At 63.4% G+C, this 53,981-nt stretch carries 61 protein-coding genes (2 of these 61 running past the window's edge); 34 read left to right on the plus strand and 27 right to left on the minus strand.

The features are described 5' to 3' along the window. Together EJ076_RS31575 and deoA are read left to right on the plus strand one after the other, a co-directional pair. Positions 1-320, plus strand: partial view of a purine-nucleoside phosphorylase gene (locus EJ076_RS31575; RefSeq protein WP_126070504.1) — the end only. Its footprint begins 490 nt before the window's first position; the window shows 320 of its 810 coding nt (coding positions 491-810); its start codon lies off the left edge, out of view; its stop codon occupies positions 318-320. After that, on the plus strand, positions 320-1,639 hold the full coding sequence (gene deoA, locus EJ076_RS31580) for a thymidine phosphorylase (RefSeq protein WP_109658876.1): 1,320 nt from the start codon (positions 320-322) through the stop codon (positions 1,637-1,639). Before EJ076_RS31575 ends, deoA begins: the two co-directional genes overlap by 1 nt. 86 nt (positions 1,640-1,725) lie before the next feature. Here deoA and EJ076_RS31585 read toward each other — a convergent pair whose 3' ends face one another. The 3 genes from EJ076_RS31585 to EJ076_RS31595 form a co-directional block, all read right to left on the minus strand. Beyond that, positions 1,726-2,289, minus strand: a complete 564-nt coding sequence (locus EJ076_RS31585) for a TIGR02281 family clan AA aspartic protease (protein WP_126070505.1) — start codon at positions 2,287-2,289, stop codon at positions 1,726-1,728. A gap of 95 nt (positions 2,290-2,384) precedes the next feature. Next, positions 2,385-3,014 carry a uracil phosphoribosyltransferase gene (gene upp / locus EJ076_RS31590; protein ID WP_023671129.1) on the minus strand — a complete coding sequence of 210 codons (630 nt, stop codon included), beginning with the start codon at positions 3,012-3,014 and terminating at the stop codon, positions 2,385-2,387. A gap of 147 nt (positions 3,015-3,161) precedes the next feature. Then, a complete protein-coding gene (locus EJ076_RS31595) occupies positions 3,162-4,136 on the minus strand; it encodes an adenosine deaminase (RefSeq protein ID WP_126070506.1) in 975 nt (324 codons plus the stop codon). Between the two features lie 134 nt (positions 4,137-4,270). Between EJ076_RS31595 and ubiE the strand changes: the two genes are divergently transcribed. The 3 genes from ubiE (at position 4,271) to coaBC (ending at position 8,229) form a co-directional block, all read left to right on the plus strand. Further along, positions 4,271-5,047, plus strand: a complete 777-nt coding sequence (gene ubiE / locus EJ076_RS31600; RefSeq protein ID WP_109658873.1) for a bifunctional demethylmenaquinone methyltransferase/2-methoxy-6-polyprenyl-1,4-benzoquinol methylase UbiE — start codon at positions 4,271-4,273, stop codon at positions 5,045-5,047. 70 nt (positions 5,048-5,117) lie between these two features. Beyond that, complete coding sequence (gene ubiB / locus EJ076_RS31605) at positions 5,118-6,692, plus strand: 2-polyprenylphenol 6-hydroxylase (protein WP_126070507.1); 1,575 nt, start codon at positions 5,118-5,120, stop codon at positions 6,690-6,692. A 76-nt stretch (positions 6,693-6,768) separates the two neighbouring features. Then, entirely contained in the window at positions 6,769-8,229 is a 1,461-nt protein-coding gene (coaBC, locus tag EJ076_RS31610; RefSeq protein ID WP_206438750.1) for a bifunctional phosphopantothenoylcysteine decarboxylase/phosphopantothenate--cysteine ligase CoaBC, read from the plus strand. Positions 8,230-8,340: 111 nt separating this feature from the next. Here the strand turns inward: coaBC and EJ076_RS31615 are convergent, their stop codons facing one another. Then, positions 8,341-8,919: an invasion associated locus B family protein gene (locus EJ076_RS31615; RefSeq protein ID WP_126070508.1), complete on the minus strand. Its 579-nt coding sequence runs from the start codon at positions 8,917-8,919 to the stop codon at positions 8,341-8,343. 345 nt (positions 8,920-9,264) lie between these two features. Between EJ076_RS31615 and EJ076_RS31620 the strand changes: the two genes are divergently transcribed. Continuing rightward, positions 9,265-9,573 (plus strand): hypothetical protein, encoded by a 309-nt coding sequence (locus EJ076_RS31620; protein WP_126070509.1) that lies wholly within the window; start codon positions 9,265-9,267, stop codon positions 9,571-9,573. 127 nt (positions 9,574-9,700) lie between these two features. Then, the gene (locus EJ076_RS31625; protein WP_126070510.1) at positions 9,701-10,177 is read left to right on the plus strand and encodes an NUDIX hydrolase; all 477 of its coding nucleotides are present in this window, start codon (positions 9,701-9,703) and stop codon (positions 10,175-10,177) included. Between the two features lie 4 nt (positions 10,178-10,181). Here EJ076_RS31625 and EJ076_RS31630 read toward each other — a convergent pair whose 3' ends face one another. From EJ076_RS31630 to EJ076_RS31650, 5 genes are all read right to left on the minus strand, one after another. Continuing rightward, positions 10,182-11,033 (minus strand): citryl-CoA lyase, encoded by an 852-nt coding sequence (locus EJ076_RS31630; RefSeq protein ID WP_126070511.1) that lies wholly within the window; start codon positions 11,031-11,033, stop codon positions 10,182-10,184. Continuing rightward, the gene (locus EJ076_RS31635) at positions 11,030-12,214 is read right to left on the minus strand and encodes a CoA transferase (RefSeq protein ID WP_126070512.1); all 1,185 of its coding nucleotides are present in this window, start codon (positions 12,212-12,214) and stop codon (positions 11,030-11,032) included. The genes EJ076_RS31630 and EJ076_RS31635 overlap by 4 nt, the downstream gene beginning before the upstream one ends. A gap of 15 nt (positions 12,215-12,229) precedes the next feature. Further along, entirely contained in the window at positions 12,230-13,753 is a 1,524-nt protein-coding gene (locus EJ076_RS31640) for a tripartite tricarboxylate transporter permease (RefSeq protein ID WP_126070513.1), read from the minus strand. 4 nt (positions 13,754-13,757) lie between these two features. Then, positions 13,758-14,294, minus strand: a complete 537-nt coding sequence (locus EJ076_RS31645) for a tripartite tricarboxylate transporter TctB family protein (RefSeq protein WP_126070514.1) — start codon at positions 14,292-14,294, stop codon at positions 13,758-13,760. Positions 14,295-14,432: 138 nt separating this feature from the next. Next, the gene (locus tag EJ076_RS31650) at positions 14,433-15,410 is read right to left on the minus strand and encodes a tripartite tricarboxylate transporter substrate-binding protein (RefSeq protein WP_126070515.1); all 978 of its coding nucleotides are present in this window, start codon (positions 15,408-15,410) and stop codon (positions 14,433-14,435) included. Between the two features lie 184 nt (positions 15,411-15,594). Here EJ076_RS31650 and EJ076_RS31655 point away from each other — a divergent pair, with 184 nt between their 5' ends. Both EJ076_RS31655 and EJ076_RS31660 read left to right on the plus strand, forming a co-directional pair. Continuing rightward, the gene (locus tag EJ076_RS31655; RefSeq protein ID WP_126070516.1) at positions 15,595-16,359 is read left to right on the plus strand and encodes an IclR family transcriptional regulator; all 765 of its coding nucleotides are present in this window, start codon (positions 15,595-15,597) and stop codon (positions 16,357-16,359) included. A 267-nt stretch (positions 16,360-16,626) separates the two neighbouring features. Continuing rightward, positions 16,627-19,119 (plus strand): EAL domain-containing protein, encoded by a 2,493-nt coding sequence (locus EJ076_RS31660; protein ID WP_126070517.1) that lies wholly within the window; start codon positions 16,627-16,629, stop codon positions 19,117-19,119. A gap of 27 nt (positions 19,120-19,146) precedes the next feature. Here EJ076_RS31660 and EJ076_RS31665 read toward each other — a convergent pair whose 3' ends face one another. Together EJ076_RS31665 and EJ076_RS31670 are read right to left on the minus strand one after the other, a co-directional pair. Beyond that, positions 19,147-20,247 carry an OmpA family protein gene (locus EJ076_RS31665; RefSeq protein ID WP_109658860.1) on the minus strand — a complete coding sequence of 367 codons (1,101 nt, stop codon included), beginning with the start codon at positions 20,245-20,247 and terminating at the stop codon, positions 19,147-19,149. Positions 20,248-20,396: 149 nt separating this feature from the next. Beyond that, on the minus strand, positions 20,397-20,930 hold the full coding sequence (locus EJ076_RS31670; RefSeq protein WP_109658859.1) for a GNAT family N-acetyltransferase: 534 nt from the start codon (positions 20,928-20,930) through the stop codon (positions 20,397-20,399). Between the two features lie 200 nt (positions 20,931-21,130). On the opposite strand from EJ076_RS31670, the gene EJ076_RS31675 reads away from it, so the two are divergent. After that, positions 21,131-21,586 carry a DUF2214 family protein gene (locus EJ076_RS31675; RefSeq protein ID WP_126070518.1) on the plus strand — a complete coding sequence of 152 codons (456 nt, stop codon included), beginning with the start codon at positions 21,131-21,133 and terminating at the stop codon, positions 21,584-21,586. Here the strand turns inward: EJ076_RS31675 and nth are convergent. Continuing rightward, positions 21,580-22,386, minus strand: coding sequence for an endonuclease III (gene nth, locus EJ076_RS31680; protein ID WP_126070519.1), 807 nt, complete (start codon positions 22,384-22,386; stop codon positions 21,580-21,582). The two genes, EJ076_RS31675 and nth, sit on opposite strands and share 7 nt — an antisense overlap. Positions 22,387-22,408: 22 nt before the next feature. Between nth and EJ076_RS31685 the strand changes: the two genes are divergently transcribed. Then, positions 22,409-22,903, plus strand: a complete 495-nt coding sequence (locus EJ076_RS31685; RefSeq protein ID WP_126070520.1) for a DUF2244 domain-containing protein — start codon at positions 22,409-22,411, stop codon at positions 22,901-22,903. 82 nt (positions 22,904-22,985) lie between these two features. On the opposite strand, the gene EJ076_RS31690 is transcribed toward EJ076_RS31685, so the two are convergent. Next, entirely contained in the window at positions 22,986-23,801 is an 816-nt protein-coding gene (locus EJ076_RS31690) for a class I SAM-dependent methyltransferase (RefSeq protein WP_126070521.1), read from the minus strand. A 115-nt stretch (positions 23,802-23,916) separates the two neighbouring features. Here EJ076_RS31690 and EJ076_RS31695 point away from each other — a divergent pair, with 115 nt between their 5' ends. The 8 genes from EJ076_RS31695 to EJ076_RS31730 all read left to right on the plus strand — a co-directional run bounded on the left by EJ076_RS31695 (position 23,917) and on the right by EJ076_RS31730 (position 30,071). Then, positions 23,917-24,792 (plus strand): bifunctional helix-turn-helix domain-containing protein/methylated-DNA--[protein]-cysteine S-methyltransferase, encoded by an 876-nt coding sequence (locus tag EJ076_RS31695; RefSeq protein ID WP_126070522.1) that lies wholly within the window; start codon positions 23,917-23,919, stop codon positions 24,790-24,792. A gap of 216 nt (positions 24,793-25,008) precedes the next feature. Continuing rightward, entirely contained in the window at positions 25,009-25,479 is a 471-nt protein-coding gene (locus tag EJ076_RS31700) for a hypothetical protein (protein WP_126070523.1), read from the plus strand. A gap of 22 nt (positions 25,480-25,501) precedes the next feature. After that, complete coding sequence (locus tag EJ076_RS31705; RefSeq protein WP_109658853.1) at positions 25,502-25,894, plus strand: hypothetical protein; 393 nt, start codon at positions 25,502-25,504, stop codon at positions 25,892-25,894. Further along, on the plus strand, positions 25,861-26,370 hold the full coding sequence (locus EJ076_RS31710) for a hypothetical protein (protein WP_109658852.1): 510 nt from the start codon (positions 25,861-25,863) through the stop codon (positions 26,368-26,370). The genes EJ076_RS31705 and EJ076_RS31710 overlap by 34 nt, the downstream gene beginning before the upstream one ends. Then, positions 26,345-26,827, plus strand: a complete 483-nt coding sequence (locus tag EJ076_RS31715; protein WP_109658851.1) for a hypothetical protein — start codon at positions 26,345-26,347, stop codon at positions 26,825-26,827. Before EJ076_RS31710 ends, EJ076_RS31715 begins: the two co-directional genes overlap by 26 nt. A gap of 154 nt (positions 26,828-26,981) precedes the next feature. After that, complete coding sequence (locus EJ076_RS31720) at positions 26,982-27,887, plus strand: ribokinase (RefSeq protein ID WP_126070524.1); 906 nt, start codon at positions 26,982-26,984, stop codon at positions 27,885-27,887. 1 nt (position 27,888) lies between these two features. After that, positions 27,889-29,343, plus strand: a complete 1,455-nt coding sequence (locus EJ076_RS31725) for an amidase (RefSeq protein ID WP_126070525.1) — start codon at positions 27,889-27,891, stop codon at positions 29,341-29,343. A gap of 113 nt (positions 29,344-29,456) precedes the next feature. Beyond that, on the plus strand, positions 29,457-30,071 hold the full coding sequence (locus EJ076_RS31730; RefSeq protein ID WP_126070526.1) for a LysE family translocator: 615 nt from the start codon (positions 29,457-29,459) through the stop codon (positions 30,069-30,071). Positions 30,072-30,236: 165 nt separating this feature from the next. On the opposite strand, the gene EJ076_RS31735 is transcribed toward EJ076_RS31730, so the two are convergent. Further along, a complete protein-coding gene (locus tag EJ076_RS31735; RefSeq protein ID WP_126070527.1) occupies positions 30,237-31,178 on the minus strand; it encodes a nucleoside hydrolase in 942 nt (313 codons plus the stop codon). Positions 31,179-31,493: 315 nt separating this feature from the next. Between EJ076_RS31735 and EJ076_RS31740 the strand changes: the two genes are divergently transcribed. Both EJ076_RS31740 and EJ076_RS31745 read left to right on the plus strand, forming a co-directional pair. After that, complete coding sequence (locus EJ076_RS31740) at positions 31,494-31,919, plus strand: Hsp20 family protein (protein WP_023760739.1); 426 nt, start codon at positions 31,494-31,496, stop codon at positions 31,917-31,919. A 65-nt stretch (positions 31,920-31,984) separates the two neighbouring features. Next, entirely contained in the window at positions 31,985-32,239 is a 255-nt protein-coding gene (locus tag EJ076_RS31745) for a DUF1150 family protein (RefSeq protein WP_023760740.1), read from the plus strand. 124 nt (positions 32,240-32,363) lie between these two features. On the opposite strand, the gene ptsN is transcribed toward EJ076_RS31745, so the two are convergent. From ptsN to EJ076_RS31780, 7 genes are all read right to left on the minus strand, one after another. Then, the gene (ptsN, locus tag EJ076_RS31750) at positions 32,364-32,828 is read right to left on the minus strand and encodes a PTS IIA-like nitrogen regulatory protein PtsN (protein ID WP_013529589.1); all 465 of its coding nucleotides are present in this window, start codon (positions 32,826-32,828) and stop codon (positions 32,364-32,366) included. A 104-nt stretch (positions 32,829-32,932) separates the two neighbouring features. Further along, the gene (gene raiA / locus EJ076_RS31755) at positions 32,933-33,517 is read right to left on the minus strand and encodes a ribosome-associated translation inhibitor RaiA (RefSeq protein ID WP_126070528.1); all 585 of its coding nucleotides are present in this window, start codon (positions 33,515-33,517) and stop codon (positions 32,933-32,935) included. Between the two features lie 265 nt (positions 33,518-33,782). Beyond that, on the minus strand, positions 33,783-35,309 hold the full coding sequence (rpoN, locus tag EJ076_RS31760) for an RNA polymerase factor sigma-54 (protein ID WP_109658846.1): 1,527 nt from the start codon (positions 35,307-35,309) through the stop codon (positions 33,783-33,785). A 324-nt stretch (positions 35,310-35,633) separates the two neighbouring features. Continuing rightward, positions 35,634-36,452 carry an LPS export ABC transporter ATP-binding protein gene (gene lptB, locus EJ076_RS31765; RefSeq protein WP_056594977.1) on the minus strand — a complete coding sequence of 273 codons (819 nt, stop codon included), beginning with the start codon at positions 36,450-36,452 and terminating at the stop codon, positions 35,634-35,636. After that, positions 36,452-37,036, minus strand: a complete 585-nt coding sequence (locus tag EJ076_RS31770; protein ID WP_109658845.1) for an LptA/OstA family protein — start codon at positions 37,034-37,036, stop codon at positions 36,452-36,454. The genes lptB and EJ076_RS31770 overlap by 1 nt, the downstream gene beginning before the upstream one ends. Further along, positions 37,023-37,736 (minus strand): LPS export ABC transporter periplasmic protein LptC, encoded by a 714-nt coding sequence (gene lptC, locus EJ076_RS31775; protein WP_126070529.1) that lies wholly within the window; start codon positions 37,734-37,736, stop codon positions 37,023-37,025. The genes EJ076_RS31770 and lptC overlap by 14 nt, the downstream gene beginning before the upstream one ends. A 472-nt stretch (positions 37,737-38,208) precedes the next feature. After that, complete coding sequence (locus EJ076_RS31780) at positions 38,209-38,403, minus strand: hypothetical protein (protein WP_126070530.1); 195 nt, start codon at positions 38,401-38,403, stop codon at positions 38,209-38,211. Between the two features lie 161 nt (positions 38,404-38,564). On the opposite strand from EJ076_RS31780, the gene sppA reads away from it, so the two are divergent. The 4 genes from sppA (at position 38,565) to EJ076_RS31800 (ending at position 41,314) form a co-directional block, all read left to right on the plus strand. Then, the gene (sppA, locus tag EJ076_RS31785) at positions 38,565-39,521 is read left to right on the plus strand and encodes a signal peptide peptidase SppA (RefSeq protein ID WP_126070531.1); all 957 of its coding nucleotides are present in this window, start codon (positions 38,565-38,567) and stop codon (positions 39,519-39,521) included. 82 nt (positions 39,522-39,603) lie between these two features. After that, entirely contained in the window at positions 39,604-39,888 is a 285-nt protein-coding gene (locus EJ076_RS31790; protein ID WP_006200394.1) for an integration host factor subunit beta, read from the plus strand. Positions 39,889-39,942: 54 nt separating this feature from the next. Continuing rightward, positions 39,943-40,311 (plus strand): LapA family protein, encoded by a 369-nt coding sequence (locus tag EJ076_RS31795; protein ID WP_126070532.1) that lies wholly within the window; start codon positions 39,943-39,945, stop codon positions 40,309-40,311. 37 nt (positions 40,312-40,348) lie between these two features. Beyond that, positions 40,349-41,314, plus strand: a complete 966-nt coding sequence (locus tag EJ076_RS31800) for an ornithine cyclodeaminase family protein (RefSeq protein ID WP_126070533.1) — start codon at positions 40,349-40,351, stop codon at positions 41,312-41,314. Here the strand turns inward: EJ076_RS31800 and EJ076_RS31805 are convergent. The 3 genes from EJ076_RS31805 to EJ076_RS31815 all read right to left on the minus strand — a co-directional run bounded on the left by EJ076_RS31805 (position 41,311) and on the right by EJ076_RS31815 (position 42,904). Next, the gene (locus EJ076_RS31805) at positions 41,311-41,748 is read right to left on the minus strand and encodes an EVE domain-containing protein (protein ID WP_126070534.1); all 438 of its coding nucleotides are present in this window, start codon (positions 41,746-41,748) and stop codon (positions 41,311-41,313) included. The two genes, EJ076_RS31800 and EJ076_RS31805, sit on opposite strands and share 4 nt — an antisense overlap. Continuing rightward, positions 41,745-42,140 carry a VOC family protein gene (locus EJ076_RS31810; protein WP_126070535.1) on the minus strand — a complete coding sequence of 132 codons (396 nt, stop codon included), beginning with the start codon at positions 42,138-42,140 and terminating at the stop codon, positions 41,745-41,747. The genes EJ076_RS31805 and EJ076_RS31810 overlap by 4 nt, the downstream gene beginning before the upstream one ends. 74 nt (positions 42,141-42,214) lie before the next feature. Continuing rightward, positions 42,215-42,904 carry a YafY family protein gene (locus EJ076_RS31815; protein WP_126070536.1) on the minus strand — a complete coding sequence of 230 codons (690 nt, stop codon included), beginning with the start codon at positions 42,902-42,904 and terminating at the stop codon, positions 42,215-42,217. A gap of 136 nt (positions 42,905-43,040) precedes the next feature. On the opposite strand from EJ076_RS31815, the gene EJ076_RS31820 reads away from it, so the two are divergent. From EJ076_RS31820 to EJ076_RS31845, 6 genes are all read left to right on the plus strand, one after another. Further along, positions 43,041-44,132 carry a class I SAM-dependent rRNA methyltransferase gene (locus EJ076_RS31820; RefSeq protein ID WP_126070537.1) on the plus strand — a complete coding sequence of 364 codons (1,092 nt, stop codon included), beginning with the start codon at positions 43,041-43,043 and terminating at the stop codon, positions 44,130-44,132. After that, on the plus strand, positions 44,133-44,990 hold the full coding sequence (locus EJ076_RS31825; RefSeq protein ID WP_126070538.1) for an RNA methyltransferase: 858 nt from the start codon (positions 44,133-44,135) through the stop codon (positions 44,988-44,990). A 13-nt stretch (positions 44,991-45,003) separates the two neighbouring features. Continuing rightward, positions 45,004-45,501, plus strand: a complete 498-nt coding sequence (gene lspA / locus EJ076_RS31830) for a signal peptidase II (protein WP_126070539.1) — start codon at positions 45,004-45,006, stop codon at positions 45,499-45,501. 57 nt (positions 45,502-45,558) lie between these two features. Beyond that, complete coding sequence (locus EJ076_RS31835; RefSeq protein ID WP_109661143.1) at positions 45,559-46,548, plus strand: MDR family oxidoreductase; 990 nt, start codon at positions 45,559-45,561, stop codon at positions 46,546-46,548. 142 nt (positions 46,549-46,690) lie between these two features. Next, the gene (locus tag EJ076_RS31840) at positions 46,691-48,976 is read left to right on the plus strand and encodes a PAS domain-containing hybrid sensor histidine kinase/response regulator (RefSeq protein WP_126070540.1); all 2,286 of its coding nucleotides are present in this window, start codon (positions 46,691-46,693) and stop codon (positions 48,974-48,976) included. Positions 48,977-49,157: 181 nt separating this feature from the next. Then, on the plus strand, positions 49,158-50,033 hold the full coding sequence (locus EJ076_RS31845) for a GNAT family N-acetyltransferase (protein WP_164548915.1): 876 nt from the start codon (positions 49,158-49,160) through the stop codon (positions 50,031-50,033). Between the two features lie 93 nt (positions 50,034-50,126). On the opposite strand, the gene EJ076_RS31850 is transcribed toward EJ076_RS31845, so the two are convergent. Beyond that, a complete protein-coding gene (locus tag EJ076_RS31850; protein ID WP_126070541.1) occupies positions 50,127-50,759 on the minus strand; it encodes a trimeric intracellular cation channel family protein in 633 nt (210 codons plus the stop codon). Positions 50,760-50,870: 111 nt separating this feature from the next. Next, positions 50,871-51,506, minus strand: a complete 636-nt coding sequence (gene grpE / locus EJ076_RS31855) for a nucleotide exchange factor GrpE (RefSeq protein ID WP_109658831.1) — start codon at positions 51,504-51,506, stop codon at positions 50,871-50,873. Positions 51,507-51,743: 237 nt separating this feature from the next. On the opposite strand from grpE, the gene EJ076_RS31860 reads away from it, so the two are divergent. The 3 genes from EJ076_RS31860 to EJ076_RS31870 all read left to right on the plus strand — a co-directional run bounded on the left by EJ076_RS31860 (position 51,744) and on the right by EJ076_RS31870 (position 53,658). Then, a complete protein-coding gene (locus tag EJ076_RS31860) occupies positions 51,744-51,944 on the plus strand; it encodes a hypothetical protein (RefSeq protein WP_109658830.1) in 201 nt (66 codons plus the stop codon). Positions 51,945-52,042: 98 nt separating this feature from the next. Beyond that, positions 52,043-52,423 carry a hypothetical protein gene (locus EJ076_RS31865; protein ID WP_164548783.1) on the plus strand — a complete coding sequence of 127 codons (381 nt, stop codon included), beginning with the start codon at positions 52,043-52,045 and terminating at the stop codon, positions 52,421-52,423. Positions 52,424-52,635: 212 nt separating this feature from the next. Next, a complete protein-coding gene (locus tag EJ076_RS31870) occupies positions 52,636-53,658 on the plus strand; it encodes a fatty acid desaturase (protein ID WP_109658828.1) in 1,023 nt (340 codons plus the stop codon). A gap of 108 nt (positions 53,659-53,766) precedes the next feature. Here EJ076_RS31870 and EJ076_RS31875 read toward each other — a convergent pair whose 3' ends face one another. After that, positions 53,767-53,981 carry the end of a DJ-1/PfpI family protein gene (locus EJ076_RS31875; protein WP_109658827.1) on the minus strand. 406 nt of this gene lie beyond the right edge of the window, so the window shows 215 of its 621 coding nt (coding positions 407-621); its start codon lies beyond the right edge, outside the window; it ends in the stop codon at positions 53,767-53,769.

The following is a 53,981-nucleotide window of genomic DNA, read 5'->3' on the forward strand; positions in this document are numbered from 1 at the left end:
CGGCGAAAGCGACCGGCACCACACTGCACAAGGGTGTCTACATGTGGTTCTCGGGGCCATGCTTCGAAACACCCGCTGAAATCCGCATGGCGCGCATCATGGGCGCCAACGCGGTCGGCATGTCGACCGTACCGGAGGTCATTCTCGCCCGTTTCCTCGGACTGCGCGTCGCCGCCTGTTCGGTCATCACCAATTTGGCCGCCGGCATGACCGGGGCTGAGCTTTCGCACCAGGAGACCAAGGACATGGCGCCGGTAGGCGGCGCGCGGCTGGCAAAGATCCTGCAGCGCGTGTTCCGCGACGGACTGCTGGAGAGCTGATGCTTCCGCAGGAAATCATCCGCCGCAAGCGCGATGGCCTCAGGCTGTCGGAGCAGGAGATCGCCGGCTTCGTCGAGGGCGTGACGTCAGGGGCCGTTTCGGATGGCCAGGTCGGCGCCTTCGCCATGGCGGTGTTCTTCAACGGCATGAACCGCGACGAGGCGGTGGCGCTGACGCTGGCGATGCGCGATTCCGGTGACGTGCTAGACTGGTCGGACCTGCCCGGCCCGGTCACCGACAAGCATTCGACTGGCGGCGTCGGCGACAATGTCTCGCTGATGCTGGCGCCGATCGTCGCCGCCTGCGGCGCTTATATACCGATGATATCGGGCCGCGGCCTTGGCCACACCGGCGGCACGCTGGACAAGATGGATGCGATCCCCGGCTACACCAGCCAGCCCGATATCGCACTGTTTCGCAAGGCGGTGCTCGAAACCGGCTGCGCCATCATCGGCCAGACCGCTGACCTCGCGCCGGCCGATCGACGGCTCTATGCGATCCGCGACGTCACCGGCACGGTCGAATCGGTGCCGCTGATCACCGCTTCGATCCTGTCGAAGAAGCTGGCGGCCGGGCTGCAATCGCTGGTGCTCGACGTCAAGGTCGGCAACGGCGCCTTCATGGAAAAATCGCGCGACGCCACCGCGCTCGCCAACAGCCTGGTCGAAATCGCCAATGGCGCCGGACTGAAGGCCTCGGCGTTGATCACCGGCATGAACGAGCCGCTGGCGTCGGCCGCCGGCAACGCCGTTGAGGTGCGCAACGCCGTCGATTTCCTCACCGGCCGGTTTCGTGACCGTCGGCTGGAGGACGTGACGCTGGCGCTGGCCGCCGAAATGCTGCAGTCGGCCGGGCTGGTGTCGTCCAATCAGGACGGCATGCGGCGCGCCACCGAGACGCTCGCCAGCGGCCGCGCCGCCGCCACCTTCGCGCGCATGGTGGCCGTGCTCGGCGGCCCGGCCGATTTCATCGAGAAGCCGGAAAAATACCTGGCCGCAGCGGCGACCGAATTTGCCGTCAAGGCGACCGCAAACGGCTTTGTCACTGGCATCGCGACCCGCGACGTCGGGCTCGCCGTGGTCGGCCTGGGAGGCGGACGCACGCGACCGGACGACAAGGTCGATCCCGCGGTCGGCATCACCAGGCTGTTGCCGGTCGGAGCCGAGGTTCGGGCTGGCGAGCCGTTGGCGCTGATCCATGCCCGCTCATTGGCCGATGCCGAGGCGGCGGCCGACGCCGTGCTTTCGGCCTATACGGTCGGCGCTTCGAAGCCGCCCGCCGACAAATCGGTCATCCGGCGGATTCTTCCGCGCGGCTAGGGCAATTCCAGGAAAAGTGTGAAGCGGTTTTCCCAGGAAAAGCGCATAGCGCTTTCCCTTGGGAATTGCGGAAAACGAATAGACCCTTACTGGACGAGCAGCAGCGTGCCGTTCTCGACCTGGTATTTGTCGAGCCGGTTGAGGAAGCTCATGCCGATCAGATTGGTGCGCAGCGCCCTGTCGTCGAGCACGATGGTCTGGACGTCGTTGACCGTGATGCTGCCGATCTGCAGGCGGTCGATCATTGCAACGGCCGCCTTGATGGTGCCGTTGGCGGTGCTGACCTCGTGGCTGAAGTCGGAAGCGTTCAGCGACAGGCCGATCTTGCGCGCCGTCGAGGTGTTGATGGCGACCAGCGTGGCGCCGGTGTCGATCATGCCGTCGACCTGACGTCCGTTCAGCTTGAAGGCCGATGAAAAATGTCCGCGCTCGTCTGCCGCAACGACAACCTTGCGGCCCATCGGCAGCGACGCCGCCGGCTTGTCGGGGACCGATGCCAGGTTGACGTTGGGTTGGGCCTCTTCCGCGGGTTTGCTCGGCGCCACCGATTTCAGCAGGTTTTCGACGAATTGCGGATTCGACTGATACACAATCGGTATCGATGCCGATGTACCGGCGAAAACACCGAGGATGAGAAGCTTGCGCAGCATGGATCGGCCTTTGTGACAGCCGATCCTTAAGCCTGGATGGTGTTTGCCGCTTTAACGGGCGCCAGAAACCCGCCTTTGCGTAAACAATTGGTAAATTATTTGGTCCCGTACATGCGGTCGCCGGCATCGCCGAGGCCGGGCATGATGTAGCCCTTCTCGTTGAGCTGGCGGTCGATCGAGGCGGTGAAGACGGGAACGTCCGGATGCGCCTTGGTGAAACGCTCGATGCCTTCGGGCGCTGCCAGCAGGCAAAGGAAACGGATGTTGGTGGCGCCGCGCTCTTTCAGCTTGTCGATCGCCGCGATCGCCGAATTGGCGGTGGCCAGCATCGGATCGACGACGATCACCAGCCGGTCAGCGAGGTCGCTCGGCGCCTTGAAGAAATATTCGACCGCTTCAAGCGTTTCGTGATCGCGGTAGAGACCGACATGGGCGACGCGGGCCGCCGGCACCAGATCGAGCAGGCCTTCCAGCAAGCCGTTGCCAGCACGCAGCACCGAGGCGAAGACCAGCTTTTTGCCCTCCAGCGTCGGCGCCTCCATGGTTTCCATCGGCGTTTCGATCGTCGTCGTCGTCAGTTCGAGGTTGCGGGTGACCTCATAGCCGAGCAGCAGCGAGATCTCGCGCAGCAGCCGGCGGAAGCCCGCCGTCGAGGTTTCCTTCTTGCGCATGATGGTCAGCTTGTGCTGGACAAGCGGATGGTCGACGACGGTGACGCCCTGCATGATGTTCTCCTGATGCTTGCGCCCGAAAGTGCGCGCCATGGTCCTTTCGGACGCGCCGCGCTTCAAGCTGCTTGAGCGAACCCTAGCGACAATGCGCCGGCCAAGGAACCGCTTGGCCTGCCCCGACCACAGCTTTGTCGGCAGAAATCAGCGTGCCGCACCGTTCAACCGGGCAAGAAGCGCGGTCTTGGTCTTTTTGTCGACGAAAGCGGCTTCGATGGCGGTGCGGGTAACGGCAGTCAGCGCCTTTTCGTTCATCGAGAAATGCTCGCCGGCGATGTCGTATTCGCGCTTTAGCGAAGTCCAGAAATAGGGCGGGTCGTCGGAATTGAGCGTCACCTTGCAGCCGGCTGCCTGCAGGGCCGGAAACGGATGGTCGGCAAAGCTGTCGAACACCTTGAGCGCGATGTTGGAGCCGGGGCAGCATTCCAGCACGACGCCCTCGTCGGCAATGCGCCGGACAAGGTCCGGGTTTTCGATGGCGCGCACGCCATGGCCGATGCGGGAGGGGCGGATGTGATCGAGTGCCGCCTGGACGGTCTCCCAGCCTGTCAGTTCGCCGGCATGGATGGTGATGCCGAGCCCGGCCTCGCGAGCGATCTCGAAAGCCCTGACATAGTCCTCCATCTCGCCGATCCGCTCATCCCCGGCGACGCCGAAACCGGTGACCAGCGGATGCCCGCAGCGCGCTGCGAAACGCGCCGCCTGCTCGATCGACTCGACGCCGACATGGCGCACGCCGGTTACGATCATGCGGCCCTCGATGCCGGTCTTGGCCTTGGCGCGGACCATGCCCTCGCCGAGCGCGTCGGTATAGGCCTTGGGCGACAACCCGGCCTTTCTGGCATGATCCGGCGACGTGAAGACCTCGGAATAGATCGCCCCGTCGCGGGCGAGACTGGTCAGATAATGGTCGGCCAGCCGCGCGTAATCCTCCTCGGTCCGGAACAGGTCGGCGGAAAAATCGTAAGCGGCAAGGAACGATGTGAAATCGTGCCAGACGAAGGAACCGTTCTGGATATAGGGCGAGGTATCCTTGCCGTATTTCTGCGCCTGGCGGATGACGAGTTCGGGCGCCGCTGCCCCTTCAATGTGGCAGTGCAGTTCCGCTTTCAAAGGCATTCAATCATCCCGTCGGTCTGTCCAGGTCTTGAAAACCCGCCACCTGGAAGCGCGGCTGAACACCGCGCCTTAAACAATAGCGCCCGCACCATCGATCGGCTATGGTCCCGCCGGTTTTATGACGGATCAAAAAAATGTCAGTTGAGAGAACCACGGCCGCGGGCGGCATGGAAACCTCCTATGGTTTCAAGCGTGTAGGGGCTGGCGACAAGCAGTCCCTGGTCAACGATGTTTTCCACAAGGTCGCGAACCGCTACGACCTGATGAACGATCTGATGTCGGCTGGCCTGCACCGGCTGTGGAAGGATGCCATGGTGACATGGCTCAACCCGCCGAAACGGGCGGGCTGGAAGGTGCTCGACGTTGCCGGAGGCACCGGCGACATCGCCTTCCGCATCGTCGATGCCAGCCACGGCAACGCCCATGCCACCGTGCTCGACATCAATGGCTCGATGCTGGCCGTCGGCCGCGACCGGGCCGAAAAGAAAGGCCTGTCCGGCAACACCGATTTCGTCGAGGCCAATGCCGAGGAACTGCCCTTCGCTGATGCCACATTCGACGCCTACACCATCGCTTTCGGCATCCGCAACGTGCCGCGCATCGATGTCGCGCTCGCAGAAGCGTTTCGCGTGCTGAAGCCGGGCGGGCGCTTCCTGTGCCTGGAATTTTCCGAAGTCGAGATGCCGCTGCTCGACAAGGCCTACGAGGCCTGGTCGTTCAATGCGATTCCGAAGATCGGCAAGATGGTCACCGGCGACGGCGAGCCCTATTCCTATCTGGTCGAATCGATCGCCAGGTTTCCCAACCAGCAGAATTTCGCGACGATGATTTCCCGCGCCGGCTTCGATCGCGTTTCCTTCCGCAATTATTCCGGCGGTATTGCCGCGCTTCATTCGGGCTGGAAGCTTTGAGGCTGGCTCGCATTTCTCGCACGCGATGTGGTCTGTGCCGGTTCAACGAGCCGGCAGGACGGGCGCGGCCATGAGCACGGTCAGCGCTGGATTTCGGCTCGTAAGGGCCGGCTGGGTGCTGGTTCGCGAGGGCGTCGTCGCCGCCTTGCCGGGCGAGGAGCTATCAGGCCTGCCGAAGTTCGGCTGGCGGCTGGCACGGCTGTTCACCCGCCGCCGCGCCCTTGCCTATGAGCGCAGCGACCGGCTGGCCAAGGCGGTCGTCCGGCTCGGTCCATCCTACGTCAAGCTCGGCCAGTTTCTAGCGACACGGCCCGACGTCGTCGGCAACGACATGGCGCTCGATCTCGCTATGTTGCAGGACAAGATGCACACCTTCCCCAGGGCTGAAGCCGTCGCGGCTATCGAGGCTTCGCTCGGGCGCAAGGTCGCCGATCTCTACGCGCAATTCGGCGATCCGGTCGCAGCCGCCTCCATCGCCCAGGTCCATGCCGCCGACACCATCCATGACGGCGTTGCCACCAAGATGGCGGTCAAGGTGATCCGGCCCGGCGTGCGCCGCCGCTTCTTCCAGGATCTCGAAAGCTATTTCCTCGCCGCCCGCCTGCAGGAAAAATACATCCCGTCGTCGCGCCGGCTGCGGCCGGTCGAGGTCACCGAGACGCTGGCACAGACCACCAAGATCGAAATGGATCTGAGGCTCGAGGCGGCCGCCCTTTCGGAACTGGGCGAAAACACCAAAGACGATCCCGGCTTTCGCGTGCCATCCGTCGACTGGGAGCGCACCGGCCGCGACGTGCTGACCATGGAATGGGTCGACGGCGTCAAGATGAACGACATTGCCGGTCTCGAAGCCGCCGGCCACGATCTGAAGGCGATCGCCGCCAACCTCATCCAGTCGTTCCTGCGCCACACGCTGCGCGACGGCTTCTTCCACGCCGACATGCACCCGGGCAACCTCTTCGTCGAGGCAAACGGCACCATCGTCGCCGTCGATCTCGGCATCGCCGGCAGGCTCGGCAAGAAGGAGCGCCGCTTCCTCGCCGAAATCCTCTACGGTTTCATCACGCGCGACTATCTGCGCGTCGCCGAGGTGCATTTCGAGGCCGGCTATGTGCCGCGCCAGCACAATGTCGCGGCCTTCGCGCAGGCGATCCGGGCGATCGGCGAGCCGATCCACGGCCAGCCGGCCGAGACCATTTCGATGGCCAAGCTTTTGACCCTGCTGTTCGAAGTGACCGAACTCTTCGACATGGCGACGCGGCCGGAGCTGATTCTGCTGCAGAAGACCATGGTGGTGGTCGAGGGCGTGGCGCGCACGCTCGACCCGGCTTTCAATATGTGGAAGACCGCCGAACCGGTGGTCGGCGGCTGGATCGCCGGCAACCTTGGTCCACGTGGCATGATGATCGATGCGCGCGACGGCGCCAAGGCGCTGCTGACGCTGGCCCGCCAGGTACCCGAGCTTGCGGCGCGCACCGACCGGCTGTCGCGCGAGATCGACCTGATGGCCGAGCACGGCCTGCGCTTCGACGAGACAACCGCGCGCGCCATCGGCAAGGCCGAGGCGCGCTACAGCCGCTCCGGCCGCCTGGCGCTGTGGGTGATCGCGCTGACGCTCGTCTATATCGCCTGGAAGATCATCTAGCGGTCTGGAACGGCTTGTCCCAAAGTGATTGCATTGCTATCATTGCATTCGGCAATGTTGAGCAGAGTGCAATCATATGGCCAGCATCACCATTCGCAATCTTGACGACGAGGTCAAGGATATGCTGCGCCAGCTCGCAGCGGAGAACGACCGCTCGATGGAAGAGCAGGCGCGGGTGATGATCCGTGCTGCCGTCGAAGGCCAGCTTGGTTCGGCCGGCCGCATCGATCAGATCGAACAGACCTTGCGCGAACTGGCGAGCGCACGCGGCCTGGCCCCAGTTGTCGCGGGGAAAATCATGCCGCGCGGCCTCTCCAGCAAGCGCATCCTGCTCATCATCGGCGGCGGCATCGCCGCCTACAAGGCGCTTGATCTGATCCGCCGGCTGCGCGAGCGTGGGGCTGCGGTTCGGGTGGTCATGACATCGGCCGCGCAGGAATTCGTTACCACGCTGTCGGTTGGCGCGCTCTCCGCAGACCATGTCTTTACCGACCTGTTCGACCGCAATGATGAGCACGATGTCGGCCATATTAGGCTATCGCGCGAGGCCGATCTGCTGGTGGTGGCGCCCGCCACCGCCGACCTGATGGCCAAGCTCGCCAACGGCCACGCCAACGATCTGGCCTCCACCGTGCTTGTCGCCACCGACAAGCCGGTGTTGATGGCGCCGGCCATGAATCCCAGAATGTGGGCGCATCCAGCCACCCGCCGCAACCGCGCGACGCTACAAAAGGACGGCATCGCCTTTGTCGGTCCGGCCAGGGGTGAGATGGCGGAAAGCAATGAGGCGGGCGAAGGCCGCATGGCCGAGCCGCTGGAGATCGTCGCCGCCATCGAGGCGCTGCTCGATGTCGGCCCCAGGCCGCTGTCGGGGCGCAAGATCATCGTCACCTCCGGCCCGACGCATGAGCCGATCGACCCGGTGCGCTACATCGCCAACCGTTCCTCCGGCAAGCAGGGCCATGCCATCGCGGCAGCACTGGCCAGGCTCGGCGCCGATGTGCACCTCGTCTCCGGTCCTGTCGGCATCGCCGATCCCGCCGGGGTGAAGACCATCCATGTCGAACGTGCGCAAGAGATGCGCGATGCGGTGGAACAGCTCCTGCCCGCCGACGCGGCGGTGTTCGTCGCCGCCGTTGCCGACTGGCGTACGGAGAACTCGGCCGATGAGAAGATCAAGAAGGTCGCGGGCGAAGGGCCGCCGGTGCTGCGCATGGTCGAGAATCCCGACATCCTGGCCGGCGTCGGCCATCACAGCCAACGACCCGGCCTGGTTATCGGCTTCGCCGCCGAGACACAGGATCTTTTGCGCAACGCCGAGGCCAAGCTCAAGAAGAAAGGCGCCGATCTCATCGTTGCCAACGACGTGTCGCAGGGAAGCGGCGTCGGTCCTTCCGGCGTGATGGGCGGCGATCGCAATCGGGTGCGGATCGTGTCCAAGGCCGGCGTCGAGGAATGGCCCGAGATGAGCAAGGACGAAGTGGCGGCTCGACTCGCCGCCCTGATCGCCGAAAGGCTTAAAACGATCGTCGTTTGAGCTGAAAGACGTTCTGCCGCCAGGTTCTGCTGCAGCGACGCACTGCCCCCGCCGCGAGACGGCATCCAGGCGGCATGCTTTAAGTCCAGCAGCTCTGCATGACCTCTGCGGTCAATTGGTCAAAAGCTCGGCGGTCCGGGCAAGCGCGCCGGCGAAGCCATTGAGCGGAATGGAAAAGCTCACCGCTTGTCCGGTGTCGGCCGCGAAGGCGTCGATCTTCAGGGTGGTGCCTGATTTCAGCAGCGGCGTGACGGTCGCATCGAACGCCACCGGCACCAGACAGCCGACGACCTGGCAGGTGTTGAATGCCGGGCTGCCGTCCAGCTTCTGATCGTCGATGGTCAGGCTGACCCCCTTGGCCAGCGCCAGGCCGAACGGCAGCGCGAGCGTTCCCGTGGCATCGTCGCCGGTCTTGCTCGACAGCTCGATCGCCAGCAGGCGCTGATTGCTTTGCTTGTTGAATTGCTGATGCGACAGGCTGCAGGTCTTGGTCGTGCCCGATATCTGGCAATTGACCGTCCAGTCGCCATGGGTTTCGGACAGTGCCGACGCGCCTCCGGGCAGCTGCGGCGCATCGGCGGCGGGCGGCGCCGCGACCACCTTGTCGCCCTTGGTTTGCGCCGCCACGGCCGGCACACCGACGACGCAGGCAACGCCCATCATCGCCAAGAGATATGCGTACTTCCTCATCAAGACCCCTCCCAACCCGGCTCCGCCTCGAGTCAGCTGGAAACTGACCTCGATAGATGCGCTGATGGCGTTCTGTTTAACCGTTTCGCCGAAGGCGCCATTGTACCTGACGGACATGCCGACGCCATTGACGCCATTCCGCTCAAGGCCGGCGCCGACCCGATAGAGCGGCGAATCGACGGCCTCCGTCAAGTGCAATGCGGGTTGCCCGGCAGATTCTCCGCCGCTGCGAAGCGACCTTCGGCGGTCGACAAGCCGATTTCGTTTCGATCGACGCTGGATATGGCACAGCCGGACAGACACCCTATATTAAGGCGAGGATTTCTTTCACCCGGGAATGAGCGGATGTCGGCGCTTCGACCATCAACGATCTTCACATCGGCAATGCTGGCCACGGCAATGCTGGTGGGGGCTTGCCTGCCCGCTTCCGCGCAGGCCCTCGATTCCGCCACCGGCAACAACGCGCTGATCCGGCAGAACGACCTGCAAATCCTGCAAAACAGGGTACAGCGGCAGCAATACCAGCAGCAACAGCAGCAGTACCGTGCCCAGGACCGCCAGATCATCCGGCAAGCGCCGCCGGTCGTGCAGCAACTCAAGCCAAGCTGCCAGACGCAGATAATCGGCACCACCGCCGTGAGCAATTGCCGCTGACATCCAGGCTTTTTTCATTTATTTAGCCGACTTATGTATTCGGAGTGCCTTTCGGCACACGCGAAAGTTTTGGTTTTGCAACGATGCCTTGTCGCGCTATGCGGCATTGCATCGACTGGATTCACGAATGGCAGCCACGAAGAAAAAGGCCGTACGCAAGGCAAAGAAGGGCGAGAGGATCCGTCAGGTGGCGGCTATTCCGTTTCGGCTGAACGCGCGCGGCGATATCGAGGTGATGCTGGTTACCTCGCGAACCACCAGACGCTTCATCGTCCCCAAGGGCTGGCCGATGAAAGGCAAGAGCGGACGCAAGGCGGCCACCATCGAGGCGCAGGAGGAAGCCGGCGTGCTCGGCAAGACGCTGAAGCAGCCGGCCGGCACCTATTCCTACTGGAAGCGGCTGGCCAACCGCTTTGTCCGCGTCGACGTCATCGTCTATCTGCTTGAGGTGACGGAGGAACTGGCCGACTGGCAGGAAGCCAAACGACGCCAGCGGGCCTGGCTGGCGCCGGCCGACGCGGCCATGCTCATCGATGAGCCCGACCTCTCGACGTTGGTGAAGACGCTGAAGCTTCCTCAGCCTGTGCCGGTCGACCAGGCCTAAAGCCTCACTCGCCGGTGTCATCCCCTTCGGGAAACGGGCGCACCGGCGTGCCGGTATAGGCCCACAGCCACTCACGCGGCAGCGGCCCCTTGTTTCGCTCGGCCTGCTGCGACTGCTCCCAGGCATGCGCCAGGATGCCGACCGAGCGTGACAGCACGAAAAGCCCGCGCGTCAGCGGCGGCGGAAAGCCGAGTTCGCCATAGATGACGGCGGTGGCGCCATCGATGTTGAGCGGTATCTTTTTCCCTTTGCGCCGCGCGACCTCCGCCTCGATCGCCTCGGCAATGTCGGCAAAACGTCCATTGACGACACCGCGCGCGGCAAATTCGCGGGTCAGTTCCAGAAGCCGCGGCGCGCGCGGGTCGACGGGATGGAAGCGGTGTCCGAGCCCCGGCACATAGCCCTTATCCTCGGCGAAGAACCGGTCGAGCCGTGCCAAGACGGCCTCCTTCAGCGTCGCACCGCCATCGAGCGCCACGGCAATGTCACCGTAGAAGGAAAGCGCCTGTTCACCTGCGCCGCCATGCACGTCGCCGAGAACGTTGATGGCCGAGGCCATGGCGCTGTTGATGCCGACGCCGCAGGTTGCCGCCATGCGCGCGATGGCGATCGATGGCGCCTGCGGCCCGTGGTCCACCGCAGCACCCAAGGCAATGCCGAGCAGCGCCGCCTGGTCTTCGCTGGGCAGTTCGCCACGCAGCATTAGCCAGATCATCGCTGGGAAGCTGACGCGGCCGATCAGATCCTGGATCTCGTAGCCGCGAAGCCGGATGACGCCCGGCCGCATCTCGATGATATCGGTCTGCCACCATTCCTCGCCGCGCTCGCGGCCAGTCGTCTTCTCCGTGCCGCTCATGCCCGTGCCTTTGCCTTGGCGCGGGATGGCAGGTCCGCGAACACCTCGCCCATATGCTCGCCGAGCGCCGGCGGCGGCTTCGTCGGCAAGGGTGCAACGCCATCGACCATGAAGCCGCCGCGCAGAACGGTCAGCGGCTTGTCCATGCCAGCCACATCATCAAAATTGGTGGTCACCTGGCGTTCGAGGACTTGCGGCTCGGCCAGCACTTGCGGGATCGTCAGCACCCTGCCGGCGGGCACGCCGGCACGATTGAGCGTCTCTTCCCAGGCCGCCGCCGGGGCGTTTCCCAGGGCGTCCTCGATCTCGACTTTTAGCGCCGCCCTGTTGCGCTTGCGCGTCTCGCGCTCGGCAAAGCGGGCATCCCCGGCCAGTTCCGGCCGGCCGATCAGCCGGCACAGCGTCACGAACTGCTCCTGCTTGTTGGCGGCGATGTTGATGAGCCCGTCGCCGGTGCGAAAGGCGCCGGAGGGTGCAGCGGTCATGTTCTCATTGCCCATTGGCCGGGGATCGACACCTGCGGTCAGATAGTTGGAGACAGGCCAGCCAAGTGCGGAAAGCGTGCATTCGAGCATCGAGACGTCGAGAAAGGCACCCTCGCCGCTCGTCTTCTGCCGCACCAGCGCCGAAGCGATGGCGAACGCGCCGACCAGTCCGCCAAGCGTGTCGGCGACAGGATAGCCGACACGCAGCGGCGCCGTTTCCGGCGTGCCGGTGATGCTCATGATCCCCGACAGCCCCTGGATGATCTGGTCATAGGCGGGATTGTCGCGCATCGGCCCGGTCTGGCCGAAGCCCGATATAGCGCAATAGACGAGGCCGGGACGGACCGCCTTCAGCGCCTCGTAGCCAAGGCCGAGCCGATCCATCACGCCGGGGCGGAAATTCTCCACCAGTGCGTCGGCGCTGGCGACCAGATCGAGGAAACGCTCGCGATCGGCTGGCTTCTTGAGGTCGAGCACCACGGATCGTTTGCCGGCGTTCTGCGCCAGGAACGAGGCGCCCATGCCGGCGCTGTTGAGCCTTGGCGAGCCGCCGAGCTGGCGCGCCAGGTCGCCGCCTTGCGGCACTTCGACCTTGATCACGTCAGCGCCGAGCAGCGCCAGCTGATACGCGCAATAGGGGCCGGCCAGGACGTTGGTGAGGTCGAGGACGCGGATACCGGAAAGCAGTTCTGTCATGGCATCAAGGATCGATCAGGCATCGCCAGGCACATGCTCCGGTCCGCGCCGACGCCGATGCTCGATGAAGGCCCAGATATGCGGGCCGGCGAGGCCGATGAAGGCGAGCGTCAGCAGCGTCAGCGACAGCTTGTGGGTGTAAAACACCGACCAGTCGCCATTCGAGATGGTCATCGCCCGGCGAAACTGGGTTTCGGCGAGTGGCCCCAGGATCATGCCGATGATGACGGGCGCGGTCGGGAAATTGAAACGCCGCATCAGGAAGCCGGCCGCCCCCAGCAGATAGAGGATGACGAGGTCGATGGGCGATTGCGAAATGCCATAGGTGCCGACCGTGGCGAACACCAGGATGCCGGCATAGAGCTGCGGCGCCGGGATTTTCAGCAGCCGCACCCACAGCCCGATCAGTGGCAGGTTGAGGATGACGAGGATGACGTTGGCTATGAACAGGCTGGCGATCAGCCCCCAGACGAGGTCGCCCTGTGTCGTCAGAAGCAGCGGCCCGGGATTGATGCCGTAGCTCTGGAACGCCGACAGCATGATCGCCGCCGTCGCCGAGGTCGGCAGGCCAAGCGTCAGCATCGGCACCAGCACGCCGGCTGCGGACGCATTGTTGGCGGCCTCGGGGCCGGCAACGCCCTCGATGGCGCCGACCGTGCCGAACTCCTCCTTGTGCTTCGACAGCTTCTTTTCGATGGCGTAGGACAGGAAGGTCGGGATTTCCGCGCCGCCGGCCGGCATGGCGCCGATCGGGAAGCCGATTGCAGCGCCGCGCAGCCAGGGTTTCCACGACCGCCCCCATTCGGCTTTTGTCATGTAGAGCGAGCCCTTCAGCGGCACGATCTCGTCCTTGCCGGCATAGCGGCGCGAAGCCATGTAGAGCGTCTCGCCGACGGCAAACAGGCCAACGGCGGCAATGATGACGTCGACGCCGTCGAGCAGTTCGGTCATGCCGAAGGTGAAGCGCGGCTGCCCGGTCTGGAGGTCGACGCCGATCATGCCGATGACGAAGCCGGCGAACAGGCTGGTCAGGCCACGCACGGACGACGAACCGAGCACCGCCGAAACGGTAATGAAGGCCAGCACCATCAGCGAGAAATATTCGGCCGGGCCGAAGGCCAGCGCGAACTTGACCACCACCGGCGCCAGGAAGGCGACGCCCATCGTGCCGATCGTGCCGGCGACGAAGGAGCCGATCGCCGAGGTGGCGAGGGCTGCACCGCCACGGCCGGACCGAGCCATCCTGTTGCCTTCCAGCGCGGTGACGATGGTGGCGCTTTCGCCGGGCGTGTTGAGCAGGATCGACGTCGTCGAGCCGCCATACATGGCGCCGTAATAGATGCCGGCAAACAGGATGAAGGATGCTTCCGGCGCCACCTGGTAGGTGATCGGCAAAAGCAGCGCGATGGTCAGCGCCGGCCCGAGACCGGGCAGCACGCCGATGGCGGTGCCAAGCGTGGTGCCGAGCAGGCACCACAGAAGATTGACCGGGGTGAAGGCGACCGAGAAGCCGTGCGCGAGATGTCCGAGCGTTTCCATGGCGTCAGCCCCTCAACATGCCGATGAACGCGTCGATGACCGTGTTCAGCTGGTTCTCGATGAAGCCGGCGCCGATATTGACGCCAAGCGCCCTGGCGAAGCCGAAATAGGCGGCCAGCGCCAGGATCAGGCCGAGCACTGCGTCGCGCAGCGTGCGCTTGCTGCCAAAGCCGTAGCAGACGAGAACGAACATGATGATGGATGCCGCCGTGAAGCCGAGCGGCTGGATGAGCAGCAGATTGGCGATCAGGCCGATGACGACGAAACCCATCGCCTTCCAGTCTGTCGGCGTTTCCTTTTCCTCCTCCGGCTGCCAGCCGCCGCGAAGTGCGGCGAGGATAAGCAACAGCGAAAGCACCACCAGACCGACCATGGTGAGGTAGGGAAAGACGGTCGGGCCGACCTTCGAGTAGAGCGGCGACACCGGGATCGCCAGCGTCTGCCAGGCGACCGCGCCCGCGCAGGCCAGGAGCCCGACGCCGATCAACAATTCCGGCACGGCAAGGCGCGGCGGCGCCGCCTGCTGGTCGCTGGTGCTCATGATTGTCCTCCAGGGATAGCTGGCCCAATATGGTTGGCGAAGATGCCCGGCATCGCACCGCCGGTCCTTACCGCAGGTTCATGCCGGCTTTGCAGTCCATGCGAGAAGGGGCGGCGCGTGCCGCCCCTTCAGGGGAGATCAGGCGAGCCCGAGGTCTTTCAGGATAGCCTCGATACGCGCCGAATCCTCGGTGACGAACTTCGCATAATCGTCGCCGGTGAGAAGGATAGGCGTCCAGTTGCGGTTCTTGCATTCGGTCGCCCACGCATCGCTCTTGGCCATGGTCTCGACCAGCGTGATCATCGCTGCCTTGTCGGCATCGGAAACGCCGGGTGGTGCGAAGACGCCGCGCCAGTTGAACAACTCCACATCGATGCCGGCTTCCTTCAGCGTCGGCGCGTCGATGCCGTCCTGGCGCTTGTCGGCCGAGATGGCGAGCAGCCTGAGCGCACCCGCCTTGACCTGCTCTGAGAACTCGCCAAAGCCGGAGATGCCGGCCGCGACCTGGTTGCCGAGCAGCGCCGACAACGCCTCGCCGCCGCCAGCGAACGGCACATAGGACAGGTTTGTCGCCGGAACGCCAACCGTCTTGGCAATCAAGCCGAACAGGATGTGGTCGGAACCGCCGGCGGAGCCGCCAGCGACAGGAACCTTTGTCGGATCGGCCTTGAGTGCGGCGACGAAATCGGCGGCCGTCTTGAACGGCGACTCCGCCGGCACCACCAAAGCCTCGAACTCGCCGGTGAGACGAGCGATCGGGGTGACTTGCGTCAGATTGTTGGCAGCCTTGTTGGCGATGATGGCGCCAACCATGACCATGCCGGCAACCATCAGCGAATTGCCCTTGCCGTTCCACTGGCTGATGAATTGCGGCAGCCCGACCGTGCCGCCGGCGCCGCCGATATTGGTGATCTGCGAGCCGGAGATGAGCTTCTCGCTGCGCAGCACCTGGTCCATCGTACGCCCTGTCTGGTCCCAGCCGCCGCCCGGTGCCGCCGGTACGAAAATCTGGATCTGCGGTGCACCCTCGGCGAAAGCGGGGGTGAGATGAAGTCCTGCAAGGCCGGCAGCGCTCGCGGCCGCCGTGTTCATCAAAAATCTGCGTCTGTTCAGCATGGGATTCCTCCAGATCACGACACCTCCTCCGGTGCCTGCCAAACGCGCCTGCATTCACAGACCCGTGATCGAGTTCAAGCAGATGTTACCGAGTTCTGTCAACGGGAACGATATTCTGCTGGACAGAACGATCCAGTGGCGCGACAGAGTGACCCCGCTCGGGCTTCTCCGGACTGGAACCGCAATGGACTTACCAAGCAGACCGACTGATGCGGAAAACCGGCGTGCGTCCGCCGAAGGTGTTGCGGCACTTGATCGGGCGATCGCCATCCTCGATGCCTTCACCACCGCCGACCGCTCGCTCAGCCTGGCCGAAATCGCGGCGCGCACAGGCCTCTACAAGAGCACCATCCTGCGGCTGGCGAATTCCCTGCTGCGCGGACGATTGCTCGAGCGCCTCGACGATGGGCGCTACCGCGTCGGACCTGCCACGTTTCGGCTCGGTGCGCTCTACCAGCGTTCGGTGGTGGCGATCGATATCCTGTTGCCGATCATGCGCGACCTTTCCGAACGAAGCTGGGAAAGCGTTGCCTTCTATGTTCGCTCGGGCGACGTCCGCACCTGTCTCTACCGCGTCGAATCCAAGCACGCGATCCGCTATACGATACGCGAAGGCGACGTGTTGCCTTTGCTGGTCGGCTCGGGTGGTCGCGTGCTTGCGGCGTTTTCCGGCCAGCAGGGCGAACCCTACGAGACCATCCGCAAGACCTGCACCTGTCTCGCCATCGGCGACCGCGATCCCGACACGGCGGGCGTGTCGGCGCCGGTGTTCGGGCCGGGGCGCGTCCTGCTCGGCGCCTTGACGCTGGCCGGGCCTAGCACGAGGGTCGACGCGGCGTTTCTCCAGCGCATGAAGCGTCCGCTGCTCGAGGCCGCCGCCCGCGCCACCCGCGCCTTCGGCGAGGACGCCTCCATGCTTGAGCAGGCGAGCCTCGCGGCGGATGCATAGCGCCGATTGGCTTGGCTGACTACGCAAACTTTGAATACAATCCGATTCAACCTGAAGCAATTTCATGAAAAACCGTAATATTCGGTCGCCTGCAGCAAGAATCGACCTTGCAAATAGTTGAAGTCTTTATTCGCTGTTAAGCCCCCCATGATAACCGGATTGTTGTCGCCAGCTGAGCGACATGAGGGACAAACACAGTCTCAACCGACGGATGAAACCGTCGGACAGACACGCTGACAGGGATCATGGCAAGTCCATGGAAATTCGATGAAGCTGTCATCGATGGACGCAAGCCCCCGTCTCCTCGGGCTCGTCTGGCCGTTCATTGCCGTCGTTCTTGCTCAGGCGCTGGTTGCCAGCCTCAGCCTCTACACGCTGTCGGCGGTTCGCGCCTATGTCGGCGGCGAGAGCCAGTGGTCCAAGGGACAGAAGCACGCCATCTATTTTCTCAGCCTCTATGCCGGCACCGGCAGCGAGGAATTCTTCAGCGAGTACCGTGGAGCGATCGCCGTTCCGCTGGCCGATCGTTCGGCACGCCTAGCGCTTGAGCAGCCCGAGCCCGACACCAACGCGGCGCGCACCGGCTTCCTGCAGGGCAGAAACCACCCCGACGACGTGACCGGGATGATCTGGCTGTTCCAGAATTTCCGCGGCTTCAGCTATCTTGATGCCGCCATCCGGCACTGGACGGCTGCCGACACCATGATCCTCGCCATCCAGCAACTTGGCGACGCCATGCACGAGACGCTCGGCAAGGGTCCGGTATCGACGGCTGAGATCAGCGCCTGGAAGGCGGAGATCCACCGGCTCGATCATCAGATCACCCCACTTTCCAAGGCCTTCTCGGACAGCCTCGGCGAGGGATCGCGCTTCATCAAGATGCTGCTCACCTTTGCCAATCTCGTCACCGCCGCCTTGCTGATCCTGCTTGCCGTGTGGCGGACGCGCAAACTCCTGGCGCAGCGCCAGGCCTTCCAGTTGGCGCTGAACGCCGAGCGTGAGCGCGCGCAGATCACCCTGGCTTCGATCGGGCAGGCCGTGATCAGCACCGGCGCCGACGGGCGGCTGGACTACATGAACGCCGTCGCCGAAAGATTGCTGGCATGTCCGCTCAGTGCCGCCCGAGGCAAGCCGATCGAGTCGCTGTTTCGCCTTGTGGACAAGGATACCAGCGTCGAGGATGTCAGGCTGATCGAGCGCCTGCTGGCCGGGGAACCGCGCCGTTCCAGCGCGCGTCCGCAATTGCTGCAGCGGCCGGACGGATCGGTTGTTCCCGTCGCGTTGACCGGTGCGCCGCTGCTCGTTTCCGGCCACGTCGTCGGCGCGGTGCTCGCCTTCCACGACATGACGCGCGAAGAGGACTACATCGAACGGCTCTCATGGCAGGCATCGCATGATGCGTTGACCGGACTGGCCAACCGACGCGACTTCGAAAGCCGGCTGGAAAGAACGATCGCAGACTTGGCGGACCGGCCCCGCCAGCACGCGCTGATGTATCTCGACCTTGACCAGTTCAAGCTGGTCAACGATACCTGCGGCCATGCTGCCGGCGACCAGCTGCTGCGCCGGATTTCGGCGCGGCTGACCAACGAATTGCGGCCAGGCGATGTGCTGGCCCGGCTGGGCGGCGACGAGTTCGGCGTGCTGCTCGTCGATTGCGATGCCGACAGTGCGGCCGACATCGCCGAACGGCTGCGCGCAGCCGTGCAAGACCTGCATTTCGCCTGGGACGGCAGGCCCTTCAACACCAGCGTCAGCATCGGCATGGTGCAGATCGCCGATGCGCGAGTGACGATCGAGGAAACGCTCAGGGCCGCCGACGTCGCCTGCTACATGGCCAAGGAAAAGGGCCGCAACCGCGTCCAGATCCACAGCGATGGCGACATGGCCCTGCAGGAGCGCTTCGGCGAGATGGCCTGGGTACAGCGCCTGCACGCCGCCCTCGAAGAAAACCGCTTCAGGCTTCATGCCCAAGAAATCTGGCCGCTCGACGATGACGCCGCCGAAGCAGGTGTACATGTCGAGATCCTGTTGCGGCTGACCAGTGAAGACGGCAGCTTCGTCACCCCGCAAAGCTTCATTCCCGCGGCCGAGCGCTATGGCCTGATGCCATCGATCGACCGCTGGGTGGTCCGCAACACGTTCGCCATCCTGGCCGCGCGGCAGGCCGATCCGCGCACGGCTCCGATCTCCACCTGCGCCATCAATCTTTCCGGAGCGACTTTTGGTGACGAGACATTCCTCGGCTTCCTGCGCGAACAGTTCCTCGTCCATGGCATTTCGCCTGCCATGATCTGCCTGGAGATCACCGAAACCAGCGCCATTGCCAATCTCAACAATGCCATGCGCTTCATCGCTGATCTGCGCGGCTTGGGCTGCCGCTTCGCGCTCGACGATTTCGGCTCGGGCATGTCGTCCTTCGCCTATCTGAAGCACCTGCCCGTCGACTACCTCAAGATCGACGGCAGCTTCGTCAAGGACATGCTGGAAGACCGCATCGACCACGCCATGGTCGAGATGATCCATCACATCGGCAAGGTCATGGGCAAGCGAACCATCGCCGAGTTCGTCGAAAGCAACGGCATCATTGCGGCGCTGAAAAAGATCGGCGTCGACTATGCCCAGGGCTATGCGATCGCCAGGCCTCAGCCGTTTGACGCTTCAACGGCATTGCTCTGCAAAAGCGTCGCGCCGGCCGCAGAGATCGTCACCGATCCATGGGTCGATCTGGCGCAAAAGCTGCGCAGCAAGGCCAGCTAGAATGCGTCCTCGTTCGGAAGACTCGCTTCAGTTCAACTTGACCAGAACCACACGGCGGTTCTTGGCGCGGCCCGCGTCATCATCATTGCTGGCGACAGGCGCCATCATGCCGGCGCCAGCAGCGGTCAGCCGCGCCCCGTCGATGCCGTATTTCGACACAAGTGCCGCCTTGACCGCTTGCGCCCGTCGCGACGACAGGTCGAGATTGTAGTCGAAGGCGCCTTGATTGTCGGTGTGGCCGACGACGATCACGGCCATATCAGGGTCGTTGGCCAGCAGCGTCGAAATTTCCTTCAGCGTTGGTTCCGACTCCGGCTTGATGTCGGCCTTGTCGGTGTCGAAGAAGATGCCGTAGAGTGAAATGCTGCCGGTGGCGGAGAGTGAATCCGCCATCTTGGCCGCCTCGACCACCACCATCTTCTTGTCGCGCGCCTTGGGTTCCAGCACCTGGACGATGGCAACGGTGCGGCCGTTGAGCTCCTTGCAGTAGAGATCGTCGGTCATCGAATAGGTCTGCACGGTCACATAGGCGTCGCCGCCGTCCTGCGGCACCTTGGCCGAGAAATAGCGCTGGTCGTTGATGCCGGAGGTCAGTGCGCAGGCGCCATTGGAGAATGCCGCGTCCTTCAGATCGCTCTCATGGAAGGAATACATCGTCAGGCTCATGTCGCCGCCCCCGCCGCTCGACGAGCGGTCAGCGGCGCCACCGCATTCCTCCTTCTTGCATTCGAACAGGATTTCGCCGCCGGCCGCCGCGATCACATCCTGATAGTTGCGCAGCACTTCGAGCGGCGAACGCTCGGCCGGCAGCACATAGGCGATGCGGGTCAAAGCGCCCTCGACCTCGGCCTTCTTGTCGGGTGCGAAGACACGATTGTTCATCGCATCGCGCGCGTCGGGGTCCGCGCTCGGCTTCAGCGGCGACAGCGGCACGCTGAAATCCGTGAAGGCCAGTTTCTCATAGGAGACGATGAACGAGCCTTCGTAGCGCTTGGCGAGATGGTTGTCGGCGGCGCCCTCGATATCGGCGGTCGGCGCCGTCGCGTCGGCTGCCGCCAGCCGTCCGGCCAGCATGAGCACCAGCACCGCCCAGAAAAACGTTAGAGCTGTCGTCTTGAATGCACGCATCGATCGTCTCCCCCTTCGCACTGTGCTCGAAGCTAACAGAGCAGGTATGTCCAGTCGATGACGCCGCCTGGAGCATGATGCCGAAAAGTGTGAAGCGGTTTTTCGGACGACATCATGCTCTATCCCTTTGATTAGAGCCGGCTCTAGGGTCACCGCGCCAGCAGGATGGTCGGGGCGTCGTGATAGGTGGTCTGCACCACTTCCCGGAAACCGCACTTCGCCGCGACCCTCAGCGAAGCTACGTTTTCCGGATCGATGATGCAGACGGTCTTCTCGCGCCCGAACGTCTCTTCGCCCCATGCGAGCACGCGGCCAACAACCTCGGTGGCGAAGCCCGCCCCGTGCACGGCCGGAACCAGCGCCCAGCCGGCTTCGGGAATGCCCTCGATCGACGGCTCCATATCGCGCTTGAGATCGTGAAAACCGGCCTCGCCGATGAAACGGCCCGTCGCCTTCTCCTCGATCGCCCAGAAACCGTAGCCGAGCAGCGACCACAGGCCGGCGTGACGCAGGAAGCGCATCCAGCTCTCTTCGCGCGTGCGCGGCTTGCCGCCGATGAAACGGGTGACGACGGGATCGGTCCACATCGCGGCATAGGCCTCGAAATCGCCAAGCTGGTGTGCCCGCAGGATGGTTCGCTTCGTCTCGATGACAGGAGCACTGGTCGCTGGTGAATTGTTCATGGGATCTGCCCTCGCACGGATTGTCAGCGCTTAGCAAATCGCCGGTCTGGTGCAAGGGCCAGGGCAACGCGGCCCATCATCCAGGCTCCACTATGGGAATCTTGCGCGACGGTGTTATTTTCGCGACAGGCTGATTCACACTAGCAGCGTGATCCTTTTTCAGGCGCGGGGCGGCGCCGTCAGACCCAAGGGAAAAAAGCATGGACGCCACCGATCTTGTGCTTGCGATCTTCCATCATGTGCTGGTGTTTTCACTGGCAGGGATCATCGGCGCCGAATTCGTGCTGATCCGCGGCGATCTGGCCGCTGCCACGCTCAAGCGGCTCGCCGGCATCGATCGCCACTATGGCATCATCGCCACGCTGATCATCATCGTCGGCATCGGCCGCGTCTTCTACGGCCTCAAGGGCTGGGAATTCTACGTCTACAACTGGGTGTTCTGGGCCAAGATGGCGGCGTTCGGCGTTGTCGGCCTGCTGTCGATCATCCCGACCGTCCGCTTCATTTCCTGGAACAGGCAGGCAAGCGCCAATCCCTCGTTCCTGGTGCCGGCGACCGAGCTTGCGTCCGTGAAGACTTACATCCGCGCCGAGGCTTTCGTCTTCCTGCTGATCCCGGTCTTCGCCGCGGCGATGGCGCGCGGCTACGGCTACTGATCTGCCGCTGAAGCCATTTCAAGGGGCGCGATCGGTACCAGCGGTGCCGGCACGTCGGTCGTCTTCACCTCGGCCTTGCAAATGTCGGCGATGACGCAGGCCGTGCAATCCGGTTGGCGCGCCTTGCAGACATAGCGACCATGCAGGATCAGCCAGTGATGCGCGTGGCGCATATATTCGTCCGGGATGATCTTGAGCAGCCCCTGCTCGACCTGTTCCGGTGTCTTGCCGGGCGCCAGCCCGAGCCGGTTGCCGATGCGGAAGATATGCGTGTCGACAGCCATCGTGTGCTGGCCGAAGGCCATGTTGAGCACGACATTGGCGGTCTTGCGCCCGACGCCCGGCAGCTTGACCAATTCATCGCAGTCGTCAGGCACCTCGCCGCCATAGTCGCGGATCAGCGCTTGCGACAGCGCAATCACATTCTTCGCCTTGTTGCGCCAGAGCCCGATGGTGCGGATGTACTCGCCGACCTTGGCTTCGCCCAGCGCCAGCATCTTCTGCGGCGTATCGGCGATCTTGAACAGCGCCCGCGTCGCCTTGTTGACGCCGGCATCGGTCGCTTGCGCCGACAGCACCACCGCGACCAGCAGCGTGAAGGCGTTGACATGTTCGAGCTCGCCCTTCGGCTCGGGCCTCTGGACGGAGAAGCGCCGGAATATCTCGTGCACTTCGGCCGGGCTGTAGCGCGAAGTGCGCCGCACCGGCCGCGGGCGCGGCTTGGCGTTCGACCCATCGCGCCGTCCGGGCAACAGCTCTTTTTTGGACATGGAAGAATCTTTGGACTTGGGGCTCGCCATTTCCCTCCTATAATATCCCCTCATGAGCGACACAAACGCCTCGTTTCAGGCCGACGAGCCATTCTTTCAGGCGCTATTGACCCCGCACCGGTCGCTGGGCCGGACAGGCTTCTTCATCCTGATGGGCGCGCTGCTGTTCGGCTGGCTGGTGACAGGTGCGTTTTTCCTGTCGCGCGGTGCCTGGCCGGTGTTCGGCTTCTTCGGTCTCGACGTGGTCGCCGTCTACATCGCCTTTCGCGCCAACTACCGGGCCGCCCGCGCACGCGAGGAAGTCTCGGTCTCGCGCACCAGCCTCGACATCCGCAAGACAGCACCCTCCGGAAAATCGGAAGCGCATCGCTTCAATCCGTTCTGGGCGCGGTTTTCGGTCGCTCGTCACACCGAGATCGGCATCACCAGGATGACGGTTGAAGGGCAAGGCCAGAACGTGCCGATCGGATCGTTCCTGGACCCAGCCTCCCGAGAAAGCTTTGCCACGGCTTTTTCACGCGCGCTGGCGACCGCCAAGACGCGCTAGAAGCAGTTCCAGGAAAAGTGTGAAGCGGTTTTCCCGGGAAAAGCGCGCAGCGCTTCCCTGGGGAATTGCGGCAAAAAGTGCCTCAGAACCGATAGCGCAAAAGCCTGCCGACCTTTCGCAATGCAGGAATGTGTCTCCACAGGCGGATGAACAGTTTCGCGGACCAGCCCATGCGGGCGGCGTGTTCGGGCTTGTAGGCCGAGATGTCCTCGACGAATCGCAGCTTCGGAACAGCCAGCTCCAGTTCGTGCGGATCGTCGATGGCCCAGTGGACCTCGGCGCCCGTCGCCTTGATGGTCGGATTGAGGCGAAGCAGCTTCAGGCCGAAACGGCTGTAGGCGTCGAACATCAGCTCGCCGCTGGCAAGATGCGAGACGAGCCGCGCTAACAGGCGTGGCCCCTCTTCGGCTGGGAGATAGGGCGTCAGTCCTTCCGCCACCACGATCGCCGAGCGATTGCGGGGCACTTCAGCGAGCCAATCCGGCTCGGTCACCGACGAAGCCACCAGATGATATTGCCCGCGGGACGGGTAAAGCCTGCGCCTGAGCTCGATGACCTCGGGGTAGTCGACATCGAACCAGTCCACGCCTGATGGTGGATCGACACGGAAGATGCGCGTATCGAGCCCGCAACCAAGATGCAGCACGATCGCATCGGGATTTCTGGCGAGAAAGTCCTCCACGCGGACGTCCAGCGTCTTTGCCCGGATCGCCAGGCCGACACCGAGATTGTCGTCGACCTTGAGCCGGGAGAAATCATAGTCGATCTTGCGAACCGCCTCGTCGGCGAAATGATCCCTAAGCAGCGAATCCGGCAACCGGCTCTCCAGCGCCTTGCCGTAGAGCGTCATCAGCAAGGTCTCCTTTGCCCCGGTGAGATTTACTTTTTCGTCGGCCATGAGCGACTCCTGGGCTCGAATCCCGTGTCTATCTGGGTATGCGCCGCAAGAAGGCAAGTTTCGGGTGGCGATCGACGCCCCAAGGGGCGATATTCCGGCTCAAGGAGACAGTTCCATGAGCACACACACAGCAGTGTTCAACAAGGACATCACGCCTGAAGGCAACGACTATGAAATCGTGCGCCGTGCCATCGAGAAGATCAGCCTCGACTATCGCGACCAGCCTTCCCTCGAAGAGCTGGCCGAGGAGGTCGGCGAAACGCCGACCGGCTTGCAAAAACTCTTCACCCGCTGGGCCGGCCTGTCGCCCAAGGCCTTCCTGCAGGCGGTGACACTGGATCATGCGCGCAGGCTGCTCGATTCCGGCATGCCGCTGCTCGAGACCTCGTTCGAATTGGGCATGTCCGGCCCGGGCCGGCTGCATGACCTGTTCGTCACCCATGAGGCGATGTCGCCGGGCGACTACAAGACGCGCGGCGCCGGGCTCACCATCCGCTACGGCTACCATTCCTCGCCCTTCGGCACCGCCCTGATCATGGCCACCGACCGCGGGCTTGCCGGCCTCGCCTTCAGCGACCCCGGCGAGGAGCGCGCCGCCTTCGCCGACATGTCCAGCCGCTGGCCGAACGCCCTCTATGTCGAGGACATGACTGCCACAGGCCCCTACGCCGCGCGCATCTTCGACCCGACGCTGTGGCGCCCCGACCAACCGCTGCATGTCGTCATGATCGGCACCGACTTCCAGGTTCGTGTCTGGGAGGCGCTGCTCAAGATCCCGATTGGCAAGGCCCGCACCTATTCCTCGATCGCCGCCAGCATCGGCGCGCCGTCCGCCAGCCGTGCCGTTGGCGCCGCCAACGGCGCCAATCCGCTCTCTTTCGTGGTGCCCTGCCACCGCGCCATCGGCAAATCCGGCGACCTCACCGGCTATCATTGGGGCCTGACCCGCAAGCGCGCCATCCTGGGCTGGGAAGCCGGGCAGGTGTCGTGAACATCGATTTTCCAATTATTGCCGAAGGAATATATAGATATCGACATTAAGTATAATTAAGTTTTCTGTTTCGTTTTGCTTGCATACAACCGAGGGCAACCTCTGGTTCCCATGTTTGTTATTTTCAAATGTTATTTTAGTTAACCCTAAATTAACCACGATAAAGTGATGATGACCCATATTAATTCGGGCGATCCGGCTTAATAGGAGGTCTCGATGACGTTGCTTCGCGCCGCCTTCGGCGCAGTTCTGCTGGTTGCCAGCATAGACCAGACCGCGTTGGCCACGACGCAGAATGTCATTTTCAATGGCACGATCGCGCCGACCTGCACGCTTGTCGTTGCCACCAACGGCACGATGACGGTCAGTCCCGATCTCCAGTCCCTCAGCTCCCACAACAGCGGCGGTTCTGCCGGAACCGTGACGCTGACGACGACCGGAGGTGTGTCGCTCAGCGTCGATCCGGTCACCACCACGACGGTGCCATCGGCCGACAGCACATCGACGACCTGGACACCGACCTACTCCGCCGCTGGTGCGCACTCTATCGTTGAGACCGGCTCGGCCACCAGCATCAGCACCCCCGGCGCCGACCTCGTCTCGGTCCACCTCGCCGGCACCAAGGGCGGCAGCAACCGCTTCGCCAACGGCAACTATCAGGCAACGGTAACGCTGCGCTGCGAATGACGCCGCAGCGAAGGAGGGGTCCTTGAAACATGCTCGAATCCTGGCGACGGCACTGGCCGTCGGATTGGCGCCCATTGCCGCCAAGGCGCAGTCGATGTCGCCGATGCGTGGCGAGGTCAACAGCTTCACCGACGTCTTCGCGGTCCGCGTTTTCCCAGCCAATCCCTACGACCGGAAGATCCGGGTCGAAATACACGTCTACGACCAGGATTTTCAGCCGGTAGACGCCAGGATCTCTCCAAATGTCTTCCAGCTGGCTTCCCAGGCGTCCCGTCCTGTCCTTGTGGTCGTGCCCTTTGGCGGCGCCGCCGAGCGTAAAGTGCGTATCTGTACCGAAAGCATCCCCTTTCCCAATCAACAGACGCAGATAAGGGCACAGATATGCGGAAAGTTTTTTGGGCGCCGCAAATCCTGATAGTCGCGCTCGCGGCTGCGTCGGCGAATGTCTCGCCGGCCGGGGCCGAGGACATCTACAACCTCAACCAGAACGAGAGCGGCTTCAACCTGCCCGGTGTCACCTTGCCCCAGGGCCAGGACGAGGTCCATGCCGCGGACGGCACCACTTGCCGTTCCGCCGTGTCCGGTTCCGGCGCGTATGTCGATCTCGGCGTCATCAGAGGCAACAACCAGTCGAACAATGACGTCGCCACCTACGGCCGCGTCGTGATCCCGATCGGGCGTACGCCCAAGCGCGTCGATTGCAGCCGCCTCTACGAGCTTGAGGTCGAGCGGCTGCAGCTGGAGCTGAAACTCCTCAAAATGGGCCTTGGCGCCGACGGCCAGACGGCGAGCATTGCCGCCACCGCTCCCGCGGCCGCATCGCCTGGATGGGCCAACGAAGGCTGGAGCATCAGGACCGGAAGCGATGGCAAGAAAAAGAAGAAGAAATAGCAGCGCGCTGCTTGCCATGGCAGCACTTGCCGGCTTTTGCCTTCCGGTGCAGGCGGCGATCATCGGCACCTGCACCATCATGGTCGGGGCGTCCGGAACGATGACCGCAAATCCAGCCATCGGCATACTGGGCTCCAAACAGGCAGGCGGATCGAGTGCGAGCGCCACGATCGTGGCAAGCTCGCTGCTGTGCTCCTTGTTCAACCTGCTGGACTGCTATTCGGTTTCGGCGCCGGCGCCAGCCGCATTCTCGTCCGCGCCGAGCGGCGGCGGCACCAACGTGACCTTCGCTTCGGTCTTCCGCCTCGATGGCTCGGGGGTCGACATCAACGGAAGTGTGCCGCAGCGGGTTGTCAATGGCACCCACCCCATGCAGGTCGACCTCACCGCCACCAAGTCGAGCGGTATCTTTCCCGCCGGCAACTATCAGGGCACGGTCACCGTGCGCTGTGAATAAGCCGCGATACCTCAAATCGAGCTGGACCATTCGCGTGGTCTGGCAAGCCGCGGCCTTACAGGTTAGCTTCCCGCGCTATTGGAACGACCTGCGTTCGCCCGGACGCACAAAGGCCGCTCCGACACTTTGAATTTGCGCTGCCAGGAGGCGTTGCTTGATTATCGTCATCGGCTCGATCAACCTCGACCTTATCGCCAATGTCGACCGCTTGCCGAGCCCCGGCGAGACGGTAGGCGGCTCGGCCTTCACCACCGCTCCCGGCGGCAAGGGTGCCAACCAGGCGCTGGCCGCCGCGCGCGCCGGCGCCTCGGTGCGCATGGTCGGCGCCGTCGGCAAGGACAGCTTCGCTGCCGAGGCGCTGGCGCTGCTGCGCGACGGCAAGGTCGACCTGTCGGGTGTTGCCGAGACCTTCGCCTCGACCGGTACGGCGCTGATCATGGTCGGCGACGATGGCGAGAACATCATCGCGGTGGTGCCCGGCGCCAACGCTTCCGTGTTGCCTGGCGACCTCGCCAAGGCCTTCCTGAAAAAGGGCGATGTCGTCCTGCTGCAACATGAGATCCCGCTGGCGACCGTCGATGCAGCGCTTGACCAGGCAAGAGCGGCCGGCGCCATCACCGTGCTCAACACAGCCCCTTTCCAGGGCAAGGCAGCGGCCTTTCTCGCCAAGGCCGATTATGCCGTCGCCAACGAAACCGAATTCGACCTCTATGGCGAAGCGCTGGCCCTAAATGGCCGCGACCGGGCGGCACGCATGCGCGACTTCGCCGCGAAAACCGGCCGCACCATCGTCGTCACGCTCGGCGGCGATGGCGTGATGGCGGCGACGCCGAGCGATTTCCTCACCGTTCCGGCCCTGAAAATCACCCCTGTCGACACGGTCGGCGCCGGCGATACGTTCTGCGGTTATTTTGCCGCCGGGCTGTCGTCGGGCCTCACGCTCGAACAGGCGCTGGTGCGCGCCGGCGCGGCCGGCTCGCTGGCCTGCCTGAAGCCTGGCGCCCAGCCGGCGATCCCGCTGGCCAGGGATGTCGATCAGGCGTTGCAGGAAACCCATTGAGATGCTGCGCCCTCAAACGAAACATGCCGTGCCCCCGACCGGCGACATCTGCCGCCTGTCCGCGGTCGAGCTCGCCGCCGCTATCCGCCGAAAGACACTTTCCGTGCGCGAGGTGGTGACGGCATTCCTCGACCGCATCGAGGCGGTCAACCCGCTGGTCAACGCCATCGTTTCGTTGCGCGACCGCGGCGACATCTTGCGCGAAGCCGATGCCGCCGATATCAGGCGGAAAAGTGTCGAAGCCGGCCCGCTCTTCGGCCTGCCGATCGCCATCAAGGATCTCGCCTCGACCACGGGCCTCAGAACCTCCCTCGGCTCGCCGATCTTCGCCGATTTCGTGCCTCAGGAAGACGATTTCTTTGTCGAGCGCATCCGCGACGCCGGCGCCATCATCATCGGCAAGACCAACGTCCCCGAATTCGGCCTTGGCTCCAACACCTACAACAGCGTGTTCGGACCGACGCTGAACGCCTTCGATCCGGCCCTGACCGCCGGCGGCTCGAGCGGCGGCGCGGCTGTGGCGCTGGCGCTCGACATGCTGCCTGTCGCCGATGGCAGCGACTTCGGCGGCTCGCTGCGCAATCCGGCCGCCTGGAACAATGTCTATGGCTTCCGCCCGTCGCAAGGACTTGTCCCCGGCGGACCCGACTTTGAGGTTTTTCATGCGCAGATGGGCGTCGACGGGCCGATGGGCCGCAACGTCCGTGACATGGCGCTGCTACTCGATGTGCAGGCCGGTTACCACCCGCACGCGCCATTGTCCTATGAGAAACCGGGCTCGTTCCTCGAAGGGCTCGGCATGGCAGCGACTGGCGGCCGCATCGCCTGGTTTGGTGACCTCCGCGGCCATCTGCCGGTCGAACCCGGCATCCTCGATCTGTGCGAAGCAGCCCTTGGCCGGTTCGCGCAAGCGTCCTTCGTGACCGAACCGCTGCTGCCGGATTTCGACTTCGAAGCGCTGTGGCAGGCCTTCGTGACGCTGCGCCAGGCCAGCAGCGGCTGCGCGCTCAAAACCCACTATGACGATCCCGCCAAGCGCGGCCTGCTCAAGCCGGAGGCCATCTGGGAGGTGGAGAACGCAATGCGGCTGACGGCGCCGCAGATTCGCGCGGCGTCGGTCATCCGCACGTCCTGGCATCGCATGCTGCTGTCGCTTTTCGACCGCTATGATCTCATCGCGCTGCCGACCGCGCAGGTCTTCCCCTTCGATGTAAGCACGCATTGGCCCCGCGAGGTCGCCGGACGCGCAATGGACAGCTACCACCGCTGGATGCAGGTTTCCGCTTTCGCGACCTTGGGCGGCTGCCCGGCGGTCAACGTGCCGGTCGGCTTCGACGACAAGGCTAGGCCGATGGGCATGCAGCTGATCGGCCGGCCACGCGGCGACCTTGCCGTGCTGAAGGCGGCGGCGGCCTATGAGGCGACGCTGCCCTGGCAGTCCGGCGCCAGCGCCTGAGCCGCATGCACCGGCCTGTCGCGGCGCTTCGCGCATCGGCTTGCATCGGCAGCGCCGCCATGCATTGATTGTCCTCAGCTGCGCCGCATCGTCGGCATTCCCAGGGAAAAATCATGTCGCTCGAACTCTACGCCGCCTATGTCCTTGCTTGCATCGTCATCATCCTGGTACCGGGTCCGACGGTCACGCTGATCATCGCCAACAGCATTCGCCATGGCTCCCGCGCCGGTCTCGCCAATGTGGCCGGCACGCAGGCCGGGCTTGCCGTGATGATCGCCATCGTCGGCATCGGCCTCAACACGCTGATTGCGGGCATGGGCCATTGGTTCGAATGGGTCAGGCTGATCGGCGCCGCCTATCTGATCTGGATGGGCGCGCAGATGTTCCGTTCCAAGGGCACGCTGAACGCGGATGGAACCGCCAGGAAACCGCGCGGCGGCTTCTTCCTGCAGGGTCTGCTGGTGGCGCTCAGCAACCCCAAGACGCTGATCTTCTTCGGCGCCTTCTTTCCGCAGTTCATTTCGCCGCAAGGCAACTACTCGCTGCAGATAGCCGTCATGGGCCTGACCGCCATGATCTTCGCTGCCATGTCGGATTCGACCTATGCATTGGCCGCCGGCCGCGCCGGGCGTCTGCTGTCGGCCAGCCGCATCAAGCTTTTGTCGAGGATCAGCGGCAGCTTCATGGTCGGCGGCGGCCTGTGGCTGGCGTTTTCGCGATCGAAGTAAGCGCCTTTTCCTTCCCCCTTGTGGGAGAAGGTGGATCGGCGCGCAGCGCCGAGACGGTTGAGGGGTGCGTGACAGATCACCGTCGGTGCCAAGCTGGGGCACCCCTCATCCGACCGAGCTACGCTCGGCCACCTTCTCCCACAAGGGGAGAAGGCAAAGAGGGCCCTAAAGCCGCCCCAACCTCTCCACCAGCAGGGCGAAGAAGCCGTCATGGTCGATGTCGCGCATCACCATGGCGTTCTTCGGCCGCTTGGTGACACCCCACCAGTCGATCACGGTCATGCCCATGGTCAGTTCCGAATTGGTTTCCACGCTGACATTGCAGTTGCGGCCCTTGAACAGATCCGGCTTCAACAGATAGGCGATGACGCAGGGGTCGTGCAGCGGCCCGCCGTCGGTGCCGTACTTCTCCTCGTCGAAACGCTCGAAGAATTCCAGCATCTCGGCAGTGGCGTTGGCGACCTTGGTGCCGAGCGCGCGGAAGGCCTGCGTACGCTTTGCGGTGGTCAGCGCCTTGTGGGTGACGTCGAGCGGCATCATCACGATCGGGATGCCGGATTTGAACACGACATCGGCGGCCTGCGGGTCGACATAGATGTTGAATTCGGCGGTCGGGGTGACATTGCCGCCTTCGAAGAAGCCGCCGCCCATCAGCACGATTTCCTTGATGCGCGGTACGATGCGCGGCTCGCGGATCAGCGCCAGCGCAATGTTGGTGAGCGGCCCGAGCGCGCAGAGCGTGATCGTGCCGCTCTCTTCCGTCATCAGCGTCTCGACGATGAAATCGACCGCGTACTGGTCCTGCAGCTTCATCGTCGGTTCGGGCAATTGCGGTCCGTTGAGGCCGGTCTTGCCATGCACTTCCTCGGCGGTGACCAGTTCGCGCATCAGGGGCCGGATGGCGCCGGCATAGACCTTGATATCAGGCCGGCCACCCAGCTCGCAGATCTTGCGGGCGTTCTTTTCGGTAAGCTTCAGCGGCACGTTGCCGGCAACCGCTGTGATGCCGACGATCTCCAGTTCGGCGCTGCCGAGCGCCAGCAAAATGGCGACGGCATCATCCTGGCCGGGATCCGTGTCGATGATGATCTTGCGTGATTGGGGCATTTCAATTCCTTGTTTGGCGAGGCCGTGGACCTGAATGAATCTGATCGAAACATCCAAATGACGCCGAGGCGGCAGCGAGCTGCGATGTCAAACCGCTCGACCGGGGAAGACAATCCCGACCTGCGCGCTTCTCCTTGCATCTGCTTGCCGTTTCAAGCGCCATGTCGATCATTCCTGTGAGTCCACGACCTGGTCTTTTTGGGCGGGTCTTTTGACGGCTTGAACTTGGTCGCGGGGCGGACCATATCAAGACCATCGGGAAAAATGCCATCTGGGTTTTTCCACTTTATGTCGCTCTTGAGAGGACAGTGTAACATGAGCCGAATGACGCCCTTTTCCAGCCCGCTTCTCCTTGGTTTCGACGCCATGGAAAAGACCCTGGAACGCTTGGCGAAGTCCGGTGACAGCTACCCCCCCTACAACATCGAACGCCTCAGCGGCGCCGACGGCAAGACCGAAAGGTTGCGCATCACATTGGCGGTCGCCGGTTTCGCCGAAAGCGATCTCGATGTCACCACGGAGGAAAACCAGCTGGTCGTGCGCGGCCGTCAGACCGACGACACCGAGCGCGAATTTCTTCATCGCGGCATCGCCGCGCGCCAGTTCCAGCGCTGTTTCGTGCTGGCCGACGGCATGCGGGTGATCGCGGCGGAGCTGAAGAACGGCCTTTTGTCGATCGACCTCGATCGGCCGGAGTCCGAACGGCTGGTACGGAAAATAAACATATCGGTGAAAGACTGATCTTTACCGATGGCTCTCATGCGGGATGGCCTTGAGCGGCGTCCTCGCGCCAAGGAGGCTTTGAAATGACCAGAACTGAAAATATCACCATGACCAATGGCGAATTCGCCCATCTCGGCGAGGGCTCGGTCGCTTATCTCAGAAAGGTCTCGAGCGACGAATTGCTCGGCCGTTTCCCGAATCTCGGCGAAATCGCTCCCGGCATGGAACTGTGGGCGCTGTTTGCCGCCAATGGCCAGCCGATCCTGCTTTCCGACGCGCGTGACCGCGCTTTGGCCGGCGCCATGGAAAACGACCTGACCACGGTCGCCATTCACTGACAGCAATTTCCGCTGAAACGGAAAGGGCCGCCCATGGCGGCCCTTGAGGTCGCCTCAATTCAAAGCAATTCCAGGAAAAGTGTGTAACGGTTTTCCGTCCGGAATTGCGTAAAAACAGATAATATCAGGCCGCGTGCGAGGCCTGGGTGTCCGACAGCAGCGCATGGATCGCCGCGGCGTCGCGCGTACCCCTGATCTTGGCCACCGTGTCGGCGTCGCGCAGCACCCGCGCGATGCGCGACAAAGCCTTGAGATGGTCGGCGCCCGCCCCTTCCGGCGCCAGCAGCAGAAACACCAGATCGACCGGTTGATCGTCCAGCGATTCGAAATCGACAGGCGTCTCCAGTCGGGCGAAAACCCCGGCGATGCGCTTCACGCCGGCCAGCTTGCCGTGCGGAATGGCGATGCCGTTGCCGACGCCGGTCGAGCCCAGCCGCTCACGCTGCAGGATGGTGTCGAACACTTCCCGCTCCGGAATGCCCGAAATCGCAGCTGCCCGTTCGGACAGCAATTGCAGCAGCTGCTTCTTGGAGTTCGCCTTCAACGCCGGCAATATCGCCGGAACGTTGATAAGATCGCTCAGATCCATGCTTGAAAATCCCTTGTTCGCCTGCCGTCACCAGTCCTCACCCTCGTGCGGCCGGCTTTTATCCCCGTGCGACTCCTGTCGTCACGCCCGTGCGACTGTTGTCGTCACGCTTGTGCGACCTTGGTCGTGGACGGGTCGATCCAGCCGATGTTTCCATCGGGCCGGCGATAGACGATGTTGAGATGGTCGTTTCCGGCGTTGCGGAAGACGAAGACCGGGCTGTCCTTGGTGTCGAGCTCGATGACCGCCGACGCCACCGACATGGTCTTCAGCGTCATGGTTGATTCGGCGACGATGGCGGGGGCGAAATTCTCCGGAATGTCCTCGTCGTCATCGGCAAGCGGCGCCATCACCGTATAGGCAATGTCGGTCGGTTCGCCATTGGCGGCGCCCGAATTGTGTGATTTCAGCCGGCGCTTGTAACGCCGCAGCCGGGTCTCCAGACGATCCGCCGCCGCCTCAAAGGCAAGCGTCGGATCCTGGGCATCGCCGGTGGCCTGCAGCGAAGCGCCGGAATCCAGCCGGATCATGCAATCCGCCGAGTAGCGCGAGCCCGATTTGATGACCGTGACGTGTCCGGCAAAGCCGCGATCGAAATATTTGCCGATCGCTTCGCCGACACGATCGTTGATGCGTGTACGAAACGCATCGCCGATATCCATGTGTTTTCCCGATATGCGCAGATTCATCTGAAAACTGACCTTCCTTGCTCAGGCTTCAAACTGGCCCGAGTTTATACTCGTGATCCGTGCGCACAAGCTTTGCGGCGTCACTCGCGCCGATTTTAAATCCGAACTTTCCGGTTGATCACAAGCCGCCCTTTGACCGTCCCGAGGCCAACGTCGTGACGGACCATCCGCATGCAGGCATCTAGCCCGTCTCATGCGGGCGGGCTTCTAGCCACTTCACCGCGGCTTGTCAATGAAGTGCGGGCCTGTGGAAAATCGGACCGCCTCAGCGCCCGGCGCTGGCCAGCGCCCGTTTCTCGCGCCGGCGCTGCACCGAGGAGGGAATATTCATGCCTTCCCGGTACTTGGCGACCGTACGCCTGGCAATATCGACACCACTCTCGCGCAACATGTCGACGATCGCATCGTCGGAAAGCACGTCGACCGGTTTTTCCTCATCGATCAACTGCTTGATGCGATCGCGCACGGCTTCCGAGGAATGCGCGTCGCCGCCGCCCGACGCGGCAATCGAGGCGGTGAAGAAGTACCGCAGCTCGAACACGCCGCGCGGCGTCAGCATGTATTTGTTGGCGGTGACCCGGCTGACCGTCGATTCGTGCATGCCGATGGCATCAGCCACCGTGCGCAGGTTGAGCGGTTTCAGCTGGCGCACGCCATGGACGAGGAAGGCATCCTGCTGGCGAACGATTTCCGAGGCGACCTTGAGGATGGTCTTCGCCCGCTGGTCGAGGCTGCGCGTCAGCCAGTTGGCGTTCTGCAGGCATTCGGCCAGAAAATCCTTTTCCGCCTGGTTCTTCGCCTGCGGGGAGACCTGGGCGAAATAGATATGATCGACCAAAACCCGCGGCAGCGTTTCGGCGTTGAGTTCGACCGTCCAGCTGCCGTCATTGGCCGCACGCACCTCGACATCGGCGACGATCGCGTCGCTGGCGCCGCCCGAAAACGCCATCCCCGGCCGGGGATCGAGTGCCCGGATCTCGGCCAGCATGTCGAGCAGGTCCTCCTCGTCGACACCGCAGATCCGTTTCAATGCGTGGAAATCGCGCCGTCCCAGCAGTTCGAGATTGGCGATCAGCGCCTTCATTGCCGGATCGAGCCGGTCCCGCACGGCAAGCTGCAGCGACAGGCATTCGGCGAGGTCCCGGGCGAACAGGCCGGCCGGCTCGAAAGTCTGGCACACAGCCAGCACCTTACCCACCGCGGCGGCGTCCGTACCGAGACGAGCAGCGATCTCGGCCATGTCGGCGCGCAAATAGCCGCTTTCGTCGAGGCCGTCGGCGAGGTCGGCGGCGATCAGCCGCGCGGCCGGGTCGGCGAAGGCGAGCGCGACCTGTTCGCCGACATGGTCGCGCAGCGTGATCGCCGCAGCCGCCATGTCGCCGGCGTCAAAACCCTCGGATGAGGAACTCGCGCCATTTCCGGAAGCCGATTTCCATTGCGCCGTCAGGTCCGGACCGAGCCGCTCACTGGTGCCCGGATCGTCGGGAAACAGGTTTTCCAGCGACGTGTCGAGCTTGTCCGAGATCGCCTCGGCGCTCCACTGCGTCTCGTTTTCGAACCAGTCGCCGTCAGTGGTGGTTTGCGGCTCCGCCTCGATCTTCTGCGCCTGGTCGCCGGCGGCATCGTCCTGCGGTTCGGCGCGCTCCAGCAACGGATTGCGCTCGATTTCCTCGTCGATGAAATGCTCGAGCTCGACATGGGTGAACTGCAGCAGCCGAATCGACTGCATCAGCTGCGGCGTCATCACCAGCGACTGCGATTGTCGTAGCTGTAGTTTGGCCGCCAACGCCATGGTTCGGTTTCAAACGCCTCGTCTACGCATCCGGACTTCCGGAAGAGAATTTTGCAGCCGGCCATAGAAACTGGCCCAGCTTTTGCTTGTCAAGGCAATTGCTAGCAAAACCCGCTTACCGGAGCGTTATCTCGGAGCAAAATCGAGGAAAAAGAGCCGGGCGAACCGCAAAAATCGTGTCAGGAAACAAATTTCACGCTCAGAGCAATTCCAGGAAAAGTGAGAGACGGTTTTCCCGGGAAAGGCGCATAGCGCTTTCCCTTGGGAATTGCGTCAAGACGAAAAGACAAAGCGGTCTGGCGTTTCCGTTAAACGACGAACCGCTCAGAGCGTAAAACCCTCGCCCAGGTAAAGCCGCCGCACATCCGGGTTTGCCACCACTTCGTCGGCCCTTCCATGGGTCAGCACCTGGCCGGCATGGATAATGTAGGCGCGGTCGATCAGGCCGAGCGTTTCGCGCACATTGTGATCGGTGATGAGCACGCCGATGCCCCGCGCCGTCAGATGGCGCACCAATTGCTGGATGTCGGCGACGGCGATCGGATCAATGCCGGCAAAAGGCTCGTCGAGCAGCATGTAGGCCGGACGCGTCGCCAGCGCACGCGCGATTTCCAGGCGTCGCCGCTCGCCGCCGGAAAGCGACATGGATGGCGCCTTGCGCAGATGGCTGATGTGGAATTCCTCGAGCAGTTCGTCGAGATTGCGCTCGCGCACCTTGCGGTCCTTTTCGACCACTTCCAGCACGGCACGGATATTCTGCTCGACATTGAGGCCACGGAAAATCGACGCTTCCTGCGGCAGATAGCCGATACCGAGGCGTGCGCGACGGTACATCGGCATCGAGGTGACATCGAAGCCGTCGATCTCGATCGTGCCTTCATCCACCGGCACCAGGCCGGTAACCATGTAGAAACAGGTCGTCTTGCCGGCGCCATTGGGGCCAAGCAATCCGACGGCCTCGCCGGCACGCACGCCGATGGTGACACCGCTGACGACCTTGCGGCCCTTGTAGCTCTTGGTCAAACCCTTGGCGATCAGGGTTCCCTTGAACTTTCCCGCATCGACGGTCACCGTGGCCGGCGCCGAAATCTTGCCGGCGGCCCGTCCCGGAAGACGCGCCGTCAGCGACGACAGGCTGGCCATCAGGGGTTCGTCGCTCCCGATTTCGGCGGCGGCGTGATCGACATCTGGACGCGTTGCCCAGCGCATGGATCAACCTGGGCCAGCCCGGTTTTCATCTGCACGACGAGCTTGCAGCCGACCAAGACGTTGTCGTTCTGCGACAGAACGACCTTTTTGCCCGAAAGCACCAGCACCTGGCTCTTCATATCGAAGCTGCCTTGATCGCCGGTCGCGACCTGCGCATCCGACTTGATGTAAACCTTGTCGGAAATCTCCAGGTGATCGATGTTGGCCGAGCCGGTCATGGCTGCCGCGCCAGCCGCTTCCGCGCCCTTGGCGCCGGCGTTGGGGTCCTTGACGTAATAGACCATCATCTTGCCGGCCTTCATCAATGTCGGCCCCTGGACGACGCTGACATTGCCCGTGAAGATGGCGACACTGTCGGCTTGGCGGACCTCCAGCTTGTCGCTCTCGATCTGGATCGGCTTGTCGCCGGACAGTTTGAGGCCTGATTGGCTGGTGGTCTGCGCCAATGACGGCACAAGTCCGAGCAGCAGCAACGCTGAAGTTGCAGCCGCGAGCCGCGTCGAACTACTGAGCCGCATTGGTTTCTCCGCTGTTTCCCTCTGCCGTCTTCAAGGCGGCGGAATCGATGTTGACGCGCACTTTGTTCTCGAAGACCAGAATCTTGCCATTGTCCTGGACCGACATCGAATCCGCCGTGATCCGCGACCCGCCACGGCTGACATCGACGGGATCTCCCGTCTTCATAGTGCCTTTGCCCATGTCGAGGAAGACCGATTTGAACTTGGCCTGCATGCCGTCGGTTGTGGTGATCGTCACGTCGCTGGTCAGGTTCATCGTATTGCCGTCGCGATCGTAGGTGCCGTGCGAGGCCTTGACCGCCGCCACATTGTCGGGCGCGATCGGCACCTTGGCGTCGATGCCTTCCAGTTCGATGATACCTTGCGTGCTGACATCCTGAATGGCGCGCAACGCCGTCATCGAATAGGGCTGTTTCTGCTTGGTGAAACCGTTGAGCTTGGGATTGGCCATCACCAGCTTGCCGTTGGAAAAGGCGGTGCCTTCCGCCTGGACCTTCACGGAGACGGGTGCGGCCAGATAGGAATAGACCGGGAAAGCGATGGCGATCAGGGCCGCAGCCAGTGGCACGGCAAACTTGAGAATGCGCACACGGCGCGAATGACGTTGCGCGCGGTCGAACGCGTCGCCACGCGTCCGGCCGTCCGCCTGGGGGACCAACTCCATCTCGGCGCCGGTCGGTTCATTCGGTCGCGCTAACATTCACTGCTTTCTTCTAAACCCCTGCCCACCCGGGAGCACCGCCTATAGGTGGGACGCCGGCGCCTTCAAGCAAGCACAAGCCCACGAAAACTGCAAAAATGTGACAGCCGCACTTGTACAGATGAAAACGAGGTCCGCACAACTGGCCGTTCTTCATAGCAGAAACAGACACGCAGGGTAAAATTTATCGGCTGTCTGTCTCGCCGCCCGACCTCGCGGTGACTGCGCAAATACGTGAGGGGAGATGTCGGATGCCCGCCTGGCCGGCCCGGTCGATCGTGTATGCGGCATGGCTATCTCGACCATCCGCGCCGATTGTCCCATCGTGTGGGAAAGAGGTAGTGTCTCAGTTTGAAATTTGAAAACAGGCAAGCGCGTTGGCCGGCGGCTTGATGTTGGCAATGCGCATGGTGCCAAACGGCGTTGCCGATCACGTCGGCGGGGCGCTTTCTGGCCTTGGATCCGGTCGGCGTCAGGCCACCTTCCGCTGTATGAGACCAACCAGAACGGTGCGCATTCCCGAATACGATGGGCTGCCAATTTTCACTTCCCAATCAGTGTTGCGTTTCCGAGGGTGCTTCGCGTTACGCAACGCTTCGCGGAATGTGTTCGGGTCGACGCCTACAGTTCGAGCCATATCTTCGGCGGTTGTGTGTTTGGCGATCATGACGTCTCCTATGCCTTTTGCCGATATATAGGGCGTTTGCACAACTCGGCCAAGAATCGGGCGTTTCCGCAAATTTCAAACACTGCCGGGAAAGAGAACTGCTTCCAGATGGGAGGATCATGGTCTAAAAGCGTCTCCTCCCGCCGACTGAAAGGCTGACCATGGCACTGAGAGCCGACGACCTGATCGACCGCCGCCGTTTGCGGCGCAAGCTGACATTCTGGCGCGTCGTCGCCATCGGCATCGTTGCCCTTGGGGTGATTGCGCTTTCAGCCTGGTTCTACAACGACGATTTCGGCGGCTCGACGGTCGACCATATCGCCAAGGTCAAGATCGAAGGCACGATCACCGAGGACGAGGAACTGATCAAGCGGCTGGAAACCATCCGCCTGTCGTCGAAGGTGAAAGCCGTGATCCTGTCGATCGATTCGCCTGGCGGCACCACGGTCGGCGGTGAATCGATCTACGAAGAGGTGCGCAAGCTGGCTGCCGACAAGCCGGTGGTGGCGGAAGTCGGCACGCTCGCCGCATCGGCGGGCTATATGATCGCCAGTGCCGCCGATCACATCGTTGCGCGCAAGACCTCGATCGTCGGCTCAATCGGCGTGCTGATCCAGTATCCCGACGTCAGCGGCCTGATGGACAAGCTCGGCGTCAAGCTGGAGGAAGTGAAATCCTCGCCGCTGAAGGCCGCACCCTCTCCCTTCAAGCCGACCAATGACGACGAGCGCGCCATGGTCCGCAAGCTCATCCTCGACAGCTACGACTGGTTCGTCGGCATCGTTGCCGAACGCCGCAAGATGACCCGCGAGCAAGCGCTGGCGCTTGCCGACGGCTCGATCTTCACCGGTCGCCAGGGTGTCGCCAACGGACTGATCGACGCCGTCGGCGGCGAGACCGAAGCGGTCGACTGGCTGGCGACCAAGGGCGTCGATGCCAAACTCAAGGTCGTCGAATGGAAGGACACTGAACGGGGCGGCGGCTTCCTGTTCTCCAAAGCGATGGCGCAAACGATCGGCAGTGCGCTCGGCCTGCCGGCCTACAGCGGCGACATCATCCATGAACTCGGTGCCGACCGCTTGTTTCTTGACGGTCTCGTTTCCGTCTGGCACCCTTGAGCTGCCGTTTGGGGCAAGTGAAAAAAGCAAATAAAATCATCCTCATAATTTTGACCGCACTGCTTTCACGGGGACCCGTCTCATGATCAAGTCCGAACTTGTGCAGATTATTGCCACGCGCAATCCGCATCTTTTCCTGCGCGACGTCGAAAACATCGTCGGCGCGATCTTCGATGAAATCACCGACGCCCTTGCCGAGGGCAACCGGGTCGAACTGCGTGGCTTCGGCGCTTTTTCGGTGAAAAACCGTCCCGCCCGCACCGGCCGCAATCCGCGCACCGGCGAATCCGTCGAGGTCGAGGAGAAATGGGTGCCGTTCTTCAAGACCGGCAAGGAATTGCGTGAAAGGCTGAACGGCGGCAAGTAGGCGCGTCAGCGCCAGACGGCCTTCCGGACAGGCCAGCTTCCGACGGAAAACATCATGTTCAATCGCTTCATTCTCATCGTGATCTTCGTGCCGTTGGCGATCATCCTGATCGCACTCGCCGTTGCCAACCGCGAACTGGTCGCCTTCACGCTGGATCCGTTCAACCCTGGCAATCCGAAGCTGACGCTGACTTTGCCGCTGTTCATCTTCCTGTTCCTGGCGCTCGCCATCGGCATGATCGTCGGCAGCCTGGCAACCTGGGTCAAGCAGGGCCGCTACCGCAAGCTGGCGCGCCAGCGCGGCGTCGAGGCCGAGAACCTGCGCCAAGCGGTCAGCCGTGCGCCGGCGGCACCGCAAAGCCCGGCCCAGGGGTCGACCCAAGGGTCCGCCCAAGGATCGGCATTGCCGAAGCCGACCACTTGAACCGCCGGTCGGCGGCTTTGTCCCCACGGAGTTTTTCATGCTGACCATTTCGGCCGCAGAGGTCGACCATGCGCTGACCTTTCCCGGACTGGTCGAGACGCTGCGCACGGCGTTTCGCAACGGAGCGGTGCAGCCGGTCAGGCACCATCATACGATCGAGCGGCCCGATGGTGCGGCCTCCACCCTGCTTTTGATGCCGGCCTGGACCGACCTCAACGCAGCCGGCACGTCGGCTGGTGGTCACGTCGGTGTCAAGATCATCACCGTCTCTCCCGACAACAACGCCATCGGCAAGCCCGCGGTGATGGGGCTCTACCTCCTGCTCAATGGCGCCACCGGCGAACCCGAGGCCTTGATCGACGGCCAGCGGCTGACCCAGTGGCGCACGGCCTGCGCTTCGGCGCTCGCGGCCTCCTATCTCGCCCGCGACGATGCCTCGCGGCTGCTTGTGGTCGGCGCCGGCGCGCTGTCACCCTTCCTCGCCAAGGCGCACTCAGCCATGCGGCCGATCAAGACCATCCGCATCTGGAACCGCACCCCGGCCAATGCCGAGAAGGTCGCCGCCGATCTGCGCACCGAAGGCTTCGCTGCCAGCGCGGCAAGTGATCTCGATGCCGAGCTTGGGCGGGCCGACATCGTCTCCTCGGCGACGATCACGACGACACCGCTGATCAAGGGCGCATTGTTGCGGCCGGGAACCCATGTCGATCTGGTCGGCGGCTTTACGCCGACGATGCGCGAAAGCGATGACGACGCGATCAGGCTCGCCCGCGTCTATGTCGACACCCGCGCCGGCGCCACCAAGGAGGCTGGCGACATCGTCCAGCCACTGGCCTCCGGCGTGCTGAAGCCGGAAGCCATCGTTGCCGATCTGCACGAATTGGCGCGCGGCCAGAAGAAGGGCCGCGAGAGCGCCGCTGAGATTACGCTGTTCAAGTCGGTCGGCGCGGCGCTCGAGGACCTTGCCGCGGGCATTGCCGTCTACAAAGCGCGCACGGCCTAGTTTGCTGTTGCGCCCATTTTGGCGCCCATCGCCTCGGCGATCGCACGAAAATCGTGATCCCCGATTTCGAAAAGGCCAAAGCGAAGCTGATAGCCCCAGTTCGACTTGCCGGCGGTGAAGTGCAGCCTGTCGAGCAGCGGCTTGATCGGCGTTTCCTCGGCCTTCGCCCACTCGACATCGCGGCGAAACGGCGTGAAGCCGCCACCCATATCACCCTGATAGGGTTCGCCTTCCCGCACCGTGCCGATCGCCGTGAAGGCCTGCAGTCCGTCTTTCTCGCCCAAAATGGTGGTCGCCGAATAATAGATGATGCCATCGCCAGGCTTGACGCGACGCAGTGGTGCCGCCTTGCCGTGGTTGACCTGCATGAAGCCGCCCTGACGGCCGCGCCGGACGTGCTCGGCCGACGCCACTGCGATCCAGTGTACACTCATTTCTGTTCCCCATTGGCTTGTTCGCCGTCGGACAGCCAGTAGACGCGCAGGCGATGATTGTCGGGATCGAGCGCGACAAAAGTGCGGCCGAAATCCATGTCGGTCGGCGTCTGCAGGATCTTCAGCCCGCGCCCGGACCAATCCGCATGGGTGGCATCGACCGCATCGGGCGTATCCAGCGCAAAGACGATTTCGGCGCCACCGCCTGCCGCCGCAGCCGCCGGCTCGACCGTGTGACGCGACCAGAGGCCAAGCTTGAAGCCGTTGTCGAGAACGAACAGCACGAAGGTCGGCGAACTTTCGACCGGCTCACGGCCGAGCAGCGCGCTGTAGAAGGCACCGCTCTGCTGCGGCTGGTCGACGTAGAGGATGACGAAATTCGGGGCGGTCATGTCTGCTCTCCAAGGTTCAGTGTTTCGACTTGGCGACCATAGGATAGGCTACTGTCAGATTCTGGCAGTAGCAATCACGACCCACGCGGCTTGTCGAGCGTCGCCCGCCATTCCTTGAGCAGCGCCTGGCGACGACGCGGATAGCGCGTATCTGTCGCTTGGAGCTCGGCGATCCGATCGGCGCGAAAATGGCGGAAATCCTGCCGCAGCTCACACCACGCCACCACCACCCGCACCTTGTCGAAGAAGCTCAGCGCGAACGGCCAGACCACACGTTCGGACGCGGCGCCGCCGGCGTCGCGGTAGAGAAAGCCGAGCTTGCGTTCGTTGCGGATGGCCTGCCGCACGAGACCAAGATCGATGCCCTCGATGGCCGCGGCGGGAGGCCCGACCAGCAGTGTGCTCGCGTCGAGATCCTCGCGCAGATCGTCCGGCAGCACCGCCGCGATCTTGGCCAACGCGTTGGCGGCGGCGGCCGAGAGACGCTGGTCCGGCTGCTTGGCGACCCAGCGCGAGCCGAGCACGATGGCTTCGATCTCCTCGTCGCTGAACATCAGCGGCGGCAGCATAAAGCCGGGCTTGAGCACATAACCCAGCCCCGCCTCACCCTCGATCGGCGCACCCTGGCCCTGCAGCGTCGCGATGTCGCGGTAGAGCGTGCGGATCGAAATCCCGAGCTCATCGGCCAGCGCCTGCCCGCTCACCGGCCGGCGGTGTCGACGCAAGGACTGGATCAGGTCGAGCAGGCGTTCGGAGCGGGACATCCAGCAGATTTGCCTGTTTCTTTGACATTGGTCCATCGCCGGCCGACATAAACCGGGAAGGCCGACGTGTCGGACTTGGTTGCGAAGCCGGTTGCCCTATGTCAAAAGCGGCCACGCCGCTCGGAGTTGCCCCCGCTTGAAGTCTTTTCGCGACAAACGCCGCGACAACCGTCCGCATCCATCCGCAAAGGGTGCGGCCGACGCGTCACGTCCGCGCACCGGACCCGTTCCTGCCAGACCGGACGCGCAACCGCGCGAGCGGCATGAGGCAAAGGTGGACGACCGTTCCGAACCGAAATCGGTGCCGCGCATCCTGGCCCGCCGCGAAGGCACCCTGCCCGCCGAGCAGCTTCCTGTGATCCTGGAAGTCGCTCCCAATGCCGATTATGCGCTGCTCGACAGCGGCGCCGGGCAGAAGCTCGAACAATACGGCCCCTACCGGATCGTGCGGCCCGAGGGCCAGGCGATCTGGCAAAAGGCCTTGCCGGCAAAAGACTGGGAGCGCGCCGACGCCATCTTCACCGGCGACACCGACGAGGAAGGCATCGGCCGCTGGCGTTTCCCCAAGGTGCCGCTCGGCGAGACCTGGCCGATGAAGCATGACGGCATCGACTATCTCGGCCGTTTCACCTCGTTTCGCCATGTTGGCGTCTTTCCCGAGCAGGCCTCGCACTGGGACCACATGGCCGGGCTGATCGCGGCGGCGAAGCGGCCGGTCAAGGTGCTGAACCTGTTCGGCTATACCGGTCTTGCTTCCTTGGTGGCGGCCCGCGCCGGCGCCGAGGTCACCCATGTCGATGCCTCGAAGAAAGCGATCGGCTGGGCCCGTGAAAACCAGGAAATGGCCGGGCTCGGCAGCAAGCCGATCCGCTGGATCGTCGACGACGCGGTGAAATTCGCCGAGCGCGAGGAGCGCCGGGGTAGCCGCTATGACATCATCCTGTTCGACCCGCCGGCCTATGGCCGCGGCCCCAAGGGCGAGGTCTGGCAATTATTCGAGGACCTGCCTGCTCTGACCGATCTCTGCCGCGCGATCCTGACGCCGAAACCGCTTGCCGTGGTGCTGACCGCCTATTCGATCCGCGCCTCCTTCTTCGCCATCCATGCCTTGATGCGCGACACCTTTGCCGGCATGGGCGGCAAGATCGAATCGGGTGAGTTGATCATCCGCGAAAAGTCCGCCGGCCGGGCGCTTTCGACCTCATTGTTTTCGCGTTGGGTGGCCTGAATGAACGAGCGGCACGCAGGCGCACCCGGCCAGGTTAAGGAAGTCACCAGCCTCGCCAATCCGCTGGTCAAGGATATCAAGGCCCTCGCGCAGAAGAAATTCCGCGACCAGCAGAACGCCTTCATGGCCGAGGGACTGAAACTGGTCATCGATGCGCTCGATCTCGGCTGGCACATCAGGACATTGGTTTTCGCCAAGGCCGGGCGCGGCAACGCGGCGGTGGAAAAGGTCGCGGCACGCACGGTTGCCGCCGGCGGCATGGTGCTGGAAGTGTCGGAAAAGGTGCTCGTCGCCATCACCCGTCGCGACAATCCGCAAATGGTGGTCGGCGTCTTTTCGCAAAAATTCCTGGCCTTGAAGGATGTCCGCGCTGACAATGGCGACGTCTGGGTGGCGCTCGACCGGGTGCGCGATCCCGGTAATCTCGGCACCGTCATCCGCACCATCGATGCCGTCGGCGCCAAGGGCGTCATCCTGGTCGGCGACACCACCGATCCTTTTTCGGTGGAGACGGTGCGCGCCACAATGGGTTCGATCTTTGCCGTGCCGGTGGCCAAGGCGACAACCGAGGCTTTCCTTGCCTGGCGAGGCGGGTTTTCAGGCCTCGTCGCCGGCACCCACCTGAAAGGCGCCGTCGACTACCGCTCGGTCGATTTTTCCCGCGGCCCGGTGCTGCTGATGATGGGCAACGAGCAGCAGGGACTGCCCGAAAGCTTGGCTGCGAGTTGCGACAGGCTGCTCCGGATTCCGCAAGCGGGCCGTGCCGATTCGCTCAATCTGGCCGTCGCCACCGGCATCATGCTGTTCGAGATCCGGCGCGGCGCGCTGAAGCTCGAACCAATCGTGGACCAGCAATGAAGGTTGCCTGCCCGTGAAATCATGGTCTCCCTACGCGCTGCTCGTCGTCGCGGCCATCGCGCTTGACCAGTGGATAAAACACCTGGTCGAGACTGGTCTCGCCTTTCAGGAAAAGCTCGATCTGGTACCCTTCCTGGCGCTGTTTCGCACCTACAACACCGGCATCGCCTTCTCGATGTTCTCGTCCTTCGGCGACACCGGGCTGATCGTCATTTCGCTTGCGGTCGTTGCCTTCGTGCTGTTCCTGGCGACACGGATCGCACCGTCCCAGATCCTTGCCCGCACCGGCTTTGCGCTGATCGTCGGCGGCGCGCTCGGCAATCTGATCGACCGCGCCGTCTACGGCCACGTCATCGACTACATCCTGTTCCACACGCCGGTCTGGTCCTTCGCCGTCTTCAACCTTGCCGACGCCTTCATCTCGGTGGGTGCGGCACTGGTCGTCTTCGATGAACTGTTCGGCTGGCGGCGCGAGCCCAAGCCTTCAAACGCCAAGTCTTCCAAAGATTGACCCCGCGCGGCCATCGCCGCACAGTTCATGTCGCCAAACAAGATCGCGGAGAAAGAGATGTCCGAAACCTTCAAAGCCATCCTCGTTTCGCGTGACACCGAGAAAAAGCAGTCGGTAACCGTAACCGATCTCACCGACGCCGACCTGATGGAAGGCGATGTCACCGTCGCGGTCGAGGCGACGACGGTGAACTACAAGGATGGTCTGGCGATCACAGGCAAGGCGCCGGTGATCCGCCGCTGGCCGCTGGTGCCGGGCATCGATTTCGCCGGCACCGTCATCTCGTCTTCCCATCCCGACTGGCGCGCTGGCGACAAAGTCATCCTGAACGGCTGGGGCGTCGGCGAAACCCATTTCGGGGCCTACGCCGGCCGCGCCCGTGTCAAGGGCGACTGGCTGGTGCCGCTCCCCGATGGCATCAGCCCGCATGACGCGATGGCCGTCGGCACCGCAGGCTACACCGCGATGCTCTGCGTCATGGCCCTGGAGCGCCATGGCATCCTGCCCGATCGCGGCCCGGTGGTGGTGACAGGGGCGGCCGGCGGCGTCGGCTCGGTCGCGGTCTCGATCCTGTCCAGCCTCGGCTACCATGTCATTGCCTCCACCGGCCGCAATGCCGAAAGCCCCTATTTGATCAACCTTGGCGCCGCCGAAGTGATATCGCGCGACGAGCTTGCCCAGCCGGCCAAGCCGCTGGCCAAGGAGCGCTGGGCTGGCGGCGTCGACGCCGTCGGTAGCCACACGCTGGCCAATGTGCTCTCGATGACCTCCTATGGCGGCGCGGTCGCCGCCTGCGGCTTGGCCGGCGGCATGGACCTGCCGACGAGCGTCGCCCCCTTCATCCTGCGCGGCGTCTCATTGCTGGGCATCGATTCGGTGATGGCGCCGAAGGCAGTCCGGCTCGAGGCATGGCGCCGCATCGGCACCGAGCTCGATCTGCAGAAGCTCGCCAGCCTGTCCAGGACCATCGGTTTTGACGGCATCATCGATGCCGCGCGCGACATCGTCGACGGCAAGATCCGCGGGCGCGTCGTCGTGGACATGTGAGCCGCTCGACTGCCGGAGAAGGCGGACGGAACCGCCATGTCCGGTGGCAAATCCGCAGCTGCTTCGGCAAAAAGCGTTCATCCGCTAAAATTCGAACGATCCGCCGCAATTTTCCATAATCTCTGTCTGGCAAGGATTTCGCATGATCGCGGAATCCGGCAGCCAACAGGCGGACACTGGCGACGACGTCGATGCGGCGCCGACGTCGACGCGGCGCTTTGTCGCCGCGCCGTCGCTGGTGCCCGAGCCGGAATTCTCCAGGCGCGAAGGCCTGCCCTTTCTGACATTCGTCGCCATCGTGGTGGTGGCCGGCCTGGCGCATCTGACCGGGGCACCCATCTTCATCAGCATCGCATTGCTGGCAACCGGCCTTGCCGGCCTTGCCGTGCATCTGCGCGCCAGGCGGAGCGAACACCGCACCGCCGCCCTTCTTGACGAAACCACTGCTCGCAGCCGCGCCGAGATCGAGACGCTGGCCGACCGCATGTGGGAAATGCAGGAGAGCGATGAGCGCTTTCGCGGCCTGATCGACGCGCTTGGTGATCTCGTCATCCATCGCGACCGCGATGGCTATATCGTCTATGCCAACAAGGTCTTCGCCGATCTGGTCGAAATCGATCAACGCGACCTTGCCGGCAAGACCCTGGCGGAACTCGGCATCGAGGTCGGTATCGTTCCCGATGCCGCCTTTTCCGACCATGAGTGCCTGAGTTCCACCGATGTCGCCATCAGTACGCCGAGCGGCCCGCGTTGGTTCTCGTGGATCGAACTGTCGGTGCGTGACAAGGACAGCGATGCTGTTTCGCATCGCGCGATCGCTCGCGACATCACCGCCCGCAAACGCGCCGAATCCTCGCTGATCACCGCACGCGAGCGGGCCGAATATGCCAGCCAGGCCAAATCACGCTTCCTCGCCACCGTCAGCCATGAAATTCGCACGCCGATGAACGGCATCATGGGCATGGCCAGGCTGCTGGCCGACACCAGCCTGTCGCCGGAGCAGCAGACCTATGTCGGCGCCGTCTCGACCTCGGCCAGCGCATTGCTTGCCCTGATCGAGGATCTTCTCGACTACTCCAAGATCGAAGCCGGGCGCTTCGACCCGGAGCCGCAGCCGATGTCGGTGCGCGAGATCGCCGACAACATCATCGAATTGCTGGCCGCACGCGCCTTCGCCAAGGGTATCGGGCTGGGCTGCCATGTCGAACCCGACGTGCCGCAGTTGATCACCGCCGATCCGGGCAAGGTCAGGCAGGTGCTGCTCAACCTTATCGGCAACGCCATCAAATTCACCGACAGCGGCGGCGTGTTGGTGAGCATCGCACGCGCGCGCACCGAAACCAGCGACCGCGTATGCTTCACCATCGCCGATACCGGTCCGGGCCTGCATGATGAGGACCTGGATCGCATTTTCGAGGAGTTCGAGCAGGCCGACGGCACGTCGACGCGCACGCATGGTGGGGCCGGCCTCGGCCTTGCCATCTCCAGGCGCCTGGTGGCCGCCATGGGCGGCACGATCTCGGTATCCAGCCGGCTCGGCCAGGGATCCGAGTTCGTCTTCGAAATCCCGGCGATAGCAGCCACCGAAGCGCCGCAGGGCCGCCAGAACGCGCTCTTGGGCAGGCGCGCGGTGATCCTGTCGAAAAACGCCGTCGAGGCCGACGCCATCGCCCGCACCATCCGCGCCAATGGCGGCGCGGTCGACGTCGCAACTGCCGCCGCACAGGCCGCACCCTTCGCCGCCGGCTGCGATGTGATTCTGGTCGATGCGGCCATGGAAGAAAGCGATGGAAGGCTGCTCAAACGCTTGCGCCAGAGCGGTTTCTCCGACTGCGAGGCCATCACGCTGATCGCGCCGACCGACCGCGGCATGCTCGGCGAGTTCCGCGCCAGCGGCTACGCAACCTTCCTGGCCAGGCCGGTGCGTGGCGGAACGCTTCTGCGTGTGCTGTTGAGCAGCCATGCCGCCAGCCTAGCCCAGCCGCAGCCCGAAAAGCGCGGCGCACCGACGATGCGCGCCGTCGGCAACCGCCAGCGGGGCCTGTCGGTGCTGATCGCCGAGGACAATGACATCAACGCCATGCTGGCCCGCGCCACGCTGTTGAAGGCCGGGCATCGCGTCAAGGTGGTCGGCAATGGCAAGGCCGCCGTCGAGGCCGTCACCGGCGCCGGGCACAGGGACCGCTTCGACGTGGTCTTGATGGATCTGCATATGCCGGTCATGGACGGGCTGGACGCGATTGCCGCCATCCGCCGCCATGAGGAAGAGACCGCCGTGTCGCCGGTGCCGATCATGGTGCTGTCTGCCGACAGCCAGGAAAAAACCCGCCATACGGTGTTGGCCCATGGCGCCAGCGGCTTTGTCACCAAGCCGCTCGACCCTCAGGCGCTGGTCAATGCCGTAGAGGGACAGGTCGTCGCGGCCTGAGCTTCCACCGCCCATTTCGCGCCGCGCGATCACTTAAACGTAGCCGGTTGATCGTATTCGCCAGCCGACGAAGTATTGCCCACAACGGCGTATCACGGTACTGTCACAATCCTGTTGCACCTACACCGTATCCCCGTGCCAAGAGGGATGGCTCGAAGGAGAATCACTCGTGCATACAGTTATGCCGGAATGTGACACTCGGCCGAACGCCAGCAGCGCCTTGCTTGCCGGACGTAACGTCGATTCCGTCATAAAGGGCGCGGCACTGGGCCGTATAGGCAATCTTGAAGTGCGGCTCGCTCGCAACGAGGCCGAGATCGCGGCCGCGCAGGAAGTGCGCTACCGGGTGTTCTACGACGAACTTGGCGCCAAGAAGGACCTGTTCCGGGCCCATGACCGCCGTGACGCTGACCGGTTCGATCCGCTCTGCGACCATCTGCTGGTTTTGGACACCACGCTTTCCGGTCCCGAACATCGCCGCATCGTCGGCACGTATCGGCTGCTGCGGCAAGAAATCGCGGCCACGGCCGGAGGGTTCTATTCGGAAGGTGAATTTGAGCTGACCAAGCTCATAGCCCGTCACCCCGGCCAGCGTTTTCTCGAGCTCGGCCGCTCCTGCGTTTTGCCGGAATACCGCTCGAAGCGCACCATCGAGGCGCTGTGGCAAGGCATCTGGGCCTATATCAACCATTACGAAATCGGCGTGATGACCGGCTGCGCGTCCTTTCACGGCACCGTGCCGGCAGCGCACGCGGAGGCGCTCACCTACCTCGCCCACCACTGCCGGACGAATTCGGCCTGGGACGTGCGCGCCGTGTCCGGGCGCTACTGCTCGATGGATCTGATGCCGATCGAGGCCGTCAATACCAAGGCGGCGATCGCTGCGATGCCGCCTTTGGTCAAGGGCTACCTGCGCGTCGGTGCCCGCATCGGTGACGGCTGCGTCATCGACCGCGAATTCTCGACGGTCGACGTCTTCGTCGTCATGCCGGTCAAGGAAATCGGAGCCCGCTACGTCAACTATTATGGCGGGGAAGCCCAGCGCTTCGCTGCCTGACGCTAGCGAACAGCGAACAGCGAACAGCGAACAGCGAGGAGTTACGCCGCAATCCTGCGGACTGCTATTCGCTATTCCCTATTCGCTTCCTTTTCACGGAATATCTTCCGGCCGCCGGCCGGGTCGGCTCTTGTAGGACGGAAACGACCAGCCGAATTTGAGCGCGCCGCCACGCACAAGGAACGCCGCCGCAAAACCGGCGAGGTCCGAGGCGAGCGGCGGCAGTCCGGAAAGATCGCCAAGTGTGTAGAGGCCGGCACCCGCAAGGGCTGCTGTGACGTAGATTTCGGGCCTGAGCAGCACCGATGGCTCGCCGGCAAGGAGGTCGCGCAGAATGCCGCCGAAAGTGGCGGTAAGCACACCGGTGACGACGGAGACGACCGGCGAACCGGTAATCGCAAGTCCCTTGGCTGCGCCCATCACCGAAAAGGCGGCGAGCCCGATGGCGTCGAGCCAGAGCAGCCATTTCCAGCGCGATTCGACACGGTGCGCGCTGAAGAAGACCAGCACCGCAACCACGGCGCAGATCAGCACATAGCCGGAATTGGCGACCCAGAAAACCGGCAGGTTGAGGATGACGTCGCGAAGCGTGCCGCCGCCTATCCCGGTGACGCTGGCCAGGAACAGGAAGCCGATAATGTCGAGTTGCTTGCGCGAAGCCGCAAGCGCCCCGGTCGCCGCGAAGACGGCGACACCGGCATAATCGAGAAGCGCGATGGGGTTCATGGCAGGCCAGGGGAGTAAGGGAATAGGGCAGTAAGGCAGTATGTTTAGCACGAAGCCGCACCCTTGGTGCGTCTCCCCTTTCCCTACTGCCCTACTGCCTTACTCCCCTAATCATGCATCCTTCTCAGCCTGTTCGTTCACCGGCCCCGGCTCGACCGGCGCTTCGGCGGTGGCAAGTTTCGGACCGCCCTTGGCGACGCCAACCATGGCGGGGCGCAGCACGCGGTCGCCGATCGAATAGCCCGGCTGCATAACCTGGACCACGGTATTGGCCGGAACGTCCGGATTGGGCACTTCGAACATCGCCTGGTGGAAATTGGGATCGAACTTCTCGCCTTCAGGCGCGAGCTTCTTGACCCCGTGCCGTTCCAGCGCCGACAGCATGGCGCGCTCGGTCAAGTCGACGCCTTCGATCAGCGCCTTGAAGCCGGCGTCACCAGACGCCTTGGCCTCGGCGGGAATCGCGTCCAGCGCGCGGCGCAGATTGTCCGACACCGACAGCATGTCGCGAGCGAAATTCGCGACCGCGTAGGTGCGCGCGTCGTGCACGTCGCGCGCCGTGCGGCGACGCAGGTTTTCCATCTCGGCCGCCACGCGAAGCGCGCGGTCCTTCAGTTCTTCATTTTCCTTCAGCAGCCGCACAAGGGCTTCATAGTCGCCGTCGATGCTGCCTTCCGTGCGCTCGGCAGTGGCCTCGGTTGCCTCGACTTCATCGGGCGCGCGTTCGTCTTTTGCCTGGTCGCTCATCGCCGTTTCCCGTCAATCTCGAATGGTGTGGATTTTGTGCCCGATATCGAGGTTTGGCGGCCAAAAATCAAGGGGTAAGCGATTGTGGAGGCGATCAGCCAGGGCTGGAAACGACAGGCAAGACATTTCGATTTAATTCAAATTTTACCCTAACCGCCGGCTTTGCTTGCCACAAAGGCGTGATGGGGGAACCATTCCCTTGCTGGAGGAGTTTCGAAACCGACACAGGATTTTGAGATGATGAGCCGCAACAAGGGTGAAAAGGTAGAAAGGCTGGCCGCCGAGGTCAGACGCCAGTTCGGCGCCGAGACGGTGACGCGCTTTCTGCGCACCTTGCCGGCCTTCCGCACCGAGGCCGACCTTCCCGACCGCTTCAGAGAGCTACTCGACCGCCTGGACGGCGCGGAGGGCGGTGACGTCGGCTTGCGCCGACGGTGACGCGCCGACCAATCTTGGCAGCAAACCTCTATCGGCAATAGCCTGAAAGAACCGAACCATCTAAGGATGGATGCGTTGTGGTTCAAATGGAGGACATAATGCGCAAGGTTTCGATCACCTCATTGCTGTCGGCGCTTATCGGCCTCGGCGCCGTCACCTTGGTGGCCTTTCCGGCACAAGCAGAGGATCTGCAGCTGCAATTGGGCAAACATGGCCCGCGGCTGAAGCTCATGCAAGATTGCGATCCCGCCTATGACGATTGCGAAGGTCCCCGGCGCGACGACCGGCGCGACCGCCGTCAATCACGAGGCTGCACGGAAGACCGGGCCCTCGACAAGGCGGACCGAATGGGCGTCCGCCGGGCAAGGATAGAGTCCGTCGGCCGCCGGGAGATCGTTGTCCGCGGCAGACAGGATGGCGACCGCGTGCGCGTGACTTTCGGCACCGAGCGCGGCTGTCCTGTTCTCGATCGCGAATAGAGATTGACCCGAACTGGCAGCCGCTGATCAGACGACAATTAGGGCTTCCGATTGCTGAATTATCGGCTTGAAAGCCCGCCACTGCGGCGATCTATCATCAAGCCGGTCGAGCCCGATATGGCAGGCTCGACCGCCCCCACGCGACAATTACGCGCAGTAATTTTGCGTGATTGCTGTCTTGCGGTGGCGGGGTACCCCGCCTATGCTTCCTGATGAACATGATTTCCCCTGAGGCGGTCGCCAACAGCAAGCGCGCCTGGCTGAAAATTCTGGCGCGCTACAAGAAGCCTGACAGGCGGCGCAGCACAGTGGAACTCGCCATCACACTCATTCCGTTCGCCGTGCTCTGGGGACTGTCCTCGGCGGCCTATGCCTATGGCCATTGGTGGGGACTGATCCTGATCCTTCCCGCGGCCGGGTTTCTGGTCCGCATCTTCATGATCCAGCACGATTGCGGCCACGGCTCCTTCTTCGCCAATCGCTACGCGGACGACTGGATCGGCCGTGCGCTCGGCATCCTGACGCTGACGCCCTACGACTGCTGGCGGCGCGCTCATGCGACACACCACGCCAGCGCCGGCAATCTTGACGAACGCGGCATGGGCGACATCAGGACGCTGACCGTTGCCGAATATCGGCAAATGTCATGGCGAGGCCGCCTTGCCTATCGTCTCTATCGCCACCCGCTGGTGATGTTCGGGCTCGGGCCGATCTGGCTGTTCATCTTCGAGCAAAGGCTGCCCGTCGGCATGATGCGCGGCGGCCTGACGCCCTGGGTGTCGTCGATGACCACCAATCTTGGCATCGCGGTTGCAGCAGCCGTCCTCATCTGGTTCGTCGGCCCCGGCGCGTTCCTGGTGGTCCATCTGCCGATCGTCGTCCTCGCCGGTTCGGCCGGCATCTGGCTGTTCTACGTCCAGCATCAGTTCGAGGAAACGGAATGGGCGAAGGATGCCGACTGGGAATTCCAGCATGCCGCCCTGCACGGATCGTCCTATTACGACCTGCCCCCGGTACTGAACTGGTTTACCGGCAATATCGGTGTCCATCACGTCCACCACCTCTCCGCCAAGGTGCCGTGCTACCGGTTGCAGGAAGTGCTGCGGGATTATCCCGAACTGCGCAGCATCGGCCGCGTCACGCTGCTCGAAAGCCTGCGCTGCGTCAAACTGGCGTTGTGGGACGAGAACCGCCGCAAGCTGGTGTCGTTCCGCGAGGCACGGGCGGCCGCCTAAGCAATTCCAGGAAAAGTGTGAAACGGTTTTCCGTCCGGAATTGCGTTAAAACAAGAAAATAGAAAGACCGCCGCGTCATGGACGCAGCGGCTTTGCAAATTCCCTGGATCAGGCCGCCTGACGCTCGTCGCGCATCAGGATCTCGCCATGGCGGATCTCGGTGCCCAGCACCTTCAGACATTCGCGGATGAAGTTGGACAGGCCCGGCCAGCCCTTGGCTGACACGAGATTGCCGTCGACATGGGCGCCGGTCGGTGCGACGTCGATATAGATGCCACCGGCCAGCGTGACCTCCGGCTCGCAATAATGGAGTGCTGCGACTT

The organism is Mesorhizobium sp. M7D.F.Ca.US.005.01.1.1 (assembly GCF_003952545.1).
GTDB lineage: Bacteria > Pseudomonadota > Alphaproteobacteria > Rhizobiales > Rhizobiaceae > Mesorhizobium > Mesorhizobium loti.

What these genes read in the sequence shown, in the direction of transcription:
- deoA (WP_109658876.1), top strand. Translation starts at nt 320, where the DNA reads ATGCTTCCGCAGGAAATCATCCGCCGCAAGCGCGATGGCCTCAGGCTG.
- EJ076_RS31585 (WP_126070505.1), bottom strand. Translation starts at nt 2,289, where the DNA reads ATGCTGCGCAAGCTTCTCATCCTCGGTGTTTTCGCCGGTACATCGGCA.
- upp (WP_023671129.1), bottom strand. Translation starts at nt 3,014, where the DNA reads ATGCAGGGCGTCACCGTCGTCGACCATCCGCTTGTCCAGCACAAGCTG.
- EJ076_RS31595 (WP_126070506.1), bottom strand. Translation starts at nt 4,136, where the DNA reads ATGCCTTTGAAAGCGGAACTGCACTGCCACATTGAAGGGGCAGCGGCG.
- ubiE (WP_109658873.1), top strand. Translation starts at nt 4,271, where the DNA reads ATGTCAGTTGAGAGAACCACGGCCGCGGGCGGCATGGAAACCTCCTAT.
- ubiB (WP_126070507.1), top strand. Translation starts at nt 5,118, where the DNA reads ATGAGCACGGTCAGCGCTGGATTTCGGCTCGTAAGGGCCGGCTGGGTG.
- coaBC (WP_206438750.1), top strand. Translation starts at nt 6,769, where the DNA reads ATGGCCAGCATCACCATTCGCAATCTTGACGACGAGGTCAAGGATATG.
- EJ076_RS31615 (WP_126070508.1), bottom strand. Translation starts at nt 8,919, where the DNA reads ATGAGGAAGTACGCATATCTCTTGGCGATGATGGGCGTTGCCTGCGTC.
- EJ076_RS31620 (WP_126070509.1), top strand. Translation starts at nt 9,265, where the DNA reads ATGTCGGCGCTTCGACCATCAACGATCTTCACATCGGCAATGCTGGCC.
- EJ076_RS31625 (WP_126070510.1), top strand. Translation starts at nt 9,701, where the DNA reads ATGGCAGCCACGAAGAAAAAGGCCGTACGCAAGGCAAAGAAGGGCGAG.
- EJ076_RS31630 (WP_126070511.1), bottom strand. Translation starts at nt 11,033, where the DNA reads ATGAGCGGCACGGAGAAGACGACTGGCCGCGAGCGCGGCGAGGAATGG.
- EJ076_RS31635 (WP_126070512.1), bottom strand. Translation starts at nt 12,214, where the DNA reads ATGACAGAACTGCTTTCCGGTATCCGCGTCCTCGACCTCACCAACGTC.
- EJ076_RS31640 (WP_126070513.1), bottom strand. Translation starts at nt 13,753, where the DNA reads ATGGAAACGCTCGGACATCTCGCGCACGGCTTCTCGGTCGCCTTCACC.
- EJ076_RS31645 (WP_126070514.1), bottom strand. Translation starts at nt 14,294, where the DNA reads ATGAGCACCAGCGACCAGCAGGCGGCGCCGCCGCGCCTTGCCGTGCCG.
- EJ076_RS31650 (WP_126070515.1), bottom strand. Translation starts at nt 15,410, where the DNA reads ATGCTGAACAGACGCAGATTTTTGATGAACACGGCGGCCGCGAGCGCT.
- EJ076_RS31655 (WP_126070516.1), top strand. Translation starts at nt 15,595, where the DNA reads ATGGACTTACCAAGCAGACCGACTGATGCGGAAAACCGGCGTGCGTCC.
- EJ076_RS31660 (WP_126070517.1), top strand. Translation starts at nt 16,627, where the DNA reads ATGAAGCTGTCATCGATGGACGCAAGCCCCCGTCTCCTCGGGCTCGTC.
- EJ076_RS31665 (WP_109658860.1), bottom strand. Translation starts at nt 20,247, where the DNA reads ATGCGTGCATTCAAGACGACAGCTCTAACGTTTTTCTGGGCGGTGCTG.
- EJ076_RS31670 (WP_109658859.1), bottom strand. Translation starts at nt 20,930, where the DNA reads ATGAACAATTCACCAGCGACCAGTGCTCCTGTCATCGAGACGAAGCGA.
- EJ076_RS31675 (WP_126070518.1), top strand. Translation starts at nt 21,131, where the DNA reads ATGGACGCCACCGATCTTGTGCTTGCGATCTTCCATCATGTGCTGGTG.
- nth (WP_126070519.1), bottom strand. Translation starts at nt 22,386, where the DNA reads ATGGCGAGCCCCAAGTCCAAAGATTCTTCCATGTCCAAAAAAGAGCTG.
- EJ076_RS31685 (WP_126070520.1), top strand. Translation starts at nt 22,409, where the DNA reads ATGAGCGACACAAACGCCTCGTTTCAGGCCGACGAGCCATTCTTTCAG.
- EJ076_RS31690 (WP_126070521.1), bottom strand. Translation starts at nt 23,801, where the DNA reads ATGGCCGACGAAAAAGTAAATCTCACCGGGGCAAAGGAGACCTTGCTG.
- EJ076_RS31695 (WP_126070522.1), top strand. Translation starts at nt 23,917, where the DNA reads ATGAGCACACACACAGCAGTGTTCAACAAGGACATCACGCCTGAAGGC.
- EJ076_RS31700 (WP_126070523.1), top strand. Translation starts at nt 25,009, where the DNA reads ATGACGTTGCTTCGCGCCGCCTTCGGCGCAGTTCTGCTGGTTGCCAGC.
- EJ076_RS31710 (WP_109658852.1), top strand. Translation starts at nt 25,861, where the DNA reads ATGCGGAAAGTTTTTTGGGCGCCGCAAATCCTGATAGTCGCGCTCGCG.
- EJ076_RS31715 (WP_109658851.1), top strand. Translation starts at nt 26,345, where the DNA reads ATGGCAAGAAAAAGAAGAAGAAATAGCAGCGCGCTGCTTGCCATGGCA.
- EJ076_RS31725 (WP_126070525.1), top strand. Translation starts at nt 27,889, where the DNA reads ATGCTGCGCCCTCAAACGAAACATGCCGTGCCCCCGACCGGCGACATC.
- EJ076_RS31730 (WP_126070526.1), top strand. Translation starts at nt 29,457, where the DNA reads ATGTCGCTCGAACTCTACGCCGCCTATGTCCTTGCTTGCATCGTCATC.
- EJ076_RS31735 (WP_126070527.1), bottom strand. Translation starts at nt 31,178, where the DNA reads ATGCCCCAATCACGCAAGATCATCATCGACACGGATCCCGGCCAGGAT.
- EJ076_RS31740 (WP_023760739.1), top strand. Translation starts at nt 31,494, where the DNA reads ATGAGCCGAATGACGCCCTTTTCCAGCCCGCTTCTCCTTGGTTTCGAC.
- EJ076_RS31745 (WP_023760740.1), top strand. Translation starts at nt 31,985, where the DNA reads ATGACCAGAACTGAAAATATCACCATGACCAATGGCGAATTCGCCCAT.
- ptsN (WP_013529589.1), bottom strand. Translation starts at nt 32,828, where the DNA reads ATGGATCTGAGCGATCTTATCAACGTTCCGGCGATATTGCCGGCGTTG.
- raiA (WP_126070528.1), bottom strand. Translation starts at nt 33,517, where the DNA reads ATGAATCTGCGCATATCGGGAAAACACATGGATATCGGCGATGCGTTT.
- rpoN (WP_109658846.1), bottom strand. Translation starts at nt 35,309, where the DNA reads ATGGCGTTGGCGGCCAAACTACAGCTACGACAATCGCAGTCGCTGGTG.
- lptB (WP_056594977.1), bottom strand. Translation starts at nt 36,452, where the DNA reads ATGGCCAGCCTGTCGTCGCTGACGGCGCGTCTTCCGGGACGGGCCGCC.
- EJ076_RS31770 (WP_109658845.1), bottom strand. Translation starts at nt 37,036, where the DNA reads ATGCGGCTCAGTAGTTCGACGCGGCTCGCGGCTGCAACTTCAGCGTTG.
- lptC (WP_126070529.1), bottom strand. Translation starts at nt 37,736, where the DNA reads ATGTTAGCGCGACCGAATGAACCGACCGGCGCCGAGATGGAGTTGGTC.
- EJ076_RS31780 (WP_126070530.1), bottom strand. Translation starts at nt 38,403, where the DNA reads ATGATCGCCAAACACACAACCGCCGAAGATATGGCTCGAACTGTAGGC.
- sppA (WP_126070531.1), top strand. Translation starts at nt 38,565, where the DNA reads ATGGCACTGAGAGCCGACGACCTGATCGACCGCCGCCGTTTGCGGCGC.
- EJ076_RS31790 (WP_006200394.1), top strand. Translation starts at nt 39,604, where the DNA reads ATGATCAAGTCCGAACTTGTGCAGATTATTGCCACGCGCAATCCGCAT.
- EJ076_RS31795 (WP_126070532.1), top strand. Translation starts at nt 39,943, where the DNA reads ATGTTCAATCGCTTCATTCTCATCGTGATCTTCGTGCCGTTGGCGATC.
- EJ076_RS31800 (WP_126070533.1), top strand. Translation starts at nt 40,349, where the DNA reads ATGCTGACCATTTCGGCCGCAGAGGTCGACCATGCGCTGACCTTTCCC.
- EJ076_RS31805 (WP_126070534.1), bottom strand. Translation starts at nt 41,748, where the DNA reads ATGAGTGTACACTGGATCGCAGTGGCGTCGGCCGAGCACGTCCGGCGC.
- EJ076_RS31810 (WP_126070535.1), bottom strand. Translation starts at nt 42,140, where the DNA reads ATGACCGCCCCGAATTTCGTCATCCTCTACGTCGACCAGCCGCAGCAG.
- EJ076_RS31815 (WP_126070536.1), bottom strand. Translation starts at nt 42,904, where the DNA reads ATGTCCCGCTCCGAACGCCTGCTCGACCTGATCCAGTCCTTGCGTCGA.
- EJ076_RS31825 (WP_126070538.1), top strand. Translation starts at nt 44,133, where the DNA reads ATGAACGAGCGGCACGCAGGCGCACCCGGCCAGGTTAAGGAAGTCACC.
- EJ076_RS31835 (WP_109661143.1), top strand. Translation starts at nt 45,559, where the DNA reads ATGTCCGAAACCTTCAAAGCCATCCTCGTTTCGCGTGACACCGAGAAA.
- EJ076_RS31840 (WP_126070540.1), top strand. Translation starts at nt 46,691, where the DNA reads ATGATCGCGGAATCCGGCAGCCAACAGGCGGACACTGGCGACGACGTC.
- EJ076_RS31845 (WP_164548915.1), top strand. Translation starts at nt 49,158, where the DNA reads ATGCCGGAATGTGACACTCGGCCGAACGCCAGCAGCGCCTTGCTTGCC.
- EJ076_RS31850 (WP_126070541.1), bottom strand. Translation starts at nt 50,759, where the DNA reads ATGAACCCCATCGCGCTTCTCGATTATGCCGGTGTCGCCGTCTTCGCG.
- grpE (WP_109658831.1), bottom strand. Translation starts at nt 51,506, where the DNA reads ATGAGCGACCAGGCAAAAGACGAACGCGCGCCCGATGAAGTCGAGGCA.
- EJ076_RS31860 (WP_109658830.1), top strand. Translation starts at nt 51,744, where the DNA reads ATGATGAGCCGCAACAAGGGTGAAAAGGTAGAAAGGCTGGCCGCCGAG.
- EJ076_RS31865 (WP_164548783.1), top strand. Translation starts at nt 52,043, where the DNA reads ATGCGCAAGGTTTCGATCACCTCATTGCTGTCGGCGCTTATCGGCCTC.
- EJ076_RS31870 (WP_109658828.1), top strand. Translation starts at nt 52,636, where the DNA reads ATGAACATGATTTCCCCTGAGGCGGTCGCCAACAGCAAGCGCGCCTGG.